Here is a 45000-nt window from a genome sequence, read left to right on the forward strand (position 1 = left end):
GCCGCACGCCGAGAATGGCCCGCCTCGACAAACCGCACAACACGTTCACGCAAATCGAGCGAATAGGGCTTGGGCATAGCAAATCACCTCCACAAGGAAGTGAATCACAAACCTTACATCAGCGGAATCCTTCGCGATTCAATCTGATGGTCCGACGCTCTAATCAACTCGCAGCGCTTGCGCTCGCCGCGCTCACCATCTCTCCGGGGCAGGCATTCGGCCTTGAAGACAGCTATCTGACGGCCGACAAGATCCCTTATGTCGTCGAAGCGCCGGACCAGCCGCAGCGCCTCGGCCCGCTATGGGGCTCGCGGACCGAGGGCGCGGCCGGCACGCTGCTCAAAGTTCCCGGGAACTGGCGCGCACCGGTCCACGCGCACACCGCCGACTATCGCGCCGTGGTCATCAAGGGGCTCTGGGCGCATTGGCAGATCCAGGGCGGCGAGGCGACCAGGGTCGAGTTGCCGCCGGGCTCCTACTGGACCCAGAAAGCCAACGAGATGCATGACGATGCCTGCCTGTCCGACACCGAATGCGTGATCCTGCTGATCAACGACACGCCCTACGAGACCTATCTGCCGAAGTAAGTGCAGGCCGACAGCAATCGGCCGATCCGCCCGCTATCCGGCGTGCCGCAGGCTCACCCCGCTGCCCTTATCGAACAGCACCACCTTGTCCGCGTTCCAGGCAAAGCGGACCGGCTGCTCGATCTCGACGGCGGTTCTCGCCGGCACGGTGGCTCTCAGCATCGTGTCGCCGACCCTCAGCGTCACGATCTTCTCGACGCCGTGGTTCTCGACATCGTGGACCTTAGCCTCGACCGGCGCGCCGCCTTCCAGATAGACGTCCTCCGGACGGATGCCGAAGACGAGCGGGCGACCGTCGGTCGCGCCCCCCGTCTTTAGCCCCCAAGAAGCCCTGGCCCCCCCGCCAACCGGCAATTCGAAACTCATCGGCGCCATCACCGCGCGGTCGTCGACCAGCGTGCCGTCGATGAGGTTCATCGGCGGCGAGCCGACGAAGCTTGCGACATAGGTATCGCGGGGATTGTTGTAGATCTCCTGCGGCGTGCCGGTCTGCACGATGCGGCCATGGTTCAGCACGCCGACCTTGTCGCCCATCGACATCGCTTCGATCTGGTCGTGGGTGACGAACAGGAAGGTGGCACCGAGCTGCATCTGCAGGTTCTTCAACTCCGTGCGCAGCGCCTCGCGTAGCTTGGCGTCGAGCGCCGACAGCGGCTCGTCCATCAGGAACACGCGTGGTTTGCGCACGATCGCGCGGCCGATCGAGACGCGCTGCATCTCGCCACCGGAGAGCCGGTCGGTCTTGCGGTCGAGCAGATGCTCGATGCGCAGCGTGCGGGCGGCGCGCGCGACGCGGTCCTTGATCTCGGCATCCGGCAGCCGGCGGATCTTTGGCCTCAGCGGAAACTCAAGATTCTGCCGCACCGTGTAGCGCGGATAGAGCGAATATTGCTGCAGCACCAAGGCCACGTCGCGCTCGGCCGCGCTCCAGTCGGCGACGTCGACGCCGTCGATGAAGACCTGGCCCTCGGTCGGTTTCTCGAGGCCGGCGATCATCCGGAGCGTCGTCGTCTTGCCGGCGCCGGTTTCGCCCAAAAGCACGAAGAACTCGCCATCGGCGATATTGAGGTTGAGACCCGTCAGCGCGGTATGGCCGCCGAACTTCTTGGTGATGTTCTTCAGTTCGATATGGGCCATTACAGCCTTACTCCCAGCGACTTGCCGCTTGCCGTGTCGAAGAAATGCGCCTGTTCCGGGTCGATGCGGGCATGAACCTTCTCGCCCGGACCCGACACGTAGCCTGCCTTGGTGCGGGCGCGCAGCATCTTGGAGCCGACCTTGAGGTCGACAATGTCGAAGGAGCCGAGCGGCTCGATGATCTGCGCTTCGACCGGCACGTAGCCGGGAGCGGCATCATGCCGGACGAGCACGCCTTCCGGACGGATGCCGAGCGTCAAGCCACCATTGGAATGCCCGTTCAGCCTGGACAGGAGCTCGCGCGGGAACTCGAAACCCGTCGGCGCACCGCCGACGGTGACGGAGGCGGCGCCAGCCTGATTGGCGACGCTCGCCTCGGCGATGTTCATCACCGGGCTGCCGACGAATTGCGCCACGAACAGGTTTGCCGGATGCGAGTAGACCTCGTCCGGCGTGCCGACCTGCTGGATGAAGCCCTCATGCATGATGACGATGCGGTCGGCCAGACTCATCGCCTCGATCTGATCATGGGTGACATAGATCGTGGTCGATCCCTGCTTGATGTGCAGCCGCTTGATCTCGGCCCGCATTTCCTCGCGCAGCTTGGCGTCCAGCGCGCCGATCGGCTCATCCATCAGCATCGCCTTCGGCCGCCGCACCAGCGCGCGGCCGATCGCCACGCGTTGCATGTCGCCGCCCGAAAGCGCAGACGGCCTCTTGTCGAGCAGGTCGGTGATCCGCAACACCCGTGCGATCTCGCGCACCGAGGTGTCGACCTCACCGCTGCTCATGCGCGTGGCCCGCAACGGAAAGGCGATGTTCTCGAACACCGTCATATGCGGATAGAGCGAGAAGGACTGGAACACCATGGCGATGTCGCGGTCGGCGGCTTTCAGATGCTGCACCGCCTTGCCGTCGATCAGGATGTCGCCCTTATCGATCGTCTCGAGCCCGGCAATCGCGCGCAGCGTCGTCGTCTTGCCGCAGCCCGACTGTCCAAGCAGCACGATGAACTCGTTGTCGGCGATGGCGAGGTTCAGATTATGGATGACCTGGACCGCACCGAAGAATTTCTCGATGCCGCGAAGTTCGATCTGCGTCACTGCCCGGCCCCCTCATGCGTCACGGCGCCGGTTTCCTCTCTCTGCTCCGGTGCGATTTTCGACGTGATGTTGAAGCCGATCAGCCCGATCAGGATGATCGTCACCCCATAGGAATGCAGGCTGAGGCTCCATGGCTGGCAGAGCGCGACGATGCCGAGCACCATGAGGATCTGCGATGCCGGCAAAAGGTACTTCTCGTTGACGGCGCGAAAACTCATTTGCGGATCGCTCCGAAAGTCACGCCGCGAAGCAGGTGGTTGCGCAGCAGGAAGGTGAAGATCGCAACCGGCAGCAGGAACAGGAACGTGCCCGCCGCGATCGTGGTCCAGTCCGGCAGGCCGGAGCCGATCTGCGACGGGATGAAGGGCGGCGCCGTCTGGGCGCGCCGGTTGGTCATGATCAGCGCGAAAGCGTACTCGTTCCAGGCGGTGATGAAGCAGAACACGGCGGTGGCGGCGATGCCGGTTGCGGCCTCGGGCAGCACGATCTTGAAGAAGGCCTGCATGCGCGTATAGCCGTCGACAAGTGCTGCCTCCTCATACTCTTTCGGGATCTCATCCATGAAGCCCTTCATCAGCCAGACCGAGAAGGACAGGTTGAAGGCGACGTAGAGGATGATCAGGCCGATATGGGAGTCGTTGAGGCCAACTGCCCGGTACATCAGGAACATCGGGATGGCGACGACCACCGGCGGCAGCATGCGCGTCGAGAGGATGAAGAACAGAAGGTCCGCCTCGCCGGCGATCTTGAAGCGCGAGAAGCCGTAGGCGGTGAAGGTTCCCATGCCGACGGCGAGAACGGTGCTGACCACCGCCACGATCAGGCTGTTCATGAACCGGTCGGGATATTGCGAAAGCTGCACGTCCTTGCCGACCTTCAGCACTCGCTCGCCGCCGTCGTAGATGCGCTTTTCCCACCAGGGCGCGGCTTCGTAGACTTGCGGGTCGACGGTCTTCTGCATCTGCACGCGCTTGGTGAAGAGCCGCACGAACGGCGTCACCTCGGGCTCGAACAGCACGGTTGGCGGCACGCTGACGGCGAGCTCCTTCGGCTTGAATGCCGTCGAGGCGATCCAATAGATCGGTGCGAGGAAGACCAGCGTGGCGATCAGCACCGCGGCGATGGCGACACGGTTGAGCGCGACCTCGGAAGAAGTGCGGACGGCGGCCATCTCAGCGCTCCTTCACCTTGTTGAGATACTTTACGTAGAGGTTGGTGATGGCCAGCACCATGATCAGCACGATGTAGGCGAGCGCGCAGGATTTGCCGGTGTCCCACTGCTGGAAGGCCTGCTTGTAGAGCCGGATCGCGATCAGCTCGGCGGTCGGCTGAGTCGTCATCGTGTAGGCGATGTCGAAGGTCTTGAAGGCTTCCATGGTGCGGAAGATCAGCGCGATCAAAAGGATCGGCGAGACCAGCGGCAACGTGATGCGGGTGAAGGTGTACCACCAGCTGGCGCGGTCGATCGCGGCGGCTTCGTAGAGGTGCTGCGGCACCGCCGACAGGCCGGCGAGCGACAGCAGCATGACGAAGGGCGACCACATCCAGATGTCGGTGATCGCGACGGCGTAGAGCGCGCTGTCGGGATTGGAGAGCCAGGCGAAGTCGCCGAGGCCGAAGACGTAGTTGATCGGTCCCCAGGACGGGCTGTAGAGCAGCTGCCAGAACAGGCCGACGACCGCCGCCGACATCATCATCGGCAGCAACAGCAAGGTCGTGATCAGGCCCTTCATCGGAAAGCTGCGGTTGAGCAGAAGCGCGAGGCCGAAGCCTACGATCATCTGCCCGGCCACCGACACGATCACATATTTCGCGGTGATGACGAAGTTCGACCAGATGTGATCGTCGCTGAGCAGCTCGCGGTAATTCTGCAGGCCGACGAACTGCCAGGGCTCGCTGCGGTTCGCGGCGAAGTTGGTGAAGGAATAGCCGAGCGAATAGATCAGCGGAAAAATGTTGAAGACGATCAGGAAAACCAGCGTCGGGATGATGAACATGTTGCGGATGGTCAGATCCGACCAGCCTCGCGCGGCGGCCCTGGATGCTGGATCAAGATTGGTAAGGGCTACCGAAGCCAACGGTCGTTCTCCCTGAAAACAGGAATGCCGGAGGGGAAACCCTCCTCCGGCATTCTGACTGTGACGCCTACTTGTAGCGGTTGTATTTGGTGAACGTCGCCTTCCAGTCGGCGGCGGTCTTGTCGAGCGCTTCCTGGGCGGTGCCCTTGCCGCCGACCACGAACGGATAGATATTCTGGTTCAGCTGATCGAGCACTTCGGCATATTCAGGCGTTGCCCAGAAGTCCTTGACCATGAACATCGTGTCGTAGAAGGCCTTGTTATACGGCGTAGCGTTCTGGAAGGCCTCCGACTTCAGCACGGCCTGGCTGCAGGTATAGCCGCCGAGCTCGGCCCACTTCTTCTGGGTCTCGTCCTTGATGAACCACTCAAGGAATTTCATCGCCTCGTCCTTGTTCTTCGAGTATGAGACGACGGAGATGCCCTGGCCGCCGAGAGCGGCGAAGCGCTTGCCGTCCGGACCGGCCGGGTTGGCGAAGAAGCCGGTCACGTCGGCATAGGGGTTGGTGGCTTTGTTCACCAGCGGCGGGAAGAAGGCGAAGAAGTTCATGCTCATCGCGGCGAGCCCGCCGGTGATGGCTTGGTTGTCCTCCACGAAGAACGTCTTGCCCCAGCCGGGAGGCGTGAACTTGTAGAGTTCCTTGTACATTTCGAGGCCGGCGACGGCCTCCTTGGAATTGGTGATGCCGTCGACCTTGTAGGTCGCGTAGTCGCCGAGATCGCCGCCATAGCTGAAGATCGCGCTTTCGACGCCCATCGCCATCGCGTCATACGAGTTGTCGGTGTAGATCGCGACGCCGTAGCGCTTCTGGTCCGGACGATGGAAGAACTCGGCGATGTCGCGCAGCTGCGCATAAGTCTTCGGAACATCGAGGTCGTAGCCGTACTTCGCCTTGAAGGCTTCCTTCTCCTTCGGGTCCTCGAACCAGTCCTTGCGGTAAGACCAGCCGATCGCATCGCCTTCCAGCGGGATCGCCCAGTACTTGCCGGAACCGCCCGGGTACTCGGCATAATATTTGATGGTCGCGGGCGCCATCACATCGCCAAGCTTATGCTTGTTGAAGAAGTCCGTCAGATCCACATAGTGGCCCTGCGTCGAGCCGGCGCCCAGCCATTGCGAGTCGCCGACCACCATGTCGTAGGCGTCGCCATGCGCGTTGAACTCGGTGAAGGCCTTCGTCTGGAAATCAGGCCACGGCGTGGTCTGCACCGTGACTTTCACGCCCGTCTCGGCCGTGTAGTCGTTGACGAGTTCCTGCAGATAGTTCGCCGGATCCCATTCCGCCCAGAAGATGGTGAGTTCCTTGTCTTGCGCGCGGACGGATGTCCCGCAGGCAAGCGCCAGCCCGATACCAGCGATCACGCTGGTCACTATCTTGCGCATAGTTTTCCTCCCTTGTGCGCCTTCTACCTTGTCATGCGGGCCGGCATAGCGGTCGGCCCTGGCAGTTCCTCCTGTGACGGCATTTTCCGGTTCGGGCCTCCTCGCCCGGCCGGAAAAATCGATCGCAACCTTCACCTTCGCTCCGCTTTACGCGTCCTGATCTGGTATTACCAATTCAAGAGGGACGTCAAGTTCTTTCTTGTGCAGTCCAAAACGGTTCCACAAGCCGCTCAAAGCGATATCCCTCTGTTTTCTATAATTTTTCCTACTCTTCGATATGCGGAGACCTTGTCTCCTGCGATGTATTGCAGTCATTGTTGTTGACATCCTCTCCAATCTGGTCGAACCAGATTCAGGACATGTCTATTTCGGCTGATGCCGAACCTCCAGTCGCCTTCGCTCCTGATTCCGCCACCGCCGCGCGCACCAGCGCGCCCGCCGCCCACTCGGCGACCGCCATCATGTCACGGCTGTCCAGCCCCCAAATATCCTTCAGCACGATCAGCACCTCGACACCGAACATCATCGACAGCGCCTGGGCAAGACGCTTGAACTGGCGCGGCTTGAGCTGACCCTTGAGCGGAGCGATCGCGTCCTTCAGGAGGTCGATCCGATGGCCGCGCTTGAAAGCCGGTTCGGCGCCTAGCGTGCCAGCCTGCCGTCTCGCCCACTGGTCGAGCGAAAGCTTGAGCGCCGCCTTGAACGTCGCCTCGAAAGCCTCGATGCGCGGCATGGCGGAGGCGAAGAGTTCGGCAACCCGCTGTTCCGGATCTTTCGAATTCGATTTCCAGGTCAGGATCGGTCCGAGCCCCTCGTCGACGACCGCCTGCACCAGCGCGGCCTGGCTCGGAAAGTAGCGGTAGGCGGTCGCGCGCGACACTTCCGCAGCCTCTGCAACCTCGCTGACCGAAGGCGTCACGCCGGACTGCATCAGCCGCGTCGCCGTTTCCAGCATCAGCCGCCTGGTACGGGCGCGGGCCCCCTTCCCGGCTCTCAGCTGCTCGGCGTCATCGGAAGCGGCTTGTTGACGTGAGACATCCATATCAATACGATACGCGCGTCTCAAAAAATTGCAATGGCCGGACCGAGCGCCAGGCCCGAAGCGGCAGGCCGCACCGCCGAGTAGGCCGGCTAACCGAGGAGACGACGGGGAAAGGCGAATGAAGCATATCTATGTGGTCGGCACCGCCGACACCAAGGGTGAGGAGCTTGCCTTCCTGGCCGACGCCGTCGCCGCCGGCGGCGGCTCGGTCGTCCGCGTCGATATCGGCACACGCGGCGCGACCGTCCCGGTGGATGTCGCGGCAAGCGAGGTCGCCGCGCATCATCCCGATGGAGCCGGCGCCGTGCTCGGCACTGACGACCGCGGACTCGCCGTTGCCGGCATGGGTGTCGCCTTTATCCGCTTCATCCAATCGCGCGACGACGTCGCCGGCGTGATCGGCATTGGCGGCGGCGGCGGCACATCGATTGTCACCGCCGGCATGCGCGCCCTACCGCTCGGCCTACCGAAGATCATGGTCTCGACGCTGGCCTCCGGCGATACCGCGCCTTACGTCGATGTCTCCGACATCGTCATGATGCCGTCGGTAACCGACATGGCCGGCCTCAATCGTCTGTCGCGCGTCGTTCTGCACAACGCCGCCCAGGCGATCGCCGGCATGGCGGCGAGGCCGGCCCCGTCAACTGCCGGCAAGCCGGCGCTCGGCTTGACCATGTTTGGCGTCACCACGCCCTGTGTCACGGCAATCGTCGAGCGCTTGCGCGCCGACTATGACTGCATGGTCTTCCATGCGACCGGCACAGGTGGCCGCTCGATGGAGAAGCTTGCCGATAGCGGCCTGCTCGCCGGCGTCCTTGATATCACCACAACCGAGGTCTGCGATTTGCTGTTCGACGGCGTGCTGTCGGCGACGGAGGATCGCTTCGGCGCCATTGCTCGCACGAAACTGCCCTATGTCGGCTCGGTCGGCGCGCTCGACATGGTGAACTTCTGGGCGCCGCCGACTATCCCCGACAAATATCGCGGGCGGCTGTTCTATGAGCATAATCCGAATGTCACGCTGATGCGCACTACCGCCGAGGAGAGCCGCCGGATCGGCGAATGGATCGGCGGCCGCCTCGCCCGTTGCGACGGCCCGGTGCGCTTCCTGATCCCGGAAAAAGGCGTGTCGGCGCTCGATGTCGAAGGCGGCGCCTTCTTCGATCCGCAAGCCGATGCGGCGCTGTTCGAAGCCATCGAGCACACCATCAAGCCGACCGGGAACCGTATCGTGACGCGCCTGCCGCTGCACATCAACGATCCTGCATTCGCCAAGGCCGCGGCCGAGGCTTTCCTCGACATCGCCAAGAAGTGAGATCCGACAAACATGGCCGCCATCCCGCGCAAAACCATACTGGAAAGGTTCCGCAAGATGATCGCCGATGGCGTTCCGATCGTCGGCGGCGGTGCCGGTACCGGCCTGTCGGCCAAGGCCGAGGAAGCCGGCGGCATCGATCTCATCATCATCTACAATTCCGGCCGTTACCGCATGGCCGGGCGCGGCTCGGCCGCCGGCCTGCTCGCCTATGGCAATGCCAACGAGATCGTCAAGGAAATGGCCTATGAGGTGCTGCCGGTGGTAAAGAAGACGCCGGTGCTGGCCGGCGTCAACGGAACCGACCCCTTCGTCATCATGCCGCTGTTTCTCGCCGAACTGAAGACGATGGGCTTTTCCGGCGTGCAGAATTTTCCGACCATCGGCCTCTTCGACGGCACCATGCGGCAGAGTTTCGAGGAGACCGGCATGGGTTTTAGCCTCGAGGTCGACATGATCGCCGAGGCGCACAAGCTCGACCTGCTCACCACGCCTTACGTCTTCAACCCCGACGAGGCGCGCGCCATGACCAAGGCGGGCGCCGACGTGGTCGTAGCCCATATGGGCGTGACCACAGGCGGCTCGATCGGCGCGACCTCGGCGAAGTCGCTGGATGCCTGCGTCGAGGAGATCGATGCGATTGCCGACGCCGCGCGCTCGGTGCGCAAGGACGTCATCCTGCTTTGCCATGGCGGGCCGATCTCCATGCCCCATGATGCGCGCTACATCCTCGAGCGCTGCGAAGGACTGCACGGCTTCTACGGCGCAAGCTCGATGGAACGGCTGCCGGCCGAGGCGGCGATCGCCAGGCAGACGGCGGATTTCAAGGCAGCGGCAATCGGCAAAGCGAAAATGCCAGCAACTAGCAAGGGATGAGGCAATGGCCGACAAGAGCAAGGTGTTCGTTTATCCGAAGGAGGTCAGCGCCTTCGGCTTCGACTGGGGCAAGCTGGCCCTCACGGTCGCGCCGGAAGTGAACGGCGCGGAGCGCTTCTCCGGCGGCGTCGTCGACCTGCCGCCCGGCAAGGGGCACACCCGCCACAACCACCCAGGCGCGGAGGAGATCATCTTCGTGATTTCCGGCCATGGCGAACAGATGGTCGAGGACGAGAAGGGCAATCCGGTGGTCGCCAAGGTCGGTCCCGGCTGCACCGTCTATGTGCCGGAAAGCCGCTTCCACTCGACGCTCAACACGGGCGATCAGCCGATGCAGCTTTTCGTCGTCTATTCGCCGGCCGGCCCCGAGCTAGCGCTGCGTGACCTGCCGGATTTCAAGCTGCTGCCGCGAGAGGCAAGCAATTGATGGCAAATCGCTTGCGGGCGTTATTCGCCCACCGGTTTGCTTCGCAATCACCTCTCCAGGTATGTACGGGGGCTACAGCAAACAGGTGTGCGGAGACATCGCGAACAGTCTCGTGCGAGGCGACGCGAATAGCACCTCCAGGCTAAGCCCAGAATGCATCCCAGGCGTAGAGGTCGTAGAAGTGTTCCCGGCCATCGACTACCTTGCCGGCCCTGATGTCGAAGACGATGCAACAGAGCACATCAAGCTGTTTGCCGTTGCGTTCCCCGGTATTGCGATGGACGCCGACCACACGTCCGTCCTCACTTTCCATGACATGCAGAAGATTCGCCCTGAAGGTGCCAAGGGTTTGCCCGCCATAACGGCCGAACTGGGCAAAAGTCGCCTCACGGCCTTTGTAGTCCCCGGCGATCGGATTCCTTCCCGGGCTATGCCACGTGCATTTCTCGTCGATGATTTGCGCAAGCGTGTCCATGTCTCCGGAGTTGAAGGCGGCGTAACCCCGCCGAACGAGCTCGGAGTTCTGATTTCTTGATGTTACGTCTGCCATAACTTCCTCCTGCTACCGGCCCGACGTAATCGGTCTGGTAGGAGGCGCCGGGCCACAACTCAAGTCAGCAAGATACACCCAGGACGGCGGGCGCGCACGACGAAGCTTGTTTCCCATCAATCCGCAGAAGCCGCCCCGAGGTTTGAACTCGGTCATTCGGAGTGATTGGTTTCCCGAGCGCGCTCTAGGAGACCCCGCCCCTGTTCCACCCACGCCCGCGATCGCCGAACATCGCATAGCCTGTATCGGTCACCGCCACGGTATCCTCGAGCTTGATGAAGCCGCGCGTCGGGTGGAGCATGGTAGTCTCGACCGAAAGCACCATGTTCTTTTCCAGCGGCTTGGCCGCATAGGTGCCTTCATAGGTGACCGGATGGTTGGTCATCAAAAACGGCGCTTCATGCGTGATCAGCCCCATGCCGTGGGAGAAGAAATCCGTATAGGCCGCGACCTTGGAAGCCTTCAGCACGCTCTCGGCGTGCGCGATCATGTCGCCGCCGAGCGTGCCGGCTTTGACCTTGGAGAACGCGGCCTGCTGCACCGACTCGACTTCGGACAGCAGATCCTCGAGCTCGGCATCCGGTTCGCCAAGAATACCCATGCGGCAGAGGTCGCCGATATAGCCGTGATAGTTGCCGCCGGAATCGATCGACAGCACCTCGCCCTGCTTCCACGTCTGGCTCGAGGCGGCACGGTTGTGGCTGGCACCCAGTGTCAGCAGACAATATTCGAAATGCGCGCCGCGATTGGTCTCCTCGCGCCGTAACTGCTCGATGATGTCGGTCTTGGTCGTGCCCTCGCGCGCCCAGGCGATCGTCGCCAGCATCGAATCGGTGATCAGTTCGGAGGCGATGCGCAGCTTCTCCAGTTCGGCCTCGGTCTTGACGGCGCGCATGCGCTCCAGCATGCCGGTGGCATCGATCAGCTTTGCATCCGGCAAGGCCTTGCGGATCAGCGAGTAAGCGTCCGAGGGCAGGAAAGCAGGCTCGATGCCGATGCGGGCAGCACCCTTGCCGATCTTCTGCAGATGCTCGACGGCAAGGTTGGCGGCGTCGAGCGTGCCCCAGCAGGCCGCATGCAATGTCGGTGTCCAGAACGGATGGTTCTCGTGCTCGCCGCCTTCCATCTTGTTGCCGATATAGGCCGCATGCTCCGGCCCGCCTTTTTCATAGAGGACGATCGGCAGGTAGCGGCTATGGCCGATGGCGTCCATCGCCGCGAAAAAGATGAACTTGTAGCCGCCGAGCAGATATTGCGTGTTGTGCTTGGAGGTGGCGAAAAGCACATCGATGCCGGCCTCCTCCATCAGCCGGTCCACCCGAGCCTGGTCGAACGGGATGCCGCTGGCCTCGGTTTTGCCCGGAGCGATGTTCATCTTTCCCTCCCTGATTTCCTCGGCCGCTCAAGCAGTCAAACATGATGAAACTGCCGTTTGCGACCAAATCTGCACCATCTTGACCGTTTTGGTCCAGCCAGAATTGACAGCATCCGGCTGATCCCGCCCTCTCCTACTTGGCTTGAGGCCGCGTACGGCTTATTCTGGTCCTACCAGATAGTCGCGACCGCAGACCGAATATAACTGGTCCAGCGGACGAAAATTTCAGAGCCAAGCCAGCATGCGCCAAATCCGTCTCTGGCGAAACCTTTGCCAAGGGCCATAATCCCGCTGATTTTGAGGTTGCCCGCGCCGGTCGCGGGTGAAGAGGGGAGCTTGAGGATGTCCGGATTGCCGATTTCACGCCGCGGCCTGCTGGCTGGCTCGGCACTGCTTCTGGCCTCGACCGCGTTGCCGGCCATCGGCCGGGCGCAGACGCCGAAGAAGGGCGGCAGGTTGATCGTGGCCGCCGACTCCGAGCCGCGCAACCTCAATCCGGCTATTGTCGCTTCCAACGGCGTCTTCTTCATCTCCAGCAAGGTGGTCGAGACGCTGGCCGAGGCCTCCTTCGACGGCAAGGACGGGCTTCAGCCGCGCCTTGCGCTTTCCTGGGAAGGCTCGGCCGACGGCCGGTCGGTGACCTTCAAGTTGCGCGACGGCGTCAAATGGCATGACGGCAAGCCCTTCACCTCCGCCGACGTCGCCTTCTCCGCGCTGCAGGTCTGGAAGCCTCTGCAGAATCTCGGCCGCACGGTGTTCAAGGACCTTGAAGCCGTCGACACGCCCGACAAGCTTACGGCCGTGTTCAAATTCGCCAAGCCGACGCCGTTCCAGCTGATCCGCAACGCGCTGCCGGCATTGAGCAGCGTCGTGCCGAAGCACGTCTATGAGGTGGGCAAGATCGAGGACAACCCGGCCAACAACGCTCCGGTCGGCACCGGCCCGTTCAAATTCGCCGAATACAAGGCCGGCCAGTACTATCGGCTTGCGCGGAACGATGCCTATTGGGACAAGGACGAGCCCTATCTCGACGAGATCGTCTACCAGGTGCTGCCCGACCGAACCTCTGCGGCTGCGGCGCTCGAGGCGGAAGAAATCCAGCTCGCCGCCTTCTCCGCCGTGCCGCTCGCCGACCTCGACCGCATCTCAAAGGTGCCGGGCCTGAAGGTCATCACCAAGGGCTATGAGGGGCTGACCTACCAGCTCGTCGTCGAGATCAACCATCGCCGCAAGGAACTGGCGGACCTGACAGTGCGGCAGGCGATCGCGCATGCCATCGACAAGGATTTCGTCGTCAAGACAATTTTCCTCGGCTACGCCGCGACCGCAACCGGTCCGGTGCCGAAGAACGATCCGCAATTCTACACTGCCGACGTCCCGATCTACCCCTTCGACGTCGCCAAGGCCAACGAGCTGCTCGACGAGGCCGGCTACAAACGGGCCGACGACGGCAAGCGCTTTGCACTGAAGCTGCTGCCGGCGCCGTACTTCAATGAGACCAAGCAGTTCGGCGATTACCTGCGCCAGGCGCTGGCCGTAATCGGCATCGACGCCCAAATCGTCAACAACGACTCGGCCGCCCATATGAAGGCGGTCTATACCGACCACGCCTTCGACCTCGCCGTCGGCCCGCCGGTGTTCCGCGGCGACCCGGCGATCTCGACCACCATCCTGGTGCAGAGCGGCATCCCCGACGGCGTGCCCTTCTCCAACCAGGGCGGCTACAAGAACGCCGACCTGGATGCGCTGATCGCCAAAGCGTCAGAGACGCTCGACACATCCGCCCGCACCGAGCTCTACAAGGAATTCCAGAAAATGGTGGCGGCCGACCTGCCGCTGATCAACGTCGCCGAGTGGAGCTTCATTTCCGTCGCCCGCGACACTGTCGGCAACATCGCCAACAACCCGCGCTGGGCGGTATCGAACTGGGCGGACACCTTTTTGGCGGGTTGATCCGCACTTGCGGATTGCCTGCCTGGGTGCTGAGCTTTGAGAATGAGAGTTCCGTCGCGCCCCCCTCTGTCCTGCCGGACGCGGCATCCAAGGGTTGGCCCTGATATGGCGTCGCCATGACCCGAGCCCTCACCCTCCTGCGCCGCCGTCTCGTCGGCAGCGTCTTCGTGCTGCTGATCGTCGTCATCGGCAGCTTCCTGCTGCTCGAAGCTGCCCCTGGCGACGCGGTCGACGCCTATATCGTCTCGACCGGCGGCGACGCCGGCATGATCGAATTGCTGCGCCACCGCTGGGGCCTCGACCAGTCGGAACTGACCCGGCTCGCCAACTATCTCTGGGCGCTCTTGCACCTCGACCTTGGCCAGTCCGTCACCTTCTCGCGGCCGATCCTCGACGTCATCCTCGAACGCCTGCCGACCACACTCATCCTGATGGGCAGCGCCACCGCGCTCTCCTTCGGCCTCGGCTCGGCGCTCGGCATCTATGCCGGTGCGCGTCCCGGCAGTTTTCGCGACCGCTTCCTGTCGATCGGCTCGCTGGCGCTCTACGCCGTGCCGGGGTTCTGGCTCGGCCTTGTGCTGATCGTCGTCTTTGCCGTCGACCTGCGCTGGCTGCCGATCGGCGGCATCGAGACCATCGCATCGGCCAAGACCGGGGTGGCGCGGGCCGGCGACATCGCCACCCATCTTGTGCTGCCGGTCTCGGCGCTCGGATTCATCTATCTCGCGCTCTATCTGCGCATGATGCGCGCCGGCATGGCGGAAGCGTGGCGGCAGGATTTCGTGCTTGCCGCCCGCGTCAGGGGCTTGCCGCGCCGGCGCATCGTGCTTGCGCATGTCGCCCGCAACGCGCTGCTGCCGCTGGTCACCATGCTCGGCTTGCAATCGGCGCAGATGCTGGGCGGCAGCGTTGTCATCGAAAGCGTCTTTGCCGTCCCCGGCCTCGGCCGGCTGGCGCAGGAAGCCGTCGCCGGACGCGACACGCCGCTGCTGCTCGGCATCATTTTGGTGAGCGCCGTGCTCGTTATCGTCATCAACCTCCTGGTCGATCTCGCCTACGCCTTCCTCGATCCGCGCGTCGGTGCCGGCGAGGCGGTCGCATGAAGAGGCTGCATCGCTTTTTCCAGACGCCGGAAGCGATCGCCGGCGCACTCATCCTCGCCTTGCTCGTCGCGATCGCGCTGGCAGCGCCGCTGCTCTTTCGGGGCGACCCGCAAGCGATCGCCGGCCCGGCCTTGCTGCCGCCGTTGCAAAATTGGTCGCTGCCGCTCGGCACCGACCGGCTCGGCCGCGACGTGCTGGCCGAACTTTTCCACGGCGCGCGCACCTCGCTGGCGGTTGGACTAGCGGCGGCCGCAGCTGCGCTTCTGGTCGGCGCGGTGGTGGGCACGCTGGCCGGTTTCGCCGGCGGCTTGATCGACGAGGTGCTGATGCGCATCACCGACGCCTTCCAGACCGTGCCTAGTTTTTTGCTGGCGCTGGCCTTCGTCAGCATCGTCGGCCCCTCGCTTGGAGTGGTGATCGCGGCCATCGCGCTCGGCGCCTGGACCGGGCCGGCGCGGGTGGCGCGCGCGGAAGTCCTGTCGATCCGCGAGCGCGACTATGTCGCCGGCGCTCGTGTCATCGGCATGCATCCGCTGGAGATTGCCTTTCGCGAGGTGCTGCCCAATGCGCTGCCGCCGGTGCTGGCGCTTTCCTCGGTGATCGTCGCGGCCGCCATCCTCACCGAAGCAGCGCTTTCCTTCCTCGGCCTCGGTGATCCCAACCGCGTCACCTGGGGCGGCATGATCGCCGAAGGCCGCACTGTCTTGCGCACCGCGCCTTTCCTGTCGATCGTTCCCGGTATCGCGCTGGTGCTGACCGTTCTCGGCGTTTACCTCGCCGGCGAGGGCGTGGTGGAAAGCACCGCGGTACGCAGGAGCCTGTCGTGACTGCGCTGCTTTCGATCCGCGATCTGACCGTGCGGTATCGGCGCGACGGCGTCGAGGTAACGGCGCTGAAGGGCATCAGCCTTGATGTGGAAGCCGGGGAACGCCTTGCGATCATCGGTGAGAGCGGCTCGGGCAAGAGCACGCTGGCGCTGGCGGTTGCGGGATTGTTGGCGGAAGCGGCCGAGGTTGGAGGTTCGATCGAGTGGCAGAAACCTCGATCGTCTCATTCCCTCACACCCCCCTCCGTCCAGTCGTCCGGCGGGATAGAGGGGGGTGCGCAGGATCGCCAGCCTCCGCATTTTCAGCCCATTGGTGGCCGCGACATCGGCTTCGTCTTCCAGGACCCCTCCTTCAGCCTCGACCCGGTGATGCCGGTCGGCAAGCAAATCGCCGAGGTCGCACGCACGCATCTCAACCTCAACTGGCGCGAGGCCTATGCCAAAGCCAAAACCCTGCTCGAGCGCGTCCGCCTGCCCGACTCCGAAGCCGTCTTGCGCGCCTATCCGCACCAGCTGTCCGGCGGCCAGAAGCAGCGCGTTGCAATCGCAGCGGCCATCGCCGCCGCCCCGAAACTGCTGATTGCCGACGAGGCGACCAGCGCGCTCGACACCATCGTCCAGGCCGAGATCGTTTCCCTGATCCGCGGGTTGGTCAACGAGGACGGCCTGACGCTCGCCTTTATCAGCCACGACATCGCGCTCGCCGCCACGCTCGCCGAACGCATCGCGGTGCTGCGTCATGGCGAGTTGGTCGAATTGGGCGACACGGACCAGATCCTCAACGCGCCGCGCCATGCCTATACGCGCACGCTGCTCGATGCCCATCTCGGCCTCGACGCCAGGCCGCTTCTTGACCGGCAAGGCGCCCCGGCATGACCGTGCTCGCCGTCTCCAATCTCTCCAAGCGCTATCGCCGCGGCGGCAAACCCTTTGCGGCCGTCGACGATGTCTCGTTTGAGATCGGCCCGGCTGAAACGCTGGCCCTCGCCGGTCCGTCCGGCAGTGGCAAGTCGACCGTTGCGCGGCTGGTGCTGCGCCTGCTCGAGCCCGACGCCGGGCGCATCCAATTCGAGGGCACAGACTTCCTTAACTTGTCGGGCGCCGCGTTGCGCGCCCGCCGTGCCCGCCTCCAGATGGTCTTCCAGGATCCGCTCGCCGCCTTTAACCCGCGCTCCACCGTGGCGCGTGCGCTGGACGATCCGTTGCGCATCCACGGCATCGCCTCGCGCTCGGAGCGCCCGCGCCGCATCGCAGCTCTCTTGGAGCGTGTCGGCCTCGATGCCGGCCTTGCCGCGCGCGCGATCCACGAGATTTCCGGCGGCCAGCGCCAGCGGGTAGCGATCGCCCGCGCCATCGCCACCCGACCGTCGCTGATCGTCCTCGACGAGGCGGTCTCGGCGCTCGACGTTTCGGTGCGCGGACAGATCCTGGACTTGCTGCTCGACCTGCAAAGACAGGAACAGATCGCCTATCTCTTCATTTCGCATGATCTCGGCGTAATCCGCGCCGTCGCGCATCGCATCGTTCTCCTCGATGCCGGCCGGGTCGCCGAGAGCGGCGACGCCCGCACCGTCATCGCCAGCCCGCAATCGGCGGTCGGCAAGGCGCTGGTGGCGGCAACCCCGAGGCTGAATAGGATCAAAACACCATGACCGACTCCGACGCAGCCATTGCCGAAAAACTGTCGCGCGAGCTCGACTCCGCCTTTCGCAACAGGGGCGATCTCTATCGCCTCTTCCTCGATGAGCTGACCGCCGAGCTTGGCGCCGAGAAGGCCGAAGCATTAATGATCCGCACCATCGAAAAGCGCGGCCGGGAAGTTGCAGCGGCCGCTTTCGCCGGTTTCGGCCCCAATGATGCGCTCGCGATCGGCGAGGCGTTCCTTTCCGTCAGCCCGGATGGCGGGCGCATGTATCCGACCGACGTCGAGCGCAGGCCGGACCGCATCGCTTTCAAGGTGAAGCGCTGCCCGCTGAAGGATGCCTGGATCGAGGCGGGCGTCGGCGAGGAAAAGCTTGCCACGCTCTGCCGCATCGCCGGCGCCTTCGACCGCGGACTGTTCGAAGCAACCGGCGTGCGCTTCGCCAACGTGACCTGGACGCCGGGCCACGGCTCCGGCTGCTGCCACATCGCGCTGACCAACCGCGACACCTAGCGAGCCGACGATTTGACTTTCGGCCGAAGACGTGCAGTTCCGCGCCGGATTCGTCGCTGGCACCGACGGGAAAGTCGGCGCTCAACGCCTGAGTCGATCGCGCATCGCATACCACAGCATGCCGAGCACATAGAGCGGCCCGCGCAGCGCCGTGCCGCCGGGGAACGGCAGCGGCGTCAGCGTCGAGAACAGGTCGAGCCGCGAGGCGTCGCCGGTGATCGCTTCCGCGAGCAGCTTGCCCGACAGCGTCGACAGGATGACGCCCTTGCCGGAATAGCCATGCGCGAAATAGACCTCGCCATAATGCCCGACATGCGGCAGGCGCGACGTCGTCACAGACACGAGCCCGCCCCAGGCATGGTCGATCCGGCACCCCCTAAGCTGTGGGAAGGTCTTTTCCATATGGGGCCGCACGAAGCCGCCAATGTCGGCGGGCGGCGAGGGCGTATAGCGCTCGCCGCCGCCGAACAGCAGGCGGCCATCCGCGGACATGCGGTAGTAATTGACCACGAAAAGCGTGTCCGAAACCGCGGCGTTGGACGGGATGACGTTGCGCGCGCCCAACGGCTCGGTGGCGACGATGTAGTTGCCGATCGGCATGATGCGGCTGTTGACGCGCGGCTCGAGCCCGTTGAGCAGCGCATCGCCGGCCAGCACCACATGCCTGGCACGGACCGAGCCCTTGTCGGTGAACACCCGGATAAAGGGTTCGCGCTCCAGCCGGACGGCGACCGAGTTCTCGTGGATGGTGACGCCAGCGGCAGAAGCGGCCCCAGCGAGCCCCAGCGTGTAGTTCAGCGGATGCATGTGTCCGCCGAGCGTCTCGAAGGATGCACCGAGATAAGGCGTATCGACCATGCGCCGCGCCTCCGCCGCCGACAGGATCTCGACATGCGGGAAGTCCATCACCTTGGCGAGGCACTCGGCCTCTTCCTCGAATTCGCGCATGTCGGAGCCGTTGACCGCGCCGACCAGATGGCCGGTCAGCCGCAAGTCGCATTCGATGCCGTGGCGCTCGATAATGTCGAGCACCAAGCCTCGCGCCTCGAAGGCGAGGTCGAACAGCGCCTTCGCCCGCTCCGGCCCGAACGCTCTGACCAGCTCCTTGGCGCCCTTGCGCAGACCGGGGATTATCTGGCCGCCATTGCGCCCAGAGGCACCCCAGCCGATCTTGCCGCCTTCGAGCAGCACCACTTTAAGGCCGCGTTCGGCCGCATGGAGCGCCGCCGAAAGCCCGGTGCAGCCGCCACCGACGACCACCAGGTCGGCTTCTGCATCGCCGGTAAGCGCCGGATGGTCCGGCGCCGGATTGGCAGTCGCCACATAATAGGATTTGCCGATATCAAGACCGGAATTGAAACCCGTCGAAGCCATGGTCACACCTTGAGCAGCAGATGGTCGCGTTCCCACGACGTCACCACGGTCTGGAACAGGTCGAGCTCTACGCTTTTCACGCGCAGATAGGTTTGGAAGAAATCCTCCCCGAGCAGCACCCGCACCGGCTCGCAGGCGGCGAAACGGTCGAGCGCTTCCTCCATGGTCTTGGGCAGCGTGCTCTGGCTGCGATAGGCGTTGCCGAAGGCCTCCGGCGAGCGGGCCAGCTTCTCCTCGACGCCGAGATATCCGGCGATGAGCGAGCCGGCCATGGCGAGGTAGGGATTGGCGTCGGCGCCGGGCAGCCGGTTCTCCACCCGCCGCGCGGCGCGCCCGCCCATTGGCACACGCAAGCCGCAGGAGCGGTTATCATGCGACCATTCAATATTGGCGGGCGCGCTGTGGCCCGGCCGGATGCGGCGATACGAGTTCACGTTCGGTGCAAACAGCGGCATGATTTCAGGCACGTATTTCTGCAGGCCCCCGATGAAGTGCGCGAACATTTCTGTGTCCTCGCCGTCTTTGCCGGCAAACAGGGGCTCGCCGCGCTCGTCGACGATGGACATGTGAAGATGCATCGAGCTGCCGGCCTGCGTCGCGATCGGCTTCGCCATGAAGGTGGCGTGCATACCGCTCGCCTGCGCCGCCTGCCTGGCCATGCGCTTGAACAACAGCACCTTGTCGGCCAACGCCAGCGGGTCGCCATGGAGGAAGTTGATCTCGATCTGCGCCGTGCCGGATTCGTGGATCAGCGTGTCGAGGGGCAGGCCGGCGGCCGCGGCGTTGTCATAAAGGTGACGCGTCACCGCTTCGAACTCCTCCAGCGCCTGCATGTCGTAGGGATGCTGCACGCTTTCGGGCCGTCCGTTGCGCCCGACTGGCGCGGTCAGCGGCCGATCCGGATCGGGATTTGGCGCCGTGAGGTAGAATTCGAGCTCCGGCGCCATCACGGCGTGCCAGCCGCGCCGGCGGTAAAGATCGAGTACGGCCCTCAGCACATGGCGCGGCGAAGCCATCCACGGCCGTCCGTCCATGTGAAACGTATCGGCAAAGACATAGGCCTTGCCGGCCCCGGGCGCGGGGCTCAGCGTCGACAGGTCGGGCACCATGCGCATGTCGGGGTCCTGATAGGCGAACCCTTCATCGATGGAGCCGGAATAGCGGCCGTCGATCGCGACCAGGAAAGCGCTGCTCGGCAGGTAAAGCGCAAGGTCCTCGAGTGACTTCAGGAACTTGGCCGCCGGCAAGGCCTTGCCGCGCAGCACACCGTTGACATCGGGCACGAGGCACTCGACCTCGCTTATTCCATGCTTAGTCAGCCAGCTTTGCGGATCGGTGCTGGGAAATGAGGAATTCAGTTTGTCAGGCATCGATCATGTCCGTACGAAGGAGAAATCGCTTCGGCGGGCACGTCCGTTTCGGTTTGAGCGCTGAGTAAGCTACGTGATCTGAACGACGGACGCCCGCCTGATGGCCGGCCAACAGGCCGGATCGAGCGCTCCGCATACCCCCTCGGTCCAGCCGTCGCGAACCACGTGGGAACCGACCTTGGTCTCCTCCGCGCGTTGCAGATTCTCGTGTCGGCAACAGCGCATGACTAGTGATGCCCCGCCGAAAGACGGTTTATTGCAACCGAAATTGAAAACAGCCGAGAGCCGGAGCGTCTTTTTGCCATTTGCACGGCAAACCTCTTCAAGGAACCTGGCCTATGGTTTGACCGATCGTTGCTTCCGGCGCAAGCCCACCCGCTGGGACCGCTCCGCGCGTTGCACGACCAAAGGAACTCGCTGCCGGTTTTGATGTTCCCACTGAGCACGCCACCGGCGCACAGCGCGCCCGACGGAATTCAGCACGATCAGGAGCGATGGGATGGAAAGCAGGATCGAAACGGGGGCATGTTTTTGCGGGGCGATCGCGGCCGAGATGCAGGGCGATCCGTTCTGGATCTGCTTCGACCATGATGACGACTGCCGCCGGGCGATCGGAAGCCCGCTGACCATCTGGATCGGTTACCGGCTGGACCAGTTCCGCTTGACCCGCGGCCAGCCCAGGGAATTCTCGAAGACCCGAGGCATCGTCCGCAGCTTCTGCGAGAAATGCGGCACCTCGATCGCCTATCGCGACGAGGGACTGAACGACGAGCTTTATGTCACCATCGGCTTCTTCGACCATCCGGAGCGGTTTCGGCCACAAGCCCACGCCTATTGGCGGCTGCGTCTGCCCTGCCTGGAATTTTCCGACGATCTGCCGCGTATCGACACCTACTCGCGACGCCGCGATCCGGCATTCGGAAATCCCGTCGACCGGTAGATCGCTCGCCAAGCGCGCCTCAGCCGATGCTTTCGCCGCCGTCGACGACCAGCGCCTGGCCGGTCATGAAGGACGAGCGGTCGGAGACCAGGAACAGGATTGCTTCGGCGATTTCCTCCGCGCTCGCCCAGCGCCCCATCGGGATCTTGGTCCGGACATAGTTTTCGATCGCGTTGCGTCCGCCCATCTGGGTGATGAACGGCTCGTTGAACGGCGTGTCGACCCAGCCCGGACAGAGCGCGTTGATGCGCACATTGTGCTTGGCGTAGTCGAGCGACATCTGCCTGGTCATCGCCACCACCGCATGTTTGGACGTGGCATAGGCGATCATCTCGCGATCGTAGAAGACGCCGGAATTGGACGCAGTGTTGAGGATGACGCCGCCGCCCTGCGCGATCATCGCCGGCATGACGGTCTTCGCCGCGAGGAACTGCGCCCGCACATTGATCCGCCACGACGCGTCCATGCCGTCGGTGCTGACTTCCGTCAGCGTGCCGCCGACCTGGATGCCGGCATGGCTGTGCAGGATATCGATCCGGCCGTGCTTGCCGAGCGTTCCCGCTATGAGGTCCTCGACCGCCGTGTCGTTGGCGACATCGGTCGCGACCGCTTCGGCGCGGCCGCGGGCTGCGCGGATAGCGGCCGCCGTGGCCTCGCCTGCCGCCGGATCCCGGTCGGCGATCACCACGACAGCCCCTTCCCGCGCCATGATCATGGCGCCGGCGCGCCCGATGCCCGACCCGGCGCCCGTCACCACGGCGATGCGATCTTTCAAAATCATGGATCTGTCTTTCAAGGCGATGGTTTTCGTCGGCCGAGCTGCCATTGCGCGAGCAGGACGAGCAGCACCGAGGCGGCGAGCACGATCGTCGCGATGGCGTTGATCTCCGGCGTCACCCCGCGTCGGATCGAGGCAAAGACATAGATCGGCAAGGTCGTCTGCGCGCCGGCGACGAAGAAGGCGATGATGAAGTCGTCGAAGGAGAAGGTGAAGGCGAGCAGGAAGCCGGCAATCACAGCCGGCATGATCTGCGGCAGCACGATCGAGCGGAACGTCGTCAGCGGTGTTGCATAGAGATCGCTCGAGGCCTCGACCAGGTTACGGTCAAGGCTGCTGAGCCGCGTGCCGACGATCATCGTCACCAGCGCCATCGAGAACAGGCCGTGCGCGGCGATAATCGAGCCGTAGCCGAGCGCCAGGCGCGGCGGCTGGTCGGTCGGCCAAACCGAAGCGAGGAACGGATTGACGACGGCGAAGAGCTGCACCAGCGCTACCAGCGTCGAAATGCCGATGACCACGCCCGGCACGACGATCGCGGCACCCAGCAATGCGTCGAACACGCCCCTTGTCCGCGCGCCGACACGCTGCAGCCCGAGCGCCGCGGCCGTGCCGCAGAAGGCCGCGAGCAGCGCGCTGGTGGTGGCGATGAACAGGCTGTTCTTCAGCGCCTCGACCAGGAACGGGTTCGACAGCGCCTTGCCGTACCATTGCTCGGAGAAGCCGGTGAACTCGCTGGCGTGGTGGCCGGCATTGAAGGAGAACAGCACGACCAACGCGATCGGCAGATAGAGGAAGGCAAAGACGGCAACGACGAAGGCGCGCATCAGATCAGGTCCACGCGGCGGGCGCCCGAAAGCCGGGTCGAGAGGCGGTTGGCGATGATCAGCACCACGACCGAGACCAGCACCAGCGTGATGGCAATCGCCGATCCGAACGGCCAGTTGCGTGACTGCAGGAAGAGGTCGACCAAGGCGTTGCCGATGAAGAACACCTTGCCGCCGCCAAGCAGCGTCGGGATCAGATACTCGCCGAGCAGCAGGATCATCACCAGCGAGAAGCCGGTCATCACGCCCGGCAGCGACAGCCGGAGCGTGACGCCGAGGAAGGTCGATAGCGGCGTGGCACCCAGATCGGCGGACGCCTCGAGCAGCCGCCGGTCGAGCCGCTCGAGGCTGACATAAATCGGCAGGATCATCAGCGGCAGATAGCCATAGACGATGCCGAGCAGCACCGCGCCAGGCGTGTTGATCAGCCTGAGATCCTCGATGCCTATATAGGCGAGCAGGGCGGGAATGCCGCGCCCGCCAAGGATGTACATCCAGGCATAGGTGCGCATCAGAAGGCTGGTCCAGAACGGGATGACGATCAGCGCGAGCAGGATCAGCCGCCAGCGCTGCGGCGCGCGCAGCGCCAGGTAGTAGGCGACGGGATAGGCGACGAGGAGGCAGGCCAGCGCGCCGACCGGCGCCAGCACCATCGTGTTCCAGAAGGCGGTCGCCCGTGCCGGCAGGTTGGCATATTGAGCGCCGGTGAACGCTGCCTGGTAGCCGCCCTCGGGCGCCCGCTCACCGACGCTGAAGATGGCGATGGCGACGAACGGCAAGACCAGGAACACGACGAGCCACAGTGTCGCCGGAGCGAGCAGTAGGGCGGTCAGGAGATTTTTGCGAAGGAGACTGCCGCGCATTGAAAAAGCCGCTTCGGCGCCGACGGGCCTCTGCCCGCCGGCGGTAAGAACTTGACCGGAGTTGGTGCCCTGATTCACGCGGCCTTGAAGCGCGCCATCAGCTCGGCGCGGCCCGGATCGGTGAGCGTCGCGGCGGCGCCGAACTCGAGCGGCTTCAGAAGTTCGGCGGCCGGATAGAGGATCGGGTTCTCGAGCACCTCCTTCGGCAGCAGCGCATTGACCCGCGCGTCGGTCGAAGGCGCGCCATTGGCCAGATGCTCCTTGACGGCGACCTTCGGGTTCATCAGGTAGTTGAGCAGCGCATAGCCGGCCGGCTTGTTCGGCGCGTCCTTCGGGATGGCGTAGAAGTCGGTCCAGATCTCGCCGCCCTCCTTGCCGAGCACATAGGCGATCTCAGGAATATCGCGATGAAGCTGCGCGCCGTCATTGGTCCAGCACATCGTCATCCAGGCGTCGCCCGAGCGCATCGACGGCTGATAGTCGCTCGACACCGCGAAGAGATGCGGCTTGACTTTGAGCAGCAGTTCCTCGGCCTTGGCGAGCTCGTCCTGCTTCAGCGAGTTGAACGAGTAGCCGTGATATTTCAGCGCATTGCCGATCGTGGTCAGCTGGTAGTCATGCACCATGGTGCGGCCGTCGCCTTCCGCCATGGCCGTGTCCCAGAATTCCTTCCAGCTCGACATCGGCTTGGCGAGCTTCTTGGTGTTGACGGCAAAGCCGGTCGTGCCCCAGTTCTTCGGCACGGCGTAGATCGTGCCGTCGATCGTGCCTTCCGCGGTGAAGCGGGCATCTTCCTTGCTGCCGTCGAAATTGCCGAGCTTGGCCATGTCCAGCGGCTCGATGATGCCGAGCTTCTTATAGGTCGAGATGGTGTAGTTGGTCGGCACGAACAGGCTCCAGCCCGAGCCGCCGGCCTGCAGCTTGGCCAGCATCTCTTCGTTCGAACCGAAGACGTTGACCTCGACGGCCACGCCCGTCTCGGCCTTGAAGTTCTCGAAGGTCTGCGGGTCGTGATAGTTCGGCCAGGTGGCGATAGACATGCGGTCGCCGAGGTTCTCGGCAGCAAAGGCCGGTGTCGGCCTGATGCCGAGCTCGCGCGCCATCACCGCGGTCGCGACACCGAGGCCGGTGAGGCCGAGGAAGTCGCGCCGGCTGATCGAGCCGCGCTTCAGGCGCATCAATTGGTCGACGAATTTTTCGGGGCTTATCGGCAGTCCGTCACGATAGGATTTTGACATGTTGGTCTTCCCTCTGGTTGGTCCCGTTGTTCTTAGGTTGCGGAAACGCCAGCGGCGCTCCGGCGGCGAAGCCGATGGCGACGGGTTCGCCCGGCTTGAAAAGGTTGCCCCGGCCAGTCACGTGATCGGCCTTGGTAAGCAATGATCCAATGCCCTGCACTTCGATCGCGTATTCCGCGGTCGAGCCAAGAAAGATGCGGTTACGGACAATGCCCTTGAGGCCGCCGCCTCCCGGCGCCGAGAGGCTGAGCGATTCCGGCCGAAGGCTGACGGATACGGCCTCGCCCCGGCTGAGCGGTACCCGCTTGCGCGCCGAAATCACCGTGCCGTCGGCGAGCGCCACGTCGACGAGGTCGCCGGAGAGCCCGGCCACCTTGCCGCTGAGCAGATTCGTCTTGCCGACGAAATCGGCGACGAACAGATCGGCCGGCTCGTCATAGATCTCGCTCGGCTGGCCGATTTGCACCACGCGGCCGCCATTCATGACGCACACGAAGTCGCTCATCGACAGCGCCTCCTCCTGGTCGTGGGTGACCAGAACGAAGGTGATGCCGATTTCGCGCTGCAGGTTCTGCAGCTCGATCTGCATGTCTGTGCGCAACTTCTTGTCGAGCGCCGCCAGCGGCTCGTCGAGCAGCAGCACCGCAGGCTTGTTGACCAGCGCCCGGGCGAGCGCGACGCGCTGCTGCTGGCCGCCGGAAAGCTCGTGAATCTTGCGGCGTCCGTAGCCCGCAAGCTGCACCATGGCCAACGCCTCGCCTGCCTTCAGGCTGATCTCGCGCGATGACAGACGCGGCCTTGCCTGGCGCAGTCCGTAGGAGATGTTCTCCTCGACATCGAGATGCGGAAACAGCGCGTACTGCTGGAACACCATGTTGACCGGACGCCGGTAAGGCGGCGTTCCGGCCATGTCGCGGCCGCGGATCAGCACCTGCCCGTCGCTCGGCTGCTCGAAGCCGCCGATCATACGCAGGCATGTCGTCTTGCCGCAGCCGGATGGTCCGAGCAGGGCGACGAAGGCCGCGGGCGGGATGGCAAGGTCGATGCCGCTGACCGCCGTGACGGCGCCGTAGCGCTTGGTGACCGCGCGAAACTCGATATCGGGCACTGCAGTCAAGCCACGGCTCCAGCGACAGCGTGAGGCAATCTTTGCAAAGCTAGCAGAGCCAATGGCGCCTAGTATATACCTCGCGGGTGGTATATTTAATTGATTTTAGCATTTCGAGGGGTATGAATTGAGCGCCTCCCGCAGCGACGACTACAACGCGCTCGGCGCCGTGATTGCCGCGGCGCGCGAGACCGGCGATCATTTCGGCAAGGCGATCGTCGGCTGGCTGCGCGGGCATGTCCGCTTCGATCACTGCGTCGTCTTCGGCTATCGGGGTGCTGCGCGGCCGCCGCTTCTGTTCGAGACCTTCTCGCCGGCCGAAAGCCACATCTTCGTCGCGCTCTATCAGGAAGGGCCCTATCTGCTCGACCCCTTCCATCACGCCGCGGTCGAGCGCAGGGAAGGCTTCTGGCGCATGCGCGAGTTGGCGCCGGACCGCTTCTATGCCAGCGAGTACTACCGCTCGTACTACAGCCAGACCCGGCTCGCCGAGGAGGTCGGCTTCTTCGTTCCGCTGGCCGGCAAGGATGCGCTAGTGCTGTCGCTGATGCGGCTGCGCGCCTCGGGGCCGTTCGGAACAGCCGACGCCAGGCTGTTGCGCGACATGGCTCCCGCGGTGGTCGGCTTCTGCCGACAGCGCTGGCCAGCCTTGCCTGCCGAAGAGACCACGGTTGCGCCGCCGGGCGAAGCTGCGGCGGTGACCAATGAGCTGGATCGCGCCCACATCTGGAAGAGCCTGTCGCTGACCTCGCGCGAGAAACAGGTCGTCGACCTGGTGCTCCAGGGTCACTCGACGGAATCGATCGCCAGGGCACTCAGGATCGTCCCAGGGACCGTGAAGGTCCATCGCCGCAACATCTATCGCAAGCTCAAGATCAGGTCGCAGGCCGGCCTCTTCGCGCGCTTCGTCGAGATCATCGACGCGCGCATCGGATAGTGCGTCTCCAGCTAACTGGAACCGCTCCACGGCGCGCATGCCCAGGGGCGCCGTTCGGGTCAGGCAGGGAAGGCCGCCCCTGCCTCACTTGCGGCGCCGCGCGTTAACCGTCTATCGTGCGATCGAGGGCCGCCGGCCAAGTGTCGTGGTTGGCAGACAGAGCGGCTAAACCAGATTTCAGGGACGGACGAAGTAGCGCATAGCCAATGGCCGACAAAACACAATTCGGACTGACTGCCCTCGACACAGTACCGCTGCATGAGAAAGTCTATCTGGAACTGGTGCGGGCGCTGATGTCGGGTCAGCTCCAGCCCGGCCAGAAGCTGACCTCGCGCAAGCTCGCCAAGGAGCTCGGCACCAGCGACATGCCGGTGCGCAGCGCCTTCATGCGGCTGCAGGCGCTCAGGGCGCTGAGCCCGATGCCGAACGGCAGCGTCGAGGTGCCGATGATTTCGGCCGACCGTTTCCAGCAGCTCACCGACGTGCGCATGGTCTTGGAAGGCACGGCCACCGAGCTCGCCACCAGCCTCATCAACGGCAACAATCTGCGCGCCATCCGCCGACATTGCACAGAGCTCACCCAGGCCGCCCGCAGCGGCGACATCGACGATTACCTGCGCAAGAATCACGACTTCAAGTTCTCGATCTACCGCCACTGCGGCAACGAGCAGATGATCTTCCTGATCGAGACCGTGTGGATGCAGGTGGGCCCCTTTCTCCGCAACCTGCGCATCGGCTTCGAGGACGACCTCGCCGGCATTCTCGGCATCGACTATCATGAAGAGGTCGTGGCGGCGATCGAGGTCCAGGACGGCGAACGAGCCCGCGCGGCCATCGTGCGCGACATCGACGAGGGCGCGACGCACATTCTCAAACAGATCAAGTTTCCTGAATTGCGGCACTAATGCCTCAACGTAGATCGAGGGATTGCCCTCGGCCATCACGATACCGGCAGCCAGCTCACCGTTGACCGCGCAAATGCCCCCTTGGCTTTCCCCTAGCGGCCAGCTATGTTGCGATCGCAGATCGCAGCTATGGACCCAAAATGCCGCCCGATATCCCAGCTAGTGAATTGAAAAAATGAAGGAACATCGCCTGGAACCATCCGTGGCGACCTTCATAAACTCACAAGCTGTAGAATGGATATCGTAGCCGGAACGGCTGCAGCACCTCCGAAAGAACAGGGGCTGGAAATTGGGCGATGCAATTGCGGACGTTTTGAACTGGCTTCAAAGCAGAAGCGACATCCAGAGCCTGCGGGCCGCGGTGTGCGACCTGAACGGCATCATGCGCGGCAAGCGCATCCCGGTCGAGCAGGCGCGCAAGGCGCTCGAAGGCAAGCTGCGCATGCCTTATTCGCTGATCGGGCTCGACATCTGGGGAGAGGACATCGAAGGCAACGCCCAGGTTTTCTCGACCGGTGACGCCGACGGGCTTTGCCATTGGACCGGACGCGGCATCCTGCCCGTCAACTGGACGGCGTATCCGACGGCGCTTTTGCCCCTGTGGCTCGCCGACGAGGCCGGCGCACCCTATCTCGGCGATCCGCGCCGCGCGCTCGCCCGCATCCTCGACCGCTACGCAGCGCTTGGTCTGACGCCGGTTACCGCGACCGAGCTTGAATTCTATCTCGTCGATCCGACATCGCAGCGTCCGGTCGGTCCTGTCTCGCCGGTCACCGGCCGGCGTCTCGATTCCGATGCGGCGCTTTCGATCGACGAAATCGACGATTTCGAAGGCTTCATCCACGACATCTACGAAGCCTGCCGCATGCAGGGCATTCCGGTCGATACGGCGATCGCCGAGAACGGCGTCGGCCAGTTCGAGATCAACCTCAACCACGTTCCGGATGCCTTGCGCGCCGCGGACGACGCCGTGCTTTTCAAGCGCACGGTCAAGGGCATCGCGCGCAAGCACGGCTTTGCCGCCTGCTTCATGGCCAAGCCCTATGGCGAGCGCGCCGGCAACGGTTTCCATGTTCATTTCAGCGTGCTCGACAAGGACGGCCGCAACATCTTCGACGACGGCAGCGACCAGGGCTCCGACACCATGCGCCACGCCGTCGGCGGCCTGCTCGCGGCCATGGCCGAAAGCACGCTGGTGTTCGCGCCGCATTTCAATTCTTATCGCCGGCTGCGGCCACGGTCCTATGCGCCGACGGCTGTCGCCTGGGGCTACGAAAACCGCATGGTGGCGATCCGCATTCCAGGCGGCCCGTCTGCCGCGCGCCGCATCGAGCATCGCGTTTCCGGGGCCGACGCCAATCCCTATCTGGTGCTGGCGGCGATCCTGGGTGCCGCGCTGATGGGCATCGAGCGGCAGCTGTCGCCTGGCGAGCCGACCGGCGGCGAGGGACAGGGCCTCACGCTTGCCAAGCTGCCGCCTGACTGGGCCTCGGCGATCGCCGCCTTCGAGACCGGCAAGCGCGTCGCCGAAATCTTCCCGGCCGTGCTGCGCGACGCTTTCATCGCCTGCAAACGCCAGGAGTTGAACACCTTCGCGCTCAATGTCAGCGACTTCGAGATCGAGACCTATCTCGAAAGCGTCTAACCCCGCGCGGGGCTATTCTCCCGACCGGGCCCGCTGGCGCTCTTGCACGATGACGGCCAGGATCAGCAGCGCGCCCTTGGCGAGCAGCTGGTAGAAGGTCGGCACGGAGGTCAGGATCATGCCGTTGTTGAGGACGCCGATGATCAGCACCCCTAACATGGCGCCGATGATCGTGCCCTTGCCGCCCTGCAGCGCGCAGCCGCCGAGGATCGCGGCGGTGATAGCCTCGAGCTCCAGCCCCTGGCTGCCGGAGGCGGGCTGTCCGGACATGGTGCGGCTGGCGAGCACCAGACCCGCCACCGCCGCGGCGAAGCCGCTCATCGCATAAATCGAGATCTGGTAGCGGCGGATCGGGATGCCGGCGAGCCGCGCCACCGTCGGATTGCCGCCGAGCGCGTAGATGTTGCGGCCGACGACCGTCTCACGGGTGAAAACGATGAAAGCCGCCATCGCCGCGATCAGCAGCCAGATGGCGAAGGGCAGCCCGAACAGCGTGCCGATGCCCAGCGCGCGCAGGCTGTCGCCGGTGATCGGTATGGAATTGCCGTTGTTCATCAGATAGGCGAGGCCGCGGAAGGCCGACATCGTGCCAAGCGTCGCGATCACCGCATTGACCGGCCCGTAGACGATGATCAGCCCGTTGACTGCGCCTGCCAGCAATCCGGCGAGCAGGCCGGCGAGGATGCCGGCGGGGATCGAGCCGGTTTCCTGGGCGGCGACGGCCAGCACCATCGTGCTCAGGCCGACGATCGACCCGACCGAGATGTCGAGCCCGCCCGATACGATGACGACGGTCTGCGCCATTGCCAGGATGCCGAGAATGGTGACCGCGAGGCCTATGTTGATCAGGTTGCGCGGCGTGAAGAAGACGTCCGGCCTCAACACGCCAAAGATCGCCAGCAGCACGACCAGAGCGATCAGCAGGCTGATGTTTTGCGCGCCGATGCGGCCAAACAGGCTGGCCGGCGCGCGCTCGCGTCCGGCGGTCGCGGTATCGGTCACGACACCCTCCTTTCGATTGCTTTCTTGTCCGAGCGCATGGCCAGTGCCAGCACCGCCTCCTCGCTCGCCTCTTGCCACGGCAGCTCGCCACTAATGCGGCCGCTCTGCATGACCAGGACGCGGTCGGCAAGGCCGAGCAGCTCTGGCATCTCCGAGGAGATGAGCAGGATGGCGAGGCCCTGGTCGGCCAGGCTTTCGATGAGCCTGTAGATCTCCGCCTTGGCGCCGACATCGATGCCGCGCGTCGGCTCGTCGAGGATCAGGACCGCCGGCCCCCGTGCCTGCCAGCGCGCGAAGACAACTTTCTGCTGGTTGCCGCCGGACAATTTCCCGACGGCCTGCTCGATCGACGGCGTCTTGACCCGGAGCTCGGCGACATGGCGGGCGACCAGCGCGCGCTCGCGCCTGCGGCTGAAGAAGCCGTAGCGCGACACCTTGTCGGGTACCACGAGGCTGACATTGTCGCGCACCGCCTGCATCAAAAGCAGGGCCTCCTGCTTGCGGTCCTCCGGCACCAGTCCGATTCCGGCGGCAACCGCATCCGCCGGCTCGCGCGGCCTGTAAGGCCGGCCGCCGACGGCCATCCGCCCGGAGAGCAGTGGATCGAGGCCGACGACGGCGCGCGCGACTTCCGTCCGTCCCGCGCCGACCAATCCGCCCAGGCCGACGATCTCGCCTGCCCTGACCTCGAAGCTGATCCCGTCGACGCGGCGTGTCGTGACGTCTTCGAGCGCCAGCCGGACCGGCCCGAGCGCACGCACTTTTCGGTTGAACAGGTCGCTTACCGGCCTGCCGACCATCAGCCGCACCATGCGCTGCTCGTCGAGCGCCGCGATTGGTTCGTCGGCGACGCGGCTGCCGTCGCGCATCACCACGCACCGATCGGCAAGCTCGATGATCTCGCGCAGCCGGTGCGAGATGTAGATCACCGCGACACCATCGGCCTTCAGGCGCCGGATGACGCGGAACAGCCGTTGCGCCTCGTCCTCCGTCAAAGACGAGGTCGGCTCGTCGAAGGCAAGCAGCCGCGCGCCCGGCCGCAGCGCGCGCATGATTTCGATCAGCTGCCTCAGCGCCGGGCTCAGGCCATGGCAGCGCTGCCCGGGCGAAAGCACGTCGACCACGCCAAAGGTGCGCAATAGGTCGAGACTGCGCCTTTCGAGATCAGCGCGGTCGAGAAAAATTGCGCCCCGCGCCTTGATGTCGCCGATGAAGATGTTTTCCGCCACCGTAAGCTCCGGGATGATCTCCGGCTCCTGGTGGATGACGCGGATGCCCGAGCCGTGTGCGGCGCGCGGCGAGCTGAGCTGCACCGGCTCCCCGTCGACCAGGACCCGGCCACTATCCGGCCGATGCTCGCCCTCCAGCACGCGCATCAGCGTCGACTTGCCGGCGCCGTTCTCGCCGATCAGCGCGGTGATCTCGCCGACGTTGAAAGCGACCGACACGTCGCGCAGCGCCTGCACGGCGCCGAAGCGCTTGCTGACGCCTTCGACGGCAACGACGGGCACGGTCATGGGCGGGAGACTCCCTTTGAAGCCGCCCGCCCAAAGGCCATCCGCCCCGAGCCCGAAAGGGAGCCTAGGACTTGCAACCGAGAGTGTCCTTGAACTTGGCGAAGTTCTCGCCGCTGATCAGCGTGGCGTCCTGGAAATAGTCCTTCTGCATCTCCTTACCGGTAGCTTGGTCGTAGAGCGCCTGGATAGCGGCGGCGCCGTGCTTGGCGCTGTCCAGCCACATCGTGCCGCGGAAGCCCGTCGGCTTGCCGGAACCGAAGGCCTCGCAGGAGCGGGAACCGTCGATGCCGATGCCGATGACGTTCTCCGGCCTCATGCCGGCATTCTCCGTGGCGCGCACGCCGCCGAGCACGCCGTCGTCATTGCAGGAGTAGAAGATCCACTTCTCGGCGTCCGGATTGGCCGTCAGCGTCGTCGACACGACATCGATCGAGTTAACCATCGTGTTGTCATAGGGAATCGAGACGATGCGCGACTTGATCTCCGGGATTGCCGCGACCAGCGCTTCCTCCGCGCCCTTGTTGCGGCGCATGCAGGTGTCGGCCTTCTGGTCCTCGATCGAGCCCACGCGCACCTTGGAGAGGTCCTTGTCCCAGCCTTCGGCCTTGACGATGCGGGCAATCTCGCCGCCGACCTGCTTGCCGATGTTGAGCGCGTTCATGCCGACATAGGCGACCGGCGTGCCGTCGGCGAAGGCGATGTCGTCGTCGACAGCAATCAGGCCGATCTTGGCGGCCTTTGCTTTGTCGGCGACGACCGGGCCGAGCGAGCGGTCCGGCACCACCACGGCGATGCCCTTGACGCCGTCGCCGACATAGGTGTCGAAGGTGGTGACGGCGAGGTTGGCGTCGAACTGAACGTCCTGGACAAGCAGGTCGACGCCGAGCTCGGCGGCCTTGTCCTTGGCACCCTTCACCTCGCGGACGAACCAGGGATGGTCGCCCATCTTGTTGATATAGCCGAACTTCATCTTGTCCTGCGCGCCGGCGCCATGGACCGTCAGCGCGACGGCTGCGGTCGCGGCCACAGCAAGCCACATCCTGATCATGCGTTTCATGGTTTCCTCCTCCATATCGATCCCGGCCGGCGGGAGTCTTTTTTGCTTGAAGACGTTTCCGGCGACCGGCCGCCGGTGCGAAACCTCATTCGTGGTAGAGAACCGAGCGCCCGCCATCGATGACGATGCAGGCCGCGTTGATGAACGGGGCCTCGTCGGAGCCGAGGAAGACGGCAGTCATCGCCACCTCCTCCGGCCGCCCGATGCGGCGCGGCGGGTGCAGGTCGTAGGTGCGCTGGCGCTCCGCCTGCGGATCAGGAAAGGTGTTCCAGTAGTCGACCGCGATCTGCGTCTCGATGTAGCCGGGTGCGATCGCGTTCACGCGAACACCCTCGGCCGCGTATTGAACGCCGAGCGATCGTACCAGGCCGAGCAGTCCGTGCTTGGCAACCGGATAGGGAAAGGTCGAGGGGATGATCGCGAAAGAATGGCACGAAGCGATCGCCACGATCGAACCCTGCGTCTGAGCCCGCATCGCCGGCAGCACGGCGCGCGCCGAATACCACACCCCGTCGAGATCGACGGCAAAGCAGCGCCGCCATTCCTCTTCCGTGGTTTCCAGCGGCTCGTGGAAAACGTTGATGCCGGCATTGGCGACCAGCACGTCGATGCGGCCGAAGGTGGCAAGCGCTTGCTCGGCCATCGCTTTGCAGGATGCGATATCGGCGACGTCGGTCTCCACGAACAGCGCCCGAGCGCCGGCTTCGACCAGCGACGCGGCAACGCTCTTTCCGCTGAGCGCATCCTTTTCGGCCACCACGATGGCCGCACCCTCGGCGGCCATCGCGCGCGCCGTCGCCTCGCCGATGCCGCGCCCGGCGCCGGTGACAATCACCACCTTGTCCTTCAGTCGCCCGGCCATGGTCACCAGTCCACGATGGTGCCGTCGGCAAGGACGGCATTGGTGGTGTGCATGACCTCCGGCCTGTAGGGATGCCGGTCGGCGACCGCTTCGTCGACCTCGACGCCGAGCCCGGGCGCATCCGGCACCTGCCAGCAGCCGTCGATCATGCGGATCGGCCCCTTCACCACCTCGAAATACCAGGGCACGGCACCGACCATCTCTTCCTGGATCAGGTGGTTGGGCGTGGAGACCGCGAAATGCAGCGCCGCAGCGCCGGCGATCGGACCGAGCGGATTGTGCGGCGCCACACCGACCGAGACCGCCTCGGCCATGGCGGCGATTTTCTTCGCCTCGAGCAGGCCGCCGCAGTGGCAGATGTCCGGCTGCACGATGTCGACCGCCCTTGCCCGGAAAAGGTCGTCGAATTCGGGACGATCGATCAGCCGCTCGCCGGTGGCGATCGGCACGCGCGATTTGGCGACGAGCTGCGCCAGCGCGCCGGTCTCGCCCGGCGGCAGCGGCTCTTCGACGAACATCGGTCGGTAGGGCGCAAGCGCGTCGATGTAGGCGAGCGCGGTGGAGGCTGAGGCGGGACGGCCGTGGAAATCGACCATGATCTCGACTTCGGGACCGACTATCTTGCGCAGCGCTTCCATTAGGCGGCCGACCTTGTCGACCTCGACGAGCGGCGCATGATAGTGGCTGTAGGGGATGAAGACGGCCTTCAGCGCGCGATAGCCCGTGGCAACCACTTCGGAGGCGCGCCGCACCAACGGCTCGGTCTCCAACGTTTCGTAGACGGCGCGCATGTCGCCGAGGCCGAGATGCGTGTAGACCTTGACCCGGTCGCGCACCTTGCCGCCGAGCAAGCGCCAGACCGGCTGATCGAGCCATTTGCCAAAAATGTCCCAGAGCGCCAGCTCGATGCCGGAAACCGCCGACATGCCGATGACGCCGAGCCGCCAGAACGAGTGCTTTTTGAGGATGCGCACCGCCTGCTCGATGTCGCGCGGGTCGCGGCCGACCAGAAGCGGCGCGAGGTCATTGACGGCGCCGACGACGGCTTGGGTCTTCCATTCCAGCGTCGCCTCGCCCCAACCGTAGAGGCCCGGCTGGTCGGTCTCGACACGCACGAACACCCAGTTGCGCATATCCGCGTTCACGACGCGCGTGGTGATGGCCACGATCCTCAAGCGCAACTCCTCCCATGACGCTAATTAGATCATATGAAATTGAAATATCATATGATAAAAAATGGCGTCAAGCCGGAAACGTCACCCTCTGGCGTGAAGATCGTCGGCGGCGATGTCAAGCAGCCTGTTCATGGCGCCGCGGGCGCCGGCGGTATCGCGGACGCGGATCGCCTCCAGCACCGCGACATGCGCCGACAGCGCGCGCGATTGCGCCTCCATCAACGGATTGGTGACCAGGAAGGTGGCGCGCAGGGCAGCTTCCAGCATGCCGACCAGCCCCTTGAGCACGACATTATGGCTGGCGGCGATGACGCCCTTGTGGAAGGCAAGGTCCGCCTGGCAGACTGCGTTGAGGTCGCCCGGGATATTGTCGCGCATGCCGACGACCGCGCGTTCGATTTCGGCGAGATCGGCGGCGCTGGCGCGCCTTGCCGCAAGCTCGGCCGCCGCCGGCTCGAAGATGCGGCGCGCCTCGAGCAGGCCGGAAACCAGCTCCTCGTCATCCTGGATGGAAGGGTGCCAGCCGAGCACCACCGGGTCGAGCAGGCGCCAGCTGTCGCGCGGCAGCACGCGCACGCCCGCCCGCCGCCTGGCCTCGACAAGACCTTTCGCCGACAGCACCTTGACCGCTTCCCGAACCGAGGTGCGGCTGACGCCCAGCATGGCGCAGAGCTCCTCCTCGCGCGGCAAGGCTGCACCGGGAGCATAGTCGCCGCCCAGGATGCGGCTGCCCAGCACGCTGACGACGGCGTTGTGCACGCTTGCGCCGCCCTGGTCGACCGAAGGCATCCACCCGGTTGCGTCCGAAGGAACGATATTTTCCACGCAATCCTCTCCCGATAGAGCAAGTTGCTGCCGGCAGTTGTATGAAAGCTTACGTCTTATGTAAATCACTCATGCATATGATCTGTCATGATCATAGGAGCGGGTCGGTGATGCTTTCGGTTCGGGAAATCCGGCCGCCACTGGCGTCAGCCCGCACCGACGGGCGCGCTCAGCGCGCCGCCCACACAAGTCCGCGGCGCAGGATGGTGCGCATCTGCGGCACCTCGAATTCCTTGGCCACGTGGCCGAGCGACGAATAGAACACCCGCCCTTTGCCGTGCCGGCGCCTCCAAACCACGGGCATGACAACGCCGGCGATCCACGGCGCGTGCTCGCCCGAGAAGGTGGTGGTCGCCAGCACGTCGTTCGATGGATCGACATGCATGTAATATTGCTCGGAGCGGTATTGGAAATCGTCGATGCCTGCCACGATCGGGTCGTCGCGCCGCACGATATTCACACGATAGTTGATGATGTTGCCGGGATGGGCGACCCACTGGCCGCCGCACATGAACTGGTAGTCCGTCGATTCGCGAAACGCGTCGCCCATGCCGCCGTGATAGCCGCCGAGGCCGACGCCGTTTTCGACCGCTTTGGTGAGGTTCGCCTCTTCGGCCTTGGCGAGCTTGGACATGGTGTAGATCGGCACGATCAGGCTGAGGTCGGCGATCGCCGGGTCGGCGAACACCGCGGTCGTATTTTCCAAGCGCACGGCAAAGCGTTCCTCCTCAAGCATCGCTTTGAGGAGGCGCGCCCCGGCTTCGGGTTCATGCCCTTCCCAGCCGCCCCATACGATCAGTGCCTGCCGCATCTTCCGCTCCTTATGCATTTGGCCGCGCGGCCGGATATAGGGCAGCGAGGCGCCGGGCTGACCATCGCCGAGTCGAGCTTGAAGGGAAAGTGACGCGAACGAAAACGGCCGCGCGACGCCCGATCGCCCGACGCTCGTCCTGGTTCAGCGGAAGCTCTGCGCCAAGTTACCGAGCTAATCCCTGCGATCCTGCCGCGGGCAGATCAGACCGTTTCGAGGGCGAGGAGCTGCGTGGCCACGGCACGTTCCTCGTCGGCCGGAATGACAAGAACATCGACGCTGGACTCTCGCGCGCTGACCAGCGCTTCGCCGCTGCGATTTAAACCATGGTCGACCACGACACCAAGCCAGGCAGCAGCCTCGCAGATCTCTTGCCGGATCTGCCATGCATTTTCGCCGATGCCGGCGGTGAACACGAGCGTGTCGAGGCCTCCAAGCGCGGCCGCGAGCGATCCGATCTCACGTCCGGCGCGATAGACGAAGAGCGCGACGGCACGCGCCGCCGCCGGGTCTTTCGACCCAAGCAGCGCCTGCATGTCTCCGGAAATGCCGGATACGCCCAGCAGGCCGGACTGCTCGTAGAGCAATTCGGTCACTCGGTCGGCCGACAGCTTGCGCTCCTGCAGAAGGTGCAGGATCACGCCAGGATCGATGGCGCCGCAACGGGTGCTCATGACGAGGCCGTCAAGCGTCGAAAAACCCATGGTCGCGGCGAGGCTTACTCCTGCCTTCATCGCACACAGGCTCGCGCCGCTGCCGAGATGGGCGGCAATCGTTCGGCCACCGGCAGCGTCGCCGTAGCGCTCGCGGAGCTTCGCTGCGATGTGCCTGTAGGAGAGCCCGTGGAAGCCGTAGGAGACGAGGCCCTGTTCCGACATCTCTCGCGGCAAGCCATAGAGCCTGGCAAGCTCCGGCCGCGCCGTGTGAAAGGCCGTATCGAAGCAGCCGACCTGCTTGGCTTCGGGCAAAAGCCGACCGGCCAGTTGGACGATCTCCAGGTTGATCGCCTGATGGATGGGTGCGAGCGGCTCAAGCCTATGCAGCGCGTCGAGCGTGCGCTCGTCGAGCAAGGTCGCTTGGGTAAGTTCTTGCCCGCCATGGACGATGCGGTGCCCGACCGTGCCGATCCGGCGCAAAAGAGCGTGATCCTCGAGATAGGAAACTATGGCCTCGAACGCCTTTGCTATCCCGATCGGTTCGTCCCCCAGGCTCCTGTCGATTTCGCGTGACAATTCTGAGGGCGCGACATGCAATCGTGGATGATGTCCGATCGACGACACGCTGCCGCGCACCAGCAGGTGAAGCTCGTCTTGCTGCTGAAACACGGCGAACTTCAGGCTTGAGGAGCCGCCGTTGAGGACGAGAATGGCATCGGTCATGGTCGGCCGGTCCCGGCCAATCGTGCGCTCGTCCATTTGGCCTGGCGCTTCGGCATCGACTACTGCTCCCATTTCCAGCCGAGGACCTCGGGCATGTCCTGCCCATGCTCGCGGATATAGGCCCGGTGCTCGATCAGCTTGCCTTCCATCGCCTGCTTCAGCCGGATATGCGCGCCGGCCGGCTCGGGAATGCGGTCGAGCACGCCCAAGACGAGATGATAGCGGTCGAGGCCATTGAGCACGGTCATGTCGAAGGGCGTCGTCGTCGTCCCTTCCTCATTGTAGCCGCGCACGTGGATGTTGTCGTGGTTGGTCCGCCGGTAAGTCAGGCGATGGATGGTCCATGGATAGCCGTGATACGCGAAGATGACTGGCTTATCGGCCGTGAAAAACGCGTCGAATCCACGATCCGACAGGCCGTGCGGGTGGTGTTCCTTGGGCTGCAAAGTCATCAGGTCGACTATGTTGACCACCCGCACCTTGAGGCCGGGAACGTGGCGTTTCAGAATTTGGACCGCGGCCAGCGTCTCAAGCGTCGGCACGTCGCCGGCGCAGGCCATCACCACATCCGGCTCTGCCCCGCTGTCGATCGACGCCCACTCCCATATGCCGATACCGGCCTTGCAGTGGACTTTCGCCTCGGTGATCGACAGCCACTGCCAGGAATTGGCTTTGCCGGCGACGATCACATTGATGCGGTTCCATGTCCGAAGCACATGATCCGTCACGCAAAGCAGGCTGTTGGCATCCGCCGGCAGATAGACGCGCACGATGTCCGCCTTCTTGTTCAAGGCGACATCGATGAAGCCCGGATCCTGATGGCTGAAGCCATTGTGCTCCTGCTGCCAGACATGGCTCGACAACAAATAGTTCAAGGACGCAATCGGCCGCCGCCACGGCAGCTTGCCGCAGGCATCCAGCCATTTCGCATGCTGGTTGAACATGGAATCGACAATGTGCGTGAAGGCCTCGTAGCAGGAGAACAGGCCGTGCCGGCCGGTAAGCAGATAGCCTTCCAGCCAGCCCTGACAGGTATGCTCGGACAGGATTTCCAGAACCCTGCCTTCGCGGCCGAGATGCACATCTTCGGGCAGAATCTTTTCCATCCAGGCGCGCTCGGTCACCTCGAAGACGTCCTGCAGCCGGTTCGAAGCCGTCTCGTCGGGACCGACAATGCGGAAGTTTTTGGCGCTTTGGTTCAATGCCATGACGTCGCGCAGGAAACCGCCCATTACACGGGTCGACTCTGCTTTCACGCCGCCGGGCTGCTGGACAGATACGGCATGCTCTTGTAGGCTTGGCAGTTGGAGGGAGCGGCGCAGCAGGCCGCCATTGGCATGCGGATTGGCGCTCATGCGTCTGCCGCCTTGCGGGGCAGTGGCGCGGATCATGGCCACTGGCGCGCCCTCGGCATCGAAAAGCTCTTCGGGCCGATAACTTCTCAGCCACTCCTCGAGCATCTTCAGATGCGCAGGGTTTTCGGCGAGACCGGAGAGCGGAACCTGATGCGCGCGCCAGAATCCTTCGGTCTTCAGCCCGTCGACCTCCTTGGGGCCTGTCCAGCCCTTCGGGCTTCTAAGGATGATCATCGGCCATTTCGGCCGGCCGTCGGCAGTCTCTCCGCCGCTGCGCGCCGCCTGCTGAATTGCCTGGATGCGGTCCAGCGCATCGTCGAGTACGACGGCCATCCGCTCATGCATCAGGGGCGGATCGTCACCCTCGACGAACAGCGGTTCGTAGCCATAGCCGACGAATAGCGCCCGCAATTGTTCGTCAGAGATGCGGGCGAGAATGGTGGGACTGGCGATCTTATAGCCGTTGAGATGGAGGATCGGCAGCACCGCGCCGTCCTGCGCCGGGTTGAGGAACTTGTTGCAGTGCCAGGATGTGGCGAGCGGGCCGGTTTCCGCCTCGCCGTCGCCGACGACGCAGGCGACGATAAGATCCGGGTTGTCGAAGGCCGCGCCAAAGGCATGCGAAAGCGCGTAGCCGAGCTCGCCGCCTTCATGGATCGACCCGGGCACATCGGGAGCGGCATGGCTCGGGATGCCTCCCGGAAAGGAAAACTGCCGGAAGAGCGTCCTCATTCCGGCCTCTTCGAGGGAAATATCCGGATTGATCTCGCTATAAGTGCCTTCGAGATAGCTGTTTGCAACCATGGCCGGTCCGCCATGGCCGGGGCCGCAGATGTAAATGACGTTGACATCGCGAAGTCTGATCGCGCGGTTGAGATGCGCGTATATGAAGCTGAGGCCCGGCGAGGTTCCCCAATGCCCAAGCAGCCTGGGCTTGACGTGCGCCAGCCGAAGCGGCTCGCGAAGCAGCGGATTGTCGAGCAGATAAATCTGCCCGACGGTCAGGTAGTTGGCGGCACGCCAGTAGGCATCGATGTCGTGCAGCTCCTGTGCGGACAAGCGATTGGTGCTGGGATGCGTGGTCATTTCCGACTCCTTCGCTGTTCCAAACTCACCCGGCTGAGACACAACGCATGGACGTCGCCGCCGGTTCATGACCGGTCGGCGCCGCGAGCGGGCCCCATTGCGACATGCCGCGTTATAGCCGCCAAGGCCAGCGCCGTTTCGGCCGCTTTGGTGAGGTTGGCCTCTTCAGCTTTGCAAGCTTTGCACCATCAGGCCGACTTCGGCACCCGCCGGCTCCACGAAGGCCCCGGTGGTGCTTTCCACGCGCACGGCGAAGCTCTCCTCCTCGAGCATCGTTCCGACGACGCACGCCCGGGCGACCATCGCAGCAAAAAGTCGAGTCGAGCTTGAGGGCAATGTAGGGCCGCAAACGCAAACGGCCTGCGTTGGCGGGCCGCGGATTGGTGTGGGGGACAGGATTTGGCTTGTCTGCCGGCGCTGCGTCGGTTCGCTGCTTGCGGGCCTGATGACCGCTCACATCAGCCGGCCAGTATGGCCAGATACAAAAACGCCCGCACGAGGCGGGCGTTTTTGGATTGGTTGCGGGGACAGGATTTGAACCTGTGACCTTCAGGTTATGAGCCTGACGAGCTACCGGGCTGCTCCACCCCGCGTCACCATAGAGGTAAGTTTGCGCTTACCGTATTCAAGGGACCGCCCAATGAAAGGGCCGCTTGCGCGGCCCGGGATCCCGTTTGGCGGGCCTCATGCATGTCGCTCAAAAGTGTTAGCGGTTTTGAGGCAACGACATGCATCACAACAATCGCAAGGAGAAGATTTGTCTGCATCCGGATCCGGATGTGAGATGAACGTGCGCTTGGCGGACCTGGCAGCGACCTACTCTCCCGCGTCTTGAGACGAAGTACCATCAGCGCTGGAGCGTTTCACGGCCGAGTTCGGAATGGGATCGGGTGCAGCCGCTCCGCCATAACCACCAGGTCGGCGAAACGCACGTTCAAATCGAGAAGCTGTTCAAGCGCGATCCAAAGGATCGTCGTTTTGTGCCAAGGCGACGTCTGCGTTTTGCCTACGGGCGAAGCCCGCAAGCGCGACTGCGCGTCGCCGGTCGTCCGGCGCCCTCGCGGAGCATAGGCCCGTAAGGGCCGCTCATGCGTGAGCGCTGGCAGACCTCCGACTTTGTCGGATGGATATTAGGAATGAGAACGATCAAGCCGATCGAACTATTAGTACCGGTAAGCTTCAAGCGTTGCCGCTCTTCCACACCCGGCCTATCAACGTGGTCGTCTTCCACGGTTCTCAGGGAATACTCGTTTCAAGGTGGGTTTCCCGCTTAGATGCCTTCAGCGGTTATCCCGTCCGGATATAGCTACCCTGCAATGCGGCTGGCGCCACAACAGGTCCACCAGAGATCCGTCCATCCCGGTCCTCTCGTACTAGGGACAGATCCTTTCAATATTCCTACACCCACGGCAGATAGGGACCGAACTGTCTCACGACGTTCTGAACCCAACTCACGTACCGCTTTAAATGGCGAACAGCCATACCCTTGGGACCTGCTCCAGCCCCAGGATGCGATGAGTCGACATCGAGGTGCCAAACAACCCCGTCGATATGGACTCTTGGGGGTCATCAGCCTGTTATCCCCGGCGTACCTTTTATCCGTTGAGCGATGGCCCTTCCACACGGGACCACCGGATCACTATGACCGACTTTCGTCTCTGCTCGACTTGTCAGTCTCGCAGTCAGGCAGGCTTATGCCATTGCACTCAGCGAACGATTTCCGACCGTTCTGAGCCCACCATCGCGCGCCTCCGTTACTCTTTAGGAGGCGACCGCCCCAGTCAAACTACCCACCATACATTGTCCCGGACCCGGATAACGGGCCGCGGTTAGACATCCATAGTGATAAGGGTGGTATTTCAAGGGTGGCTCCACCTGAGCTGGCGCCCAGGCTTCAAAGCCTACCACCTATCCTACACATGCCACTACGAATGCCAATGTAAAGCTATAGTAAAGGTGCACGGGGTCTTTCCGTCTAACCGCAGGAACCCCGCATCTTCACGGGGAATTCAATTTCACTGAGTCTATGCTGGAGACAGCGGGGAAGTCGTTACGCCATTCGTGCAGGTCGGAACTTACCCGACAAGGAATTTCGCTACCTTAGGACCGTTATAGTTACGGCCGCCGTTTACTGGGGCTTCGATTCAGAGCTTGCACCCCTCCTCTTAACCTTCCAGCACCGGGCAGGCGTCAGACCCTATACGTCGTCTTGCGACTTCGCAGAGCCCTGTGTTTTTGATAAACAGTCGCTACCCCCTGGTCTGTGCCACCCTCCTCTGCTTGCGCAAAAAAGGGTCACGCTTCTTCCGAAGTTACGCGTGCAATTTGCCGAGTTCCTTCAGCATAGTTCTCTCAAGCGCCTTGGTATACTCTACCAGACCACCAGTGTCGGTTTCGGGTACGGTCTATAAGGAGGAGCTATTTCCTGGAACCACTCCGCTGCCCTTTCAATCCGATAAGATTGGACAACTTGTGTGATCCGTCACTACCTCCAGGCTCACGAATATTAACGTGATTCCCATCGACTACGCGTTTCCGCCTCGTCTTAGGGGCCGGCTAACCCTGCTCAGATTAACTTTAAGCAGGAACCCTTGGTCTTTCGGCGGGGGAGTCTCTCACTCCCCTTACGTTACTCATGTCAGCATTCGCACTTCTGATACCTCCACCGCCCCTCACGGGTACGGCTTCACTGGCTTACAGAACGCTCCGCTACCGCTCGTGATTGCTCACGAACCCTAAGCTTCGGTGTATGGCTTTAGCCCCGTTACATTTTCGGCGCAAAGACCCTTATTTAGACCAGTGAGCTGTTACGCTTTCTTTAAATGATGGCTGCTTCTAAGCCAACATCCTGGTTGTTTTGGGATCCTCACATCCTTTCCCACTTAGCCATAACTTGGGGACCTTAGCTGTAGGTCAGGGTTGTTTCCCTTTTCACGACGGACGTTAGCACCCGCCGTGTGTCTGCCGACTAGTACTCCCAGGTATTCGGAGTTTGGTTAGGTTTGGTAATCCGGTGAGGACCCCTAGCCCATCCAGTGCTCTACCCCCTGGGGTATTCGGTCGACGCTCTACCTAAATAGATTTCGCGGAGAACCAGCTATTTCCGAGTTTGATTGGCCTTTCACCCCTAGCCACAAGTCATCCCGAACTATTGCAACAGTTATGGGTTCGGCCCTCCAGTAAGTGTTACCTTACCTTCAGCCTGCTCATGGCTAGATCACTCGGTTTCGGGTCTAATGCGACGAACTGAACGCCCTGTTCAGACTCGCTTTCGCTGCGCCTACACCTATCGGTTTAAGCTTGCTCGTCACACTAAGTCGCTGACCCATTATACAAAAGGTACGTGGTCACCCGCCCATCAAAGCGCTTGCGCTCTTGATGGCAAAATCAAAAGTTCTTCAAATCGTCAAGCGATTTGAAGGACGGGCTCCCACTGTTTGTAGGCAATCGGTTTCAGGTACTCTTTCACTCCCCTTGTCGGGGTGCTTTTCACCTTTCCCTCACGGTACTAGTTCGCTATCGGTCATGCACGAGTACTTAGGCTTGGAAGGTGGTCCTCCCAATTTCAGACAGGATTTCACGTGTCCCGCCTTACTCAAGGACGATTGATCGCATTACGCGTACGGGGCTGTCACCCGCTATGGCCCAACTTTCCAGAAGGTTCCGCTTGTCTCTCAATCGCCGCTGGCCTGGTCCGGGTTCGCTCGCCACTACTTCCGGAGTCTCGGTTGATGTCCTTTCCTACGGGTACTTAGATGTTTCAGTTCCCCGCGTTCGCCACTTTATCCCTATGTATTCAGGATAAGTTACCTATTATCGATACTTGGAAACCACAGCAGCAAAAACAGCGCGATCCCAAAGAGATCGTCGCCCCACGCTCAATCCTTTTGGGATTGCCGCGTCAGTTGCCCTGCTGCTCTGATTTTCCAAGTACCTTAGGTGGGTTTCCCCATTCGGAGATCTACGGATCAAAGGGTATTCGCACCTCCCCGTAGCTTATCGCAGCGTATCACGTCCTTCATCGCCTGTGCATGC

39 protein-coding genes, 1 tRNA gene and 2 rRNA genes (1 of these 42 only partly in view) are annotated in these 45000 nt (G+C 63.5%); 14 read left to right on the forward strand and 28 right to left on the reverse strand.

Annotation, left to right across the window (positions count from 1 at the left end):
- Positions 1–146: 146 nt before the first annotated feature.
- Entirely contained in the window at positions 147–587 is a 441-nt protein-coding gene (locus P9228_RS22955) for a DUF4437 domain-containing protein (protein ID WP_278055864.1), read from the forward strand.
- Between the two features lie 33 nt (positions 588–620).
- Here P9228_RS22955 and P9228_RS22960 read toward each other — a convergent pair whose 3' ends face one another.
- The 7 genes from P9228_RS22960 to P9228_RS22990 all read right to left on the reverse strand — a co-directional run bounded on the left by P9228_RS22960 (position 621) and on the right by P9228_RS22990 (position 7331).
- Complete coding sequence (locus tag P9228_RS22960; RefSeq protein ID WP_095800606.1) at positions 621–1724, reverse strand: ABC transporter ATP-binding protein; 1104 nt, start codon at positions 1722–1724, stop codon at positions 621–623.
- The gene (locus P9228_RS22965; protein ID WP_278055866.1) at positions 1724–2827 is read right to left on the reverse strand and encodes an ABC transporter ATP-binding protein; all 1104 of its coding nucleotides are present in this window, start codon (positions 2825–2827) and stop codon (positions 1724–1726) included. Before P9228_RS22965 ends, P9228_RS22960 begins: the two co-directional genes overlap by 1 nt.
- A complete protein-coding gene (locus tag P9228_RS22970; protein WP_066989971.1) occupies positions 2824–3045 on the reverse strand; it encodes a hypothetical protein in 222 nt (73 codons plus the stop codon). Before P9228_RS22970 ends, P9228_RS22965 begins: the two co-directional genes overlap by 4 nt.
- Positions 3042–3998, reverse strand: a complete 957-nt coding sequence (locus P9228_RS22975; protein ID WP_066989974.1) for a carbohydrate ABC transporter permease — start codon at positions 3996–3998, stop codon at positions 3042–3044. Before P9228_RS22975 ends, P9228_RS22970 begins: the two co-directional genes overlap by 4 nt.
- A 1-nt stretch (position 3999) precedes the next feature.
- Positions 4000–4905, reverse strand: a complete 906-nt coding sequence (locus tag P9228_RS22980; protein WP_095780122.1) for a sugar ABC transporter permease — start codon at positions 4903–4905, stop codon at positions 4000–4002.
- A gap of 67 nt (positions 4906–4972) precedes the next feature.
- Positions 4973–6289 carry an extracellular solute-binding protein gene (locus tag P9228_RS22985; protein WP_066989980.1) on the reverse strand — a complete coding sequence of 439 codons (1317 nt, stop codon included), beginning with the start codon at positions 6287–6289 and terminating at the stop codon, positions 4973–4975.
- Between the two features lie 352 nt (positions 6290–6641).
- Positions 6642–7331 (reverse strand): TetR/AcrR family transcriptional regulator, encoded by a 690-nt coding sequence (locus P9228_RS22990; RefSeq protein ID WP_127847301.1) that lies wholly within the window; start codon positions 7329–7331, stop codon positions 6642–6644.
- 118 nt (positions 7332–7449) lie between these two features.
- Here P9228_RS22990 and P9228_RS22995 point away from each other — a divergent pair, with 118 nt between their 5' ends.
- Genes P9228_RS22995 through P9228_RS23005 form a run of 3 tightly spaced genes read left to right on the forward strand, consistent with a single transcriptional unit; the run spans position 7450 to position 9949 of the window.
- Positions 7450–8646 (forward strand): Tm-1-like ATP-binding domain-containing protein, encoded by a 1197-nt coding sequence (locus P9228_RS22995; protein WP_127847300.1) that lies wholly within the window; start codon positions 7450–7452, stop codon positions 8644–8646.
- A 12-nt stretch (positions 8647–8658) separates the two neighbouring features.
- Positions 8659–9522 carry a phosphoenolpyruvate hydrolase family protein gene (locus P9228_RS23000; protein WP_067318991.1) on the forward strand — a complete coding sequence of 288 codons (864 nt, stop codon included), beginning with the start codon at positions 8659–8661 and terminating at the stop codon, positions 9520–9522.
- A gap of 4 nt (positions 9523–9526) precedes the next feature.
- The gene (locus P9228_RS23005; RefSeq protein ID WP_067318993.1) at positions 9527–9949 is read left to right on the forward strand and encodes a cupin domain-containing protein; all 423 of its coding nucleotides are present in this window, start codon (positions 9527–9529) and stop codon (positions 9947–9949) included.
- Between the two features lie 142 nt (positions 9950–10091).
- On the opposite strand, the gene P9228_RS23010 is transcribed toward P9228_RS23005, so the two are convergent.
- A complete protein-coding gene (locus tag P9228_RS23010) occupies positions 10092–10499 on the reverse strand; it encodes a nuclear transport factor 2 family protein (protein WP_278055870.1) in 408 nt (135 codons plus the stop codon).
- A gap of 184 nt (positions 10500–10683) precedes the next feature.
- Entirely contained in the window at positions 10684–11874 is a 1191-nt protein-coding gene (locus P9228_RS23015) for a Xaa-Pro peptidase family protein (RefSeq protein WP_278055872.1), read from the reverse strand.
- Between the two features lie 342 nt (positions 11875–12216).
- On the opposite strand from P9228_RS23015, the gene P9228_RS23020 reads away from it, so the two are divergent.
- From P9228_RS23020 to P9228_RS23045, 6 genes are all read left to right on the forward strand, one after another.
- Positions 12217–13827 (forward strand): ABC transporter substrate-binding protein, encoded by a 1611-nt coding sequence (locus P9228_RS23020; protein WP_278055874.1) that lies wholly within the window; start codon positions 12217–12219, stop codon positions 13825–13827.
- A gap of 116 nt (positions 13828–13943) precedes the next feature.
- Positions 13944–14930 (forward strand): ABC transporter permease, encoded by a 987-nt coding sequence (locus P9228_RS23025; protein ID WP_278055875.1) that lies wholly within the window; start codon positions 13944–13946, stop codon positions 14928–14930.
- Positions 14927–15757 carry an ABC transporter permease gene (locus P9228_RS23030; protein WP_095826826.1) on the forward strand — a complete coding sequence of 277 codons (831 nt, stop codon included), beginning with the start codon at positions 14927–14929 and terminating at the stop codon, positions 15755–15757. Before P9228_RS23025 ends, P9228_RS23030 begins: the two co-directional genes overlap by 4 nt.
- A complete protein-coding gene (locus P9228_RS23035; RefSeq protein WP_127217526.1) occupies positions 15754–16632 on the forward strand; it encodes an ABC transporter ATP-binding protein in 879 nt (292 codons plus the stop codon). Before P9228_RS23030 ends, P9228_RS23035 begins: the two co-directional genes overlap by 4 nt.
- Positions 16629–17408 (forward strand): ATP-binding cassette domain-containing protein, encoded by a 780-nt coding sequence (locus tag P9228_RS23040; RefSeq protein WP_278055879.1) that lies wholly within the window; start codon positions 16629–16631, stop codon positions 17406–17408. The genes P9228_RS23035 and P9228_RS23040 overlap by 4 nt, the downstream gene beginning before the upstream one ends.
- Entirely contained in the window at positions 17405–17911 is a 507-nt protein-coding gene (locus P9228_RS23045; RefSeq protein WP_278055881.1) for an L-2-amino-thiazoline-4-carboxylic acid hydrolase, read from the forward strand. Before P9228_RS23040 ends, P9228_RS23045 begins: the two co-directional genes overlap by 4 nt.
- Before the next feature lie 81 nt (positions 17912–17992).
- On the opposite strand, the gene P9228_RS23050 is transcribed toward P9228_RS23045, so the two are convergent.
- Together P9228_RS23050 and P9228_RS23055 are read right to left on the reverse strand one after the other, a co-directional pair.
- Positions 17993–19285, reverse strand: a complete 1293-nt coding sequence (locus tag P9228_RS23050) for an FAD-binding oxidoreductase (protein WP_164746883.1) — start codon at positions 19283–19285, stop codon at positions 17993–17995.
- 2 nt (positions 19286–19287) lie between these two features.
- The gene (locus tag P9228_RS23055; RefSeq protein ID WP_278055883.1) at positions 19288–20655 is read right to left on the reverse strand and encodes a glutamine synthetase family protein; all 1368 of its coding nucleotides are present in this window, start codon (positions 20653–20655) and stop codon (positions 19288–19290) included.
- A 499-nt stretch (positions 20656–21154) separates the two neighbouring features.
- Between P9228_RS23055 and P9228_RS23060 the strand changes: the two genes are divergently transcribed.
- Positions 21155–21595: a GFA family protein gene (locus P9228_RS23060; protein WP_278055884.1), complete on the forward strand. Its 441-nt coding sequence runs from the start codon at positions 21155–21157 to the stop codon at positions 21593–21595.
- A gap of 19 nt (positions 21596–21614) precedes the next feature.
- Here P9228_RS23060 and P9228_RS23065 read toward each other — a convergent pair whose 3' ends face one another.
- The 5 genes from P9228_RS23065 to P9228_RS23085 all read right to left on the reverse strand — a co-directional run bounded on the left by P9228_RS23065 (position 21615) and on the right by P9228_RS23085 (position 26418).
- Positions 21615–22376, reverse strand: coding sequence for a glucose 1-dehydrogenase (locus P9228_RS23065; RefSeq protein WP_127325059.1), 762 nt, complete (start codon positions 22374–22376; stop codon positions 21615–21617).
- Between the two features lie 11 nt (positions 22377–22387).
- Entirely contained in the window at positions 22388–23200 is an 813-nt protein-coding gene (locus P9228_RS23070; protein ID WP_066990030.1) for an ABC transporter permease, read from the reverse strand.
- Positions 23200–24063 carry an ABC transporter permease gene (locus P9228_RS23075; protein WP_278055885.1) on the reverse strand — a complete coding sequence of 288 codons (864 nt, stop codon included), beginning with the start codon at positions 24061–24063 and terminating at the stop codon, positions 23200–23202. Before P9228_RS23075 ends, P9228_RS23070 begins: the two co-directional genes overlap by 1 nt.
- 74 nt (positions 24064–24137) lie before the next feature.
- Positions 24138–25301 (reverse strand): spermidine/putrescine ABC transporter substrate-binding protein, encoded by a 1164-nt coding sequence (locus P9228_RS23080; RefSeq protein ID WP_095800622.1) that lies wholly within the window; start codon positions 25299–25301, stop codon positions 24138–24140.
- Positions 25282–26418: an ABC transporter ATP-binding protein gene (locus tag P9228_RS23085; protein ID WP_067319026.1), complete on the reverse strand. Its 1137-nt coding sequence runs from the start codon at positions 26416–26418 to the stop codon at positions 25282–25284. The genes P9228_RS23080 and P9228_RS23085 overlap by 20 nt, the downstream gene beginning before the upstream one ends.
- 118 nt (positions 26419–26536) lie before the next feature.
- Between P9228_RS23085 and P9228_RS23090 the strand changes: the two genes are divergently transcribed.
- The 3 genes from P9228_RS23090 (at position 26537) to P9228_RS23100 (ending at position 29896) form a co-directional block, all read left to right on the forward strand.
- On the forward strand, positions 26537–27346 hold the full coding sequence (locus tag P9228_RS23090; protein WP_095783587.1) for a helix-turn-helix transcriptional regulator: 810 nt from the start codon (positions 26537–26539) through the stop codon (positions 27344–27346).
- Positions 27347–27552: 206 nt separating this feature from the next.
- Entirely contained in the window at positions 27553–28251 is a 699-nt protein-coding gene (locus tag P9228_RS23095) for a GntR family transcriptional regulator (RefSeq protein WP_095780087.1), read from the forward strand.
- A gap of 289 nt (positions 28252–28540) precedes the next feature.
- Positions 28541–29896 (forward strand): glutamine synthetase family protein, encoded by a 1356-nt coding sequence (locus tag P9228_RS23100; RefSeq protein ID WP_347404321.1) that lies wholly within the window; start codon positions 28541–28543, stop codon positions 29894–29896.
- A 12-nt stretch (positions 29897–29908) separates the two neighbouring features.
- On the opposite strand, the gene P9228_RS23105 is transcribed toward P9228_RS23100, so the two are convergent.
- The 12 genes from P9228_RS23105 to P9228_RS23160 form a co-directional block, all read right to left on the reverse strand.
- Positions 29909–30898 carry an ABC transporter permease gene (locus P9228_RS23105; RefSeq protein WP_082953629.1) on the reverse strand — a complete coding sequence of 330 codons (990 nt, stop codon included), beginning with the start codon at positions 30896–30898 and terminating at the stop codon, positions 29909–29911.
- Complete coding sequence (locus P9228_RS23110) at positions 30895–32415, reverse strand: sugar ABC transporter ATP-binding protein (protein WP_278055887.1); 1521 nt, start codon at positions 32413–32415, stop codon at positions 30895–30897. The genes P9228_RS23105 and P9228_RS23110 overlap by 4 nt, the downstream gene beginning before the upstream one ends.
- A gap of 64 nt (positions 32416–32479) precedes the next feature.
- A complete protein-coding gene (locus P9228_RS23115; RefSeq protein WP_278055888.1) occupies positions 32480–33472 on the reverse strand; it encodes a substrate-binding domain-containing protein in 993 nt (330 codons plus the stop codon).
- An 85-nt stretch (positions 33473–33557) separates the two neighbouring features.
- Positions 33558–34334 (reverse strand): SDR family oxidoreductase, encoded by a 777-nt coding sequence (locus P9228_RS23120; protein WP_066990055.1) that lies wholly within the window; start codon positions 34332–34334, stop codon positions 33558–33560.
- Positions 34335–34336: 2 nt separating this feature from the next.
- Positions 34337–35500, reverse strand: coding sequence for a galactonate dehydratase (gene dgoD, locus P9228_RS23125; protein ID WP_245475357.1), 1164 nt, complete (start codon positions 35498–35500; stop codon positions 34337–34339).
- 90 nt (positions 35501–35590) lie between these two features.
- Positions 35591–36334: a FadR/GntR family transcriptional regulator gene (locus tag P9228_RS23130; RefSeq protein WP_082953630.1), complete on the reverse strand. Its 744-nt coding sequence runs from the start codon at positions 36332–36334 to the stop codon at positions 35591–35593.
- A gap of 169 nt (positions 36335–36503) precedes the next feature.
- Entirely contained in the window at positions 36504–37145 is a 642-nt protein-coding gene (locus P9228_RS23135) for a ThuA domain-containing protein (RefSeq protein ID WP_278055889.1), read from the reverse strand.
- Positions 37146–37348: 203 nt separating this feature from the next.
- Positions 37349–38524, reverse strand: a complete 1176-nt coding sequence (locus P9228_RS23140; RefSeq protein ID WP_278055891.1) for an acetate/propionate family kinase — start codon at positions 38522–38524, stop codon at positions 37349–37351.
- Between the two features lie 59 nt (positions 38525–38583).
- Positions 38584–40965, reverse strand: coding sequence for a phosphoketolase family protein (locus P9228_RS23145; RefSeq protein ID WP_278055892.1), 2382 nt, complete (start codon positions 40963–40965; stop codon positions 38584–38586).
- Between the two features lie 516 nt (positions 40966–41481).
- Positions 41482–41558 (reverse strand) — tRNA-Met (locus tag P9228_RS23150).
- A gap of 210 nt (positions 41559–41768) precedes the next feature.
- A 5S ribosomal RNA gene (gene rrf, locus P9228_RS23155) occupies positions 41769–41883 on the reverse strand.
- 224 nt (positions 41884–42107) lie between these two features.
- A 23S ribosomal RNA gene (locus tag P9228_RS23160) occupies positions 42108–45000 on the reverse strand (it continues 36 nt past the right edge of the window).

Source organism: Mesorhizobium sp. WSM4898 (assembly GCF_029625845.1).
Lineage (GTDB): Bacteria > Pseudomonadota > Alphaproteobacteria > Rhizobiales > Rhizobiaceae > Mesorhizobium.

Coding starts and splice junctions, on each gene's coding strand:
- P9228_RS23120 (WP_066990055.1), bottom strand. CDS start 34,334: ATGGCCGGGCGACTGAAGGACAAGGTGGTGATTGTCACCGGCGCCGGG.
- P9228_RS22995 (WP_127847300.1), top strand. CDS start 7,450: ATGAAGCATATCTATGTGGTCGGCACCGCCGACACCAAGGGTGAGGAG.
- P9228_RS23010 (WP_278055870.1), bottom strand. CDS start 10,499: ATGGCAGACGTAACATCAAGAAATCAGAACTCCGAGCTCGTTCGGCGG.
- P9228_RS23095 (WP_095780087.1), top strand. CDS start 27,553: ATGGCCGACAAAACACAATTCGGACTGACTGCCCTCGACACAGTACCG.
- P9228_RS22955 (WP_278055864.1), top strand. CDS start 147: ATGGTCCGACGCTCTAATCAACTCGCAGCGCTTGCGCTCGCCGCGCTC.
- P9228_RS23110 (WP_278055887.1), bottom strand. CDS start 32,415: ATGACCGTGCCCGTCGTTGCCGTCGAAGGCGTCAGCAAGCGCTTCGGC.
- P9228_RS23135 (WP_278055889.1), bottom strand. CDS start 37,145: ATGCGGCAGGCACTGATCGTATGGGGCGGCTGGGAAGGGCATGAACCC.
- P9228_RS23040 (WP_278055879.1), top strand. CDS start 16,629: ATGACCGTGCTCGCCGTCTCCAATCTCTCCAAGCGCTATCGCCGCGGC.
- P9228_RS23000 (WP_067318991.1), top strand. CDS start 8,659: ATGGCCGCCATCCCGCGCAAAACCATACTGGAAAGGTTCCGCAAGATG.
- P9228_RS23030 (WP_095826826.1), top strand. CDS start 14,927: ATGAAGAGGCTGCATCGCTTTTTCCAGACGCCGGAAGCGATCGCCGGC.
- P9228_RS23140 (WP_278055891.1), bottom strand. CDS start 38,524: ATGACCGATGCCATTCTCGTCCTCAACGGCGGCTCCTCAAGCCTGAAG.
- P9228_RS23050 (WP_164746883.1), bottom strand. CDS start 19,285: ATGGCTTCGACGGGTTTCAATTCCGGTCTTGATATCGGCAAATCCTAT.
- P9228_RS23065 (WP_127325059.1), bottom strand. CDS start 22,376: ATGATTTTGAAAGATCGCATCGCCGTGGTGACGGGCGCCGGGTCGGGC.
- P9228_RS22960 (WP_095800606.1), bottom strand. CDS start 1,724: ATGGCCCATATCGAACTGAAGAACATCACCAAGAAGTTCGGCGGCCAT.
- P9228_RS23005 (WP_067318993.1), top strand. CDS start 9,527: ATGGCCGACAAGAGCAAGGTGTTCGTTTATCCGAAGGAGGTCAGCGCC.
- P9228_RS23060 (WP_278055884.1), top strand. CDS start 21,155: ATGGAAAGCAGGATCGAAACGGGGGCATGTTTTTGCGGGGCGATCGCG.
- P9228_RS23055 (WP_278055883.1), bottom strand. CDS start 20,655: ATGCCTGACAAACTGAATTCCTCATTTCCCAGCACCGATCCGCAAAGC.
- P9228_RS23115 (WP_278055888.1), bottom strand. CDS start 33,472: ATGAAACGCATGATCAGGATGTGGCTTGCTGTGGCCGCGACCGCAGCC.
- P9228_RS23070 (WP_066990030.1), bottom strand. CDS start 23,200: ATGCGCGCCTTCGTCGTTGCCGTCTTTGCCTTCCTCTATCTGCCGATC.
- P9228_RS22985 (WP_066989980.1), bottom strand. CDS start 6,289: ATGCGCAAGATAGTGACCAGCGTGATCGCTGGTATCGGGCTGGCGCTT.
- P9228_RS23015 (WP_278055872.1), bottom strand. CDS start 11,874: ATGAACATCGCTCCGGGCAAAACCGAGGCCAGCGGCATCCCGTTCGAC.
- P9228_RS23075 (WP_278055885.1), bottom strand. CDS start 24,063: ATGCGCGGCAGTCTCCTTCGCAAAAATCTCCTGACCGCCCTACTGCTC.
- P9228_RS23025 (WP_278055875.1), top strand. CDS start 13,944: ATGACCCGAGCCCTCACCCTCCTGCGCCGCCGTCTCGTCGGCAGCGTC.
- P9228_RS23045 (WP_278055881.1), top strand. CDS start 17,405: ATGACCGACTCCGACGCAGCCATTGCCGAAAAACTGTCGCGCGAGCTC.
- P9228_RS23145 (WP_278055892.1), bottom strand. CDS start 40,965: ATGACCACGCATCCCAGCACCAATCGCTTGTCCGCACAGGAGCTGCAC.
- P9228_RS22975 (WP_066989974.1), bottom strand. CDS start 3,998: ATGGCCGCCGTCCGCACTTCTTCCGAGGTCGCGCTCAACCGTGTCGCC.
- P9228_RS23020 (WP_278055874.1), top strand. CDS start 12,217: ATGTCCGGATTGCCGATTTCACGCCGCGGCCTGCTGGCTGGCTCGGCA.
- P9228_RS23080 (WP_095800622.1), bottom strand. CDS start 25,301: ATGTCAAAATCCTATCGTGACGGACTGCCGATAAGCCCCGAAAAATTC.
- P9228_RS22970 (WP_066989971.1), bottom strand. CDS start 3,045: ATGAGTTTTCGCGCCGTCAACGAGAAGTACCTTTTGCCGGCATCGCAG.
- P9228_RS22990 (WP_127847301.1), bottom strand. CDS start 7,331: ATGGATGTCTCACGTCAACAAGCCGCTTCCGATGACGCCGAGCAGCTG.